Source organism: Micromonospora palythoicola, assembly GCF_036689795.1.
Classification (GTDB): Bacteria; Actinomycetota; Actinomycetes; order Mycobacteriales; family Micromonosporaceae; genus Micromonospora; species Micromonospora palythoicola.
On record NZ_JBAGKI010000006.1, the window covers coordinates 1 to 57,008 of the forward strand.

The following is a 57,008-nucleotide window of genomic DNA, read 5'->3' on the forward strand; positions in this document are numbered from 1 at the left end:
CGGGGCTACCAGGTCGGTGAGCGACTGCTGCGGCCCGCGCTGGTCGCGGTCGCCGACCCGCAATTGTGCGCTAGGGTGACCCGGCCGCCCCGCCCGCCGACACCCGGCGGGCGGGGCGGACCGGGCCCGGCGGTGGGGAGGAGGTGTACGGGTGAGTTCGAAGGACTGGATCGAGAAGGACTACTACGCGGTCCTGGGCGTGGCGAAGGCCGCGCCGGCTGATGAGATCAAGAAGGCGTACCGCAAGCTGGCCCGCGAGTCGCACCCGGACCACAATCCCGGTGACGCCAAGGCCGAGGAGCGTTTCAAGGCGGTGTCCGAGGCGTACGCGGTGCTCGGTGACGACGCCAAGCGCCGTGAGTACGACGAGATGCGCTCGTTGTTCGGCTCGGGTGCGTTCCGGCGTGGTGCCCGGCAGGGCGGCCAGCCGGGCGGTGCCCCGTTCGACGTCTCCGACCTGTTCGGCGGCGCGCAGTCAGGTGGCGGCCGGTTCGCCGGCGGCAACATCTCCGACCTGTTCAGCTCGATCTTCTCCGGCGGCGGGGGTGCGGGCGCGCCCGGTCCGGCCCGGGGCCGGGACATCGAGACCGAGGTGGCGCTCGACTTCGACGACGCGGTACGCGGCGTGACCCTGCCGCTGACGTTGCGGGCACCCGGTGTCTGCGACACCTGCCACGGCAACGGCGCCAAGCCCGGCACCGTGCCACGCACCTGCCCGGTCTGCCACGGCGCCGGGGTCACCAACCGGAACCAGGGCGCGTTCAGCTTCTCCGAGCCCTGCCGCAACTGCCAGGGCGTGGGCACGGTGGTGGACGAGAAGTGCCCGGAGTGCCAGGGCACCGGCGGGGTCACCAAGACCCGTACGCTCAACGTCCGCTTCCCCGCCGGGGTGGCCGACGGCCAGCGGATCAGGCTGGCCGGCCGGGGTGAGCCGGGTGAGCGCGGCGGCCCGGCGGGTGATCTGTTCGTGCACGTGAAGGTCCGGCCGGACGAGGTGTTCGGGCGCACCGGCGACGACCTCACGCTCACCGTGCCGATCACGTTCGCGGAGGCCGTCCTCGGCACCGATCTGCGGGTACCGACGCTCGACGGTCCGGTGACCCTGCGGGTGCCACCGGGTACGCCGAGCGGTCGCATCCTGCGTGCCCGGGGCAAGGGTGTCAGCCGCCGGGACGGTCAGGCCGGCGACCTGCTGGTCACCCTCGACGTGGTGGTGCCAGCGCGGATCTCGGACGAGGCACGGGCCGCTCTGGAGACGTTCGCCGAGCAGACCCCGCCGGCGGCCCGGGAACATCTCGACGCGCGGGTGCGTCGGTTCGGTTGATCGGTGAAGCGGTGCGGAGGTGAGCGGGATGGACGGGTTCGTCGGCTCGGATGACCCGGCATACGAGGCCAAGGTGCTGATGATTTCGGTCGCGGCGCGGATGGCGGGGATGCACCCGCAGACGCTGCGCCAGTACGACCGGCTCGGCCTGGTGCAGGCCGGCCGGGCGGCCGGTGGTGGTCGACGGTACAGCGTCCGGGACGTGGTGCTGCTGCGCGAGGTGCAGCGGCTCAGCCAGGACGACGGCGTCAACCTCGCCGGGATCAAGCGGATCATCGGGCTGGAGCGACTGCTGGAGCAGGCGCAGCAGCGGGTCGCCCAACTGGAGGCGGAACTCGACGCCGCGTACCGCCGGATGGCCGAGCTGGAGTCGCTGGCCCGCTTCCCCGGCCGGGATCTCGTACCCACCAACCAGACCTCGACCGCCCTGGTGGTCTGGCGTCCCCGACGCAGCCCCGGGCGCTGACGCCCGCCATCGCCGAAAGGGTGTGGCTCCGCCAGGCGGAGCCACACCCTTCCGCGTCTCCGCGGCGCTCGTGTTTCCGCAAACCCGAGCGCCGGACGGGTTGTCCCGACTAGCCTTCAGAAATCACGTCTAAACCAACTCAATCCGGACTCCGATCTGGCGGGGGGAGCCATGACGGAAGCGGCGAGAAAGGTGGCCGAGCAGACGGAGCAACGCCTCGACGACCTGGCCGAGAGCGTCCAGCGTCGGTTCGACCGGATCACCAAGGGACGTCTCTCCGGGCAGAGTCAGGACGACAGATCCGTCGACCGGGTCGCGGCGGAACGCGGTCAGGTCGGCCGAGGTGCCGGCCAGGTGCGCAGTGACCAGCACCGTCGTGAGCGGGGCGGGTCGCGCTGACGATCCGCCGACGTGCGGGCCGGGAGCCACGGGGGGTCCCGGCCCGTTCGGCACGTTCAGAGCCGGCGATTTTCCCGGACCAGCCCGCCCTCGCACCACTCCCGGTACACGAACAGCTCCGGCCGGGTCAGCAGTACCCGGCTGTTGTGCGCCCAGGTACGCATCAACTCGTCGCCGTTGCGCTCGGCCTGGTCGACGAGCTTCCGGAAGCGACGCTTCGGGTGCGCCCGGAAGTTCGTCCGGATCCCGTCGGCGGCGTAGATGTAGAGGCAGTGCAGCGCGAACCGACGCGCCGGACAGCGGGTGTCCATGGCGAGTTCGAACAGCGTCATCACCAGCCGGTCACCGGAGACCAGCAGGTCCCAGTCCGGCGGCATCGACGTCAACGGGACCGAGTCGGGTTGGTAGGCCCACGCTCGCAACTCCGCCGGGGTCGGATCGACGGGGTTGGCGAAGCCGTGGAACGCTGACTCCTGCACGCTCACCGGCCAACCTTCCGCTTCCGCCCGCGGGGGCGTGCGCCCACCGGGAACCTGGCTGCTGGGGCGACACGTTAACGCGGTACCGGTGAGTACCGGTAGACCCTGCGGGAAGCAATTCGGCATCTGTTGGTCGACGGGGGCCGTCCGGACGGTCTCACCGGCCGGTGAGCGGTCACGCCCGGTCGGCCACCGGTGCCCGTTGCGCCCGTTGGGCCCGGGCCCGCGACCGCAACCACTGCTTGAACCAACCCAGGTCCGGCAACCGGGCGAGCATCGGCCCGGTCACCACCGTGATCAGTACGTACGCCGTGGCGAGCGCCGCCAGTTGCGGATCGACGCCGCCGGCGGCCACCGCCAGCCCGGCGATGACGATGGAGAACTCGCCCCGGGGTACGAGTGCCAACCCGGCCCGCCAGCGTCCCGGCTCGGCGATTCCGGCCCGCCGGGCCGCCAGGTAACCGGTCAACGTCTTCGTGCCCATCGTCACGAACGCGAGCAGCAGTGCCGGCAGCAGCACCGGCGGGATGCCCCGAGGATCGGTGACCAGGCCGAAGAAGACGAAGAACACGGCGGCGAACAGGTCCCGCAGCGGAGTGAGCAGTTCGGTGGCGTGGTGGGCGACCGGGCCGGACAGCGCGATGCCGACCAGGAACGCGCCGACCGCCGCCGAGACCTGGAGCTTCGCCGCGATCCCGGCCACCAGGAGGGTCAGTCCGAGCACACCGAGCAGCAGCGCCTCGGCGTCGTCGGCCGACATGAATCTGGAGATCTGCTTGCCGTACCGGACGGCGACCACGAGCACCGCGATGACGGTCACCACCGCGATGCCCAGACCGATACCGCCCTTAGCCACGCCCACGCCGGCCAGCAGGGCGGTCACCAGGGGCAGGTAGAACGCCATCGCGAGATCCTCGATCACCAGCACCGAGAGGACCACGGGTGTCTCTCGGTTACCGAGCCGGCCCAGGTCTGCGAGGATCTTGGCGATCACCCCCGAGGACGAGATCCAGGTGATCCCGGCGAGCACCACCGCGGACACCCAGCCCCAACCGAGCAGCAGCGCGAAGGCCGCCCCCGGCAAGGCGTTGAGCAGGGCGTCGATCAGCCCGGCGGGCGCGGATGCCCGCAGGTTGCCGACGAGTTCGGTGGCCGAGTACTCCAGGCCGAGCATCACCAGCAGCAGGATCACGCCGATTTCCGCGCCGACGGCGAAGAATTCCTCGCTGGCGTTGAGTTCCACGATGCCGCCGTGGCCGAAGGCGAGTCCGGCGAGCAGGTACAGCGGGATCGGTGACAGGCCGATCCGGCGGCTGAGCCGCCCGAGCAGACCGAGCAGGAACAGCAGGGCGCCGACTTCGACAAGCAGGGTCGTGGTCTCGTGCATCCGCGCCTCAGCCGTCCGGATCGCCGTCGGCGAGGATGGCCGTCACGGCGTCGAGGCCGTGCCGGGTCCCGACGACGACCACCACGTCGCCCGCGGCGAACCGGAACGATGGAGCCGGCGAGACGTTCACCTCGCCGTTGCGCAGCACGGCCACGATCGAGGCGCCGGTGCGGGTCCGGGCCTTGGTGTCCCCCAACGGCCGGTTGACGTACAGCGAGGAGGCCGGAATGGCGATCTGCTCGGTGAGCAGCCCGGCGGCCTGCTCGCGCAGCCCGGAGAGTTGGCCGAGCATGAGCGACGCGCCGAGGATGTCGGCCAGCGCCTCCGCCTCGTCATCGGTGAGCGGGATGTCCGCCGCGCTGGCGTCCGGGTCGTCCGGGTCGTACAGGACAAGGTCCCGACGGCCGCTGCGATGGGAGACCACGCCCAGGCGACGGCCGGACTCCGTCACCAGTTCGTGGCGGACACCGATCCCCGGTAAGGCAGTCTGTTCGACACGTACTCGCACCCCGGCAACGCTACCGGCACGCCGCCGGACGTACGGAGCCGGCGCAGCGGGTACGACATGCGCGCCGGGCCGCCGGACGGCTCAGGCGAGCCCGGTGAGGCGGCAGGTCAGTGAGGGCCGGCCGACGCGGCTCACGGTCACCGCGACCAGGCAGCCCCGCTCGGGGTCGAGGACGATCCGCAGCGTTCGCCGGTCAGGCAGGGCGAAGCCGTGGTACGGCGACGGTTCGTTACCCAACGGGCCGGCGTCGATGTGGACCAGGCCGCCTACGTCCGGCTCGGTCACCGCCGACACCACGACCCGGGACAGCAGGTCCACCGGGCGGAGCATCTCCACCAACCAGGCGTCCACGACCGCCGGCCACGAGTAGAAGTACCGGGGGTCGTCCCGCGAGTCCTCCGCCGGCACGGGGGAGCTGAGCTGCTCGCCGTCGCCGAGGGTCGATCGATGGAGTGACGTGCGACAAGTGATACAGCTCACACCGCTCAGGTTGAGTGGAATAGACTCAACTCTGGTTCTGTCGGTACCAGTGGACACACCGATCCAGGGGAGCCCATGAACACCGAACGCCTCACCACCAAGAGCCGCGAGACCATCACCGGCGCCGTCGCCCTGGCGAACCAGCGGGGGCACGCCACCGTCGAACCGTGGCACCTGCTGCTGTCGCTGCTGGACACCGAGGGCTCGACCGCTGCCGGCCTGCTGCGCGCCGTCGGGGCCGACCCGGCCGAGCTGCGCCGCGCCACCCAGCGCTCCGTCGACGGGCTGCCCGCCGCACGCGGGTCCAGCATCGCCGAGCCGACGTTGGCCCGTGAGTTCGTCAACGCCATCGGTGCCGCCGAGCAGATTGCCCGCCCCCTGGGCGACGAATACACCTCCACCGAGCACCTGCTCGCCGGGCTGGCCCGGGTCGGCGGTGCCGTGTCCGCCGCGCTCAAGGCCGCCGGTGCCACCGAGGAGAGCCTGGTCGCCGCCTTCCCGACGGTACGCGGCGGCGATCGTCGGGTGACCACCGCCGACCCGGAACAGACCTACCAGGCGCTCACCAAGTACGGCGTGGACCTGACCGCCAGCGCCCGGGACGGCAAGATCGACCCGGTGATCGGGCGGGACTCCGAGATCCGTCGGGTGATCCAGGTGCTGTCCCGGCGTACCAAGAACAACCCGGTGCTGATCGGCGAGCCCGGGGTGGGTAAGACCGCCATCGTGGAGGGCCTGGCCCAGCGGATCGTGGCCGGCGACGTGCCCGAGTCGCTGCGGGACAAGAAGCTGGTCTCGCTCGACCTCGGCGCGATGGTCGCCGGTGCGTCGTACCGGGGCCAGTTCGAGGAGCGGTTGAAGTCCGTCCTGGAGGAGATCAAGAACTCCGACGGGCAGGTCATCACCTTCCTCGACGAGCTGCACACCGTCGTCGGCGCGGGCAAGGGCGAGGGCTCGATGGACGCCGGCAACATGCTCAAGCCGATGCTGGCCCGCGGTGAGCTGCGCATGGTCGGCGCGACCACACTCGACGAGTACCGCGAGCACATCGAGAAGGACCCGGCGCTGGAGCGGCGCTTCCAGCCGGTGCTGGTCGGTGAGCCCACCGTGGAGGACACCATCGGCATCCTGCGCGGGCTCAAGGAGCGCTACGAGGTGCACCACGGCGTACGCATCACCGACGCCGCGCTGGTCGCCGCCGCCGCCCTCTCCGACCGGTACATCACCGACCGGTTCCTGCCGGACAAGGCGATCGACCTGGTCGACGAGTCGGCGTCCCGGCTCCGGATGGAGATCGACTCCCGGCCGGTCGAGGTGGACGAGATCGAGCGCGCGGTGCGCCGGCTGGAGATCGAGGAGATGGCGCTGGCCAAGGAGCCGGACGCCGCCTCCGCCGAGCGACTGGAGCGGCTACGCAAGGAGCTGGCCGACAAGCGTGAGCAGCTCACCGCCCTGTCCGAGCGGTGGCAGTTGGAGAAGAGCCACATCACCAAGCTCTCCACCGCCAAGGAGGAGCTGGAACGGCTCGGCGGCGAGGCGGAACGGGCCGAGCGCGACGGCGAACTGGAACGCGCCGCCGAGCTGCGGTACGGCCGGATCCCGGCGCTCCAGGCCGACCTGGCCACCGCCGAGGAGGAACTGGCCCGGCTGCAGTCCGCCGGCGCGATGCTCAAGGAGGAGGTCGGCGCGGACGACATCGCCGCCGTGGTCGCCTCCTGGACCGGCATCCCCGCCGGCCGGCTGCTGGAGGGTGAGACCGCCAAGCTGCTGCGGATGGAGGAGTCCCTGCGCGGACGCGTGGTCGGCCAGTCCGAGGCGGTCGCCGCGGTCTCGGACGCCGTCCGGCGCGCGCGGGCCGGAGTCGCCGACCCGGACCGCCCGACCGGCAGCTTCCTCTTCCTCGGCCCGACCGGTGTCGGCAAGACCGAGCTGGCCAAGGCGCTGGCCGAGTTCCTCTTCGACGACGAGCGGGCGATGGTCCGCATCGACATGAGCGAGTACGGCGAGAAGCACTCGGTGGCCCGCCTGGTCGGCGCACCGCCCGGCTACATCGGCTACGAGGAGGGCGGCCAGCTCACCGAGGCGGTGCGCCGCCGGCCGTACTCGGTGATCCTGCTCGACGAGGTGGAGAAGGCCCACCCGGACGTGTTCGACATCCTGCTCCAGGTGCTCGACGACGGCCGGCTCACCGACGGCCAGGGGCGTACGGTCGACTTCCGCAACGCCATCCTGATCCTCACCTCGAACCTGGGTTCGGCGGTCATCAGCGATCTGACGCTGGCCGAGGAGCAGCGCCGCGAGGGCGTCCTGGCCACGGTCCGGTCGCACTTCAAGCCGGAGTTCCTCAACCGGCTCGACGACATCGTGGTCTTCGCCGCCCTGCACGGTGACGACCTGCGGGCCATCGTGGACATTCAACTGGCGCGGCTGAGCCGGCGTCTCGCCGACCGCCGGTTGACGTTGGACGTCACCGAGGACGCGCGTGGGTGGCTCGCCGAGCACGGGTACGACCCGATCTACGGTGCCCGCCCGCTTCGCCGGCTGGTCCAGTCGGCGATCGGCGACCAGCTCGCCCGGGCGCTGCTCGCCGGCGAGGTCCGCGACGGCGACACGGTGCGGGTCGACCTGCGGGACAGCAAGGACGCTCTGTCGGTCACGTCCGGCTGAGCCCGTCGCGCCGGGCCCGCCTCCGACGGGCGGAGGCGGGCTCCCGGGGCGAGGATGGAGAGATGTTCGGGATGCGCCGCAAGAAGGAATCGGAGCTGGCGAGAGCCGTCGCGGAGCTCGGTCACGCCAACACGTTGGCGTTCGGTCGGGTCGGGATCGCGGGCACGTTGCTGCCCGAGACCGAGGCGTACCAGCGCGTCGCGGCGGCCGTGACCGACCGACCGGAGGAGGTACGCGACCTGCTCGACCGGCTGCTCACCGGCAGCGCCCCCGCGGGTCGCGTGTACGCCGCCACCCTGCTGGAGCGGCTCGACCCGGCGGCCGGGCGGGCGGCCTGGACGGCGCTGCGCGGCGACGCCGCCGAGCTGAGCACGATGACCGGCTGCGTGATGGGAAGCACCACGGTGGGCGCGTACGCCGTCGAGCGACTCGCCGCCACCTGATCCGACCGCCGTTCGGATCCACCCGAACGGGGCTGCCGGGGCTTGCCGACGGTCCGTACCGTCCGCGACATGACCGCGACCGCCGAACCGTCGGCAGCCGTACCCCCGCCCCGGCCGCCGCGCCCCGGTACCGTCACTGTGGCCTTCTGGCTGCAACTGGCCACCGTGCTGATCCTGCTCGGCCTCGTCACCCTGCTGGTGTTGGCGGCGGTCGACTGGAACGACGCGATCGACAAGGCGCTGCGGCAGGTGCCCGACGCCGACCCGGACGAGGTACGCGCGGAGCGCTGGAACACCGTCATGATGGCGACGGTCTTCGGTGTGCCGGCCCTGCTGCTGGCGCTCTGGTTGGGGCTCACGTCAGGCTGGGTGCTCCGGGGCAGCAACACCGCCCGGGTGATGGTGTTCGTGGCCGGCGGCCTCCAACTGCTGCTCTGCGTCGTCCAGGGCTGTGCCGGCGCGTTCCTGGTCCCGTTCGGTCTGGCGTTCGCACTTGCCGACGGGCCGTACGTCGACGAGACGTACCCGGAGGAGGTTCCGCCGCCGGACGACGAGTTCTGGCCGGAGTCGAACTTCATGGAGGCTCTGTACGACCAGCCGAACGCGTTCGAGGTGTTCCTCCCGTTGACGGGTCTAGGTGTGCTGCTGGTGTTCCTGCTCACGGCGGCGGTGGTGCTGCTGCTGGCGCTGCCGCCGGCGCACCGCTGGTTCGTGCCCCGCACCGACCCCGCGCCGGCCTGGCCGCTGCCCGGGCGCGACATACCGAACGCCTACCTGGTCGGCTACCCGGTGCCCTTGGGCCACCCCGCCTATCCCGCGCCGTCCGGTCACGCACCGCTGCCGGGGTATCCGCCGGGTTATCCGTCACCGCCCTGGTATGGGGCCCCTGATGCGGGGTATGCGATGCCCGGGTACCGCGTGCCCGGTCCGGATCCGGCCGGGCACTTCCCGCACCAGGCGGACCCGCCGGCCGACCCGCAGACTCCGCCTGATCCACCGACGTCGGACGGGCCGGCGGCCCCCGGCGGTGGTGAGCCGGGCGGTGCGGGTTCCGGCGGAGCGGATCAGGCCGACCGGTAGCCGGGTGGCGGCGGGCGGCAGCTGCCCGGATCATGGTCGACGTCTCCGCCGAACTGTCTCGGGAGGTGACCGGTGGACGGGACGACGGTGTACCTGGTGGCCGGCTGCCTGGCCGGGCTGGCCGTCGCCGGGTTCGCGCTGCGTTGGTGGCGTGGCCGGTCGACGGCGGACCGTCGGCCGCAGCAGGGGTACGGCGGCGGGCAGCGACGTGACCCGAGGCGGATCGAGGTCGGGGACATCGTCGAGATCGGTGACGCCACCTATGCCGTGCGGGGGTCGATCCGCCTGGTGGAAGGCGAGTGGAGGTGGGCCGAGCACCTCCTCGACGACCTGGACGAGCACGGTGGTCGGCGTCGGCTCTCGGTCGCCGAGAGCCCCGCGTTCGAACTGGTGCTCTGGGAGTCGGCGCCGCGTGACGCGACCGTCACGCCGGGAGCGCCGGTGGTGAAGTCCGGCGGGCGGAGCTACAGCTGGCACGAGTCGGGCCAGGCCCGGTACACCGCATCCGGATCCATCGGACTGACGCCGAGCGGCACCATGCGCTACCACGACTACCGGGCCCCGGGCGGGGCGCGGCTCACCTTCGAGGCGTACGGCGAGGCGGGCTGGGCGATGGCCCGTGGTGAACGGCTGGACGGCGACGGGGTGACCGTCCACCCGCAGAGCGGCTCCTGAGCGGGGAAACGCCCGTCTGATCGATCCCGACCGACCGGCTGGCCGGTGGCGCGCCCACCGCTCGGCGTCGCGCCGTGCCGGAATGGCCCGTTGCCGATACGGTGAAGCGCGTTCCAGGAAGGGAGAAAGATGGTCGATCCTCAGAACACCCCGGCCCGGTCGCGACCGGGCGTGGTGACGATATCCACCTACCTGCTGTTGCTGTTCGCGATCTGCCAACTGATCAGCGTGATCATCTCGCTGTCCACCATCGGCACCGTCCGCGACGTGATGGACGACGCATACCGCGACTCCACCGTCGAGGGGGCGCAGAACGTCGCCGACGTCGTGGTCCTCGTCAGCGTCGGCACCGCAATCTTCCTGCTGGTGGCGGCGTTCGCGCTGTTCGGCCTGGGTCTGATGAACCTGCGCGGCAAGAACGGCGCCCGGATCGCCACCTGGATCGTCGGCGGCATCCTCTTCTGCTGCACCGGGTTCGGTCAGCTGAGCGGGTTCGCCGGCAACCTGGGCACGCCCGGCGACACCAGCGGTGACATGCCCAGCGGTGAGGAGATCCAGCGTCGGCTGGAAGACGCGTTGCCCAGCTGGACCACCCCGGTCAGCATCCTGCTCGGGGTGATCAGCCTGATCTCGCTGCTGGTGGCGCTGATCCTGCTGGCACTGCCGAAGGCGAACGAGTTCTTCCGCAAGCCGACCCAGCAGTGGGAGCCGCCGACGCCCGGTGGTGCGTACCCGAGCCAGCCCGGCTACCCGCCGGCCCCCGGCTACCCGGGCACCACGCCGGGCGAACCCGGTTACCCGGCCACCCCGCAGCAGCCGGCCGAGCCCGGCTATCCGTCGGCCCCCGGCGGCCAGCCGAGCGGGCAGACCCCGCCGGCCGACGGTCCGGAGCAGCCCGGCACGCAGCCGCCCACCGACCGCCCCGGCTGACCCTCGGTGGCTCGGTGCGGGTGCCGGCTTCCCCCGGCCGGCCGTCGCCTGAAACTCGGCTCGCCCCGGAACGTCGACACCCGCGTACGGCACGACCGCGACGGTCCCTCCGAGTAGGTTGCTTCCGAACGCCTACCGGAGGGACTTGTCGTGTCGTACCCCGAACAGGCACCGGCCCGCCGGCCGGCGGTGGTCGTGCTGGCGGCGGTGACGCTTGTGGTGATGGCGCTCGGCGCGCTCGCGTTCGCGGCAGCCGGGCTGGCGACGGTCAGCGGCACGGTGGACCGGTTCCGCGCGTCGGCCGACGCCGACGCCGACCCCGCTCAGGTCGACGCGGTGGTGGCGCTGGTGCGGGCCTCGGTCGTGGTGTCGGCGGTGCTGAGCATCCTCGCCGGCCTGCTCCTCGTCGGCCTGGCGCTGGGCCTGGCCGCCCGCCTGCCGGCGGCTCGGGTGGCGACCTGGGTGGTCGCCGGGCTGGGCGGGTGCTGTGGGTGTGGTGGGCTGGTCACGCTTGTCGTGCAGCGCGCGACGCCCCTCGATCTCGGTGACGACCGGGCGACCGCCGAGCTGCTCGCTCTGGTGCCGGACGCCCACCCGTCCTGGTGGATTCCGCTCACCGTCACCCTTTCGATCGCCCAGGTGCTCGGTTACCTTGTGGTAGCCGTGCTGCTGGCTCTGCCTGCGGCCAACGCCTGGTTCCGGCGTCGGCCGGCACCCCAGCGGTCCGCGGCTCCGCACCAGCCGCCCACCGCAGCGTTCGGACACCCGCCGGCACCGTCCCCCTACCCGCCGCCGGCACCGCCGTACCAGCCCTACCCGCCGCCCGGGGCGCCGCCGTCGCCCCCGTACCCGCCGAGGTGATGACGCCCGTGACGCCCCAACCGACGACCGGACGATGGGCGTTGATCACCGGGGCGACGGCGGGCATCGGGGCGGCGTTCGCCACCCGCCTAGCCGCCGACGGCTGGCACCTCGTGCTGGTCGCCCGGGACGGCACCCGGCTGGCGGCCCAGGCCGCCGAGTTGACCGGCCGGCACGGCGTGCAGACCGAGACCATCACCGCCGACCTGTCCACCGACGACGGCTGCGCCACGGTCGAACGTCGGCTGGCTGACGGGCCGCCCGTCGAGCTGCTCGTCAACAACGCCGGCATCAGTCTCAACAAGCCGTTCCTCCGGTCGTCCGTCGAGGACGAGACCCGACTGCTGCGGTTGAACGTGCACGCGGTGCTTCGGCTCACCCTCGCCGCGCTGGCCACGATGACCGAACGGCGCAGCGGCGCAGTGATAAATGTCTCTTCCGTCGCGGGTTTCGGCGCGGTGATGCCCGGATCGACGTACTCGGCCAGCAAGGCGTGGGTCACCAACTTCAGCGAGTCGGTCGGGCAGTCCGCCCGCCCCTTCGGCGTACGGGTGATGGCCCTCTGCCCGGGCTACACGCGCACCGAGTTCCACAAGCGAGCCGGCATCGACATGTCGAAAACCCCCGGGTGGATGTGGCTCCAAGCCACCGACGTGGTCGACGAGGCCCTCCGTGACCTGCACAAAGGCAAGTTGGTGAGCGTTCCGTCGTGGAAGTACAAGCTCGCCGTGGCGGGACTGCGGCACGCTCCGCGCCGGCTGCTCGACGTCGTCTCCCGAGACACCCGAGGCCGCATCGGCCGCGACCGCGGCTGACCGGCGGCCCGGTTGGTCGGCCGCCCGGCGGGAGGAAGACATGGCTCGATCCGCCGTCATGATCGACGTAGGGTAACCGGACATCGCCACTCATCGGTCCACCGGAGGGGTTGACCGGCGTGGCCCGCACACCCGGCCCACAGACTTGCGCAGTACCCTCTATCGCCATGGGGGACCACGACGACCTGCGTAAATTCATCTCCGACCTGGCTGTGGTCCATGGCCGGGTGGTGCTCTCCTCCGGGCGGGAGGCCGACTGGTATGTCGATCTGCGTCGCGTCACGCTGCATAACCGGGCGGCACCGTTGGTGGGACGGGTGATGCGAGAGCTGACCGCCGACTGGTCGTACGACGCGGTGGGCGGTCTGACCCTGGGTGCCGACCCGATCGCCTTCGCGATGCTGCACACCGCCGGGCGTCCGTTGGACGCGTTCGTGGTCCGCAAGGCAGGCAAGGCGCACGGGTTGCAACGTCGGATCGAGGGACCCGACGTCGCCGGCCGTCGGGTGCTGGCGGTGGAGGACACCTCCACCACCGGGGGAAGTGTGCTGACCGCCGTCGAGGCCCTTCGCGAGGCCGGGGCCGAGGTCGTGGGGGTGGCGGTTATCGTTGATCGTGGTGCCGGCGACGCGGTGCGAGCCGCCGGATTGCCCTATCGGGCGGCCTATACGTTGGCTGACCTCGGCCTTGTGGCGTAAAAGTCTGCCGATTCGGATCTGCTGATATGCAGGCGGATCGATGCTGCTGGTGGAAGGATGGAATACGTGGGAACTGCGTTGGCCGAAATGACTATGCCTCAGATCTCGCCGCTTGCCGGCGAGCCGATCGAACGCGCCGACGCCGAGCGGCTGGCGGGGGTCCTCAAGGCCCTTGCCGACCCCGCCCGGCTGCGGCTGCTCAGCCTGATCCAGTCGGCGCCCGAGGGCGAAGCGTGCGTGTGTGACCTCACCGCGCCGCTCGGCCTCTCCCAGCCGACGGTCAGCCACCACCTCCGAATCCTCACCGAGGCCGGCTTGCTCGAACGGGAGAAGCGCGGTGTGTGGGCCTACTACCGGTTGGTCCCGACCGCGATCGCCACGATCGCCGACCTGCTGACCCCGCCGCGCAAGCGGGCCACCAAAAAGGCTCGCTGAACCGGAACCGCTTGGTGGCGGCCCCAGCCGGGCAGCCACCAAGCGGTGGTTTCAGCGGACGTGCGGCGTCTCGTACGTCTCCTCGGTGAGATCCCGGGCGGCCCGACGAAGCCGGCGACGCTCGGCGATGATCATTGCCGCGACCACGGCGACGCCGATCAGGAACAGCGCCACAATGGACGGCACATGGTCGCCCGGCGCGTGCAGGGCCCGGTCCTCGGACTGCCACGGCCACAGCGCCCGCAGGCTGCCCAGGATCACGCCGGCCATCACCGCCAGAGTCATCCGGCGGTGCTGCTCGAGCAGCCACTGGAGCAGCTTGACGAAGAGCGCCAGACCGATGACCATCCCGGTGGCGAAGATCGCCAGGTAGCCGAAGTCGCGGTCGTTGACGGCGCTGATCGTCGGCTCGTACAGGCCGATGGTGAGCAGCAGGAACGACCCGGAGACCCCGGGCAGCACCAGGGCACAGACCGCGACCGCCGCCGCGACCAGGACGACCAGCGGGTGCGGTTCGATGGTGGCCTGCGGCAGTCCGGTCAGCACGAACGCCGCGACCCCGGCGACGATCAGCGCGACCACCTCCGACCCCCGCCACGACTTGCCGACCATCGAGATCGGCACCAGCACGGAGGCGAGGACCAGCCCGAGGAAGAGTCCCCGGGTCTGCTCCGGATGGTCGGCCAGCAGCGGTTCGAGCAGCTTCGCCGCGATCAGCAGGCCGGGCAGCATGCCGATCAGCAGCGGGATGACCACCTCCCAGTGCACCTGCCGTAGCTGGTGCCCCGCCCGCGTCCACCCGCGCCCGCGCGGGACGTCGGTCACCGCGTACCGCACCGTGTTCACCAGATGCCCGGCGGATGCGATGACCCGCTCGTAGACGCCGGTCACCAGCGCGATCGTCCCGCCGCTGACGCCTGGCACGGCCTCGGCCACGCCGATGGCCGCGCCGCGCAGGACATGGCCTACCCGTTCGCCCAATGCCATGAAGATTCCGTTCCGTGAATCGCTCGATCACTGGCCCGTGTGGCGTCCGCCACGGTCAATCAGGCTACCGGTGGCTCGGTCGCCCGCCCGGCCAGGTCACAGCCGTGGGTCGACCGGCTCCGACTCGCAGGCCAGGATCGCGAAGACCAACTCGTGGCGGCGCCACAACGGGGCACCGTCGACCAGGGCGTCCAGGGCCGCCAGGCCGAGCGCGTGCTCGCGTAGTGCCAGGCCCCGCTTGCGGCCCAACGACCGACGCCGCAGCACGGCCAGCTGCTCGGGCTCGGTGTACTCGGGACCGTAGATGATCCGGAGATACTCCCGGCCTCGGCACTTGATGCCCGGCTGGAGCAGCGAGCCCCGCTCGCTGCGGGCGGCCGGACCCGCGTACGGCTTGACGACCATGCCCTCGCCGCCGGTCCCGGTCAGCGCCAGCCACCAGTCGGTCGCCTCCCGTACCGAGCCGTCGTCGGACAGGTCGACGATTCGCCGCCGGGTGGGCGTGAAGAACTCCGGGTCGGCCGCGCAGAGCCGGTCGGCCAACGCCAGGTGCCAGCCGTGATCCCGGTCGCCGTAGCTGGCCTTCGCCCCGGCGAGCACCGCGAACGGCGCGAGCCGCACCCCGCGCAGCCCGTCGGTCGGGCCCACGTACGCCCGGTACGCGGCCGTGTAGGCCGACACGTCGTCGCGGCGGCGGGCCATCCGGTCGCGTAGCTCGGCCACGTCGAGTCCGCGCCCGATCGCCGCGTCCAGCGTCGCCACCGCCACCGGCAGGCCGGCCCGGCCAGCCGCGCCGACCCCCGCGTACTGCTCGCGGATCAGGCCGGCGGCCTTGGCCGACCACGGCAGCAGCTCGCAGTCGAGCAGCAGCCAGTCGGTGGCCAGCTCGTCCCAGAGCCCGGCACCGGTCACCGCCGCGCGTACCCGGTCCAGCAGCTCCGTGTCCAGCGGCTCACCGAAGAACGGTCGACCCGTGCGGGTGTGCACGACCCCGCCGCCGGGACCGAACGGACCACCGTCCGGTGCCCGGCAGAGCAGCACCACGGCCCGGGAGCCCATGTGCTTCTCCTCGCAGACGACCCGGTCCACACCGACCGCCCGGTAGTCGGCGAAGGCCTCCGCCGGATGTTCCAGGTAGCCGTCCAACTGCGACGTCGAGCAGGGCGCCATGGTCGGCGGCAGCCACACCAGCCGGCGCGGGTCGACCGCGAAGCGGCTCATCACCTCCAACGCGGCAGCGGCGTTCTCCGCCGGCACGGTCAGCGAGCCGTACGCGTGCTCCACGTGCCGGCGACCGGTCACGTCGGTCAACTCGAGCACTTCGTCGGGTCTGGCCGGCGCGGCGGTCAGCGGCCGGACCGGGGCGTACCACTCGCGCTCCGCCGGCACCGAGACCAGTTCCCGCTCCGGGTAGCGCAGCGCGGTCAGCCGGCCGCCGAAGACGCAGCCGGTGTCGACGCAGATGGTGTTGTTGACCCACTCCGGCTCGGGGGTGGGGGTGTGGCCGTAGACGACGGTCGCCGAACCGCGGTACTCCCGGGCCCACGGGTAGCGCACCGGCAGGCCGTACTCGTCGGTCTCGCCGGTGGTCTCGCCGTACAACGCGAAGGCGCGTACCCGCCCGGACGCCCGGCCCTGGTACTCCTCCTTCAGCCCGGCGTGCGCCACCACCAGTCGGCCGCCGTCGAGCACGTAGTGGCTGACCAGTCCGTCGACGAAGGCGGCCACCTGGGCGGTGAACTCGGCCGGCTCCGCGTCCAGCTGCGCCAGCGTCTCGGCCAGACCGTGCGCCACCTTGACGTTGCGACCGCGCAGCTTGCGCAGCAGCTTCTGCTCGTGGTTGCCGGGCACGCAGAGCGCGTGCCCGGCGGTGACCATGCCCATCACCAGGCGGAGCACCCCGGGCGAGTCCGGGCCGCGGTCCACCAGGTCGCCGACGAACACGGCGGTACGCCCCGACGGATGCGTCGCGTCCACCGCCCGGCCGGCGTCGTCGCGGTGCAGCCGCCAGCCCAACCGGGTCAGCAGCGCCTCCAGCTCGACCCGGCAGCCATGCACGTCACCGACGATGTCGAACGGCCCGGTCAGCTCGCGCCGGTCGTTGAACAGCCGCTCGTAGCGGATCTCGGCGGCCTCGATCTCCTCGGTGCCGCGCAGCACGTGCACCTTGCGGAAGCCCTCCCGCGCCAGCTGGCCGTAGCTGCGCCGCAGGTCCCGGGACATCCGGCCGAGCACCTGCCGGCCGAAGGTGCGGTCGGACCTGGCCTCGGTGCGCTCCCAGGCCAGCGCCTCCGGCACGTCCAGCACGATCGCCACCGGCAGCACGTCGTGTTCCCGGGCCACCCGGACCAGGGCGGCTCGGGCGTGTGGCTGAAGATTCGTCGCGTCGACCACGGTCAGCCGGCCGGCGCGCAGCCGCTTGCCGGCCACGTAGTGCAGCGCGTCGAAGGCCTCCGCCGAGGCGGACTGGTCGTTCTCGTCGTCGGCGACCATCGCCCGGAAGGCATCGGAGGAGAGGACCTGGCTGGACGCGAAATGCCGGCCGGCGAATGTCGACTTGCCGGAGCCGGAGATGCCGACCAGCGCCACCAGGGCCAGCTCGGGAATGTCGAGGACGGTCATCGGGCTGCCTCCGCACGGGTGAACACGGCCAGCTGGGTGGGTGCGCCGGTCTCCGGATCGTCCGGGCCGACGCCGTGCACCACGGCCGAGTAGCCGTACGTGGCACCGACCCGCCGTACCCAGTCGGCGAACTCGGCGCGGGTCCACTCGAACCGGTGGTCGGCATGCCGGAACGCGCCGGCGGGCAACCCCTCGTAGCGCACGTTGTGCTCCACGTTGGGCGTGGTCACCACGACCGTCGTCGGTCGGGCGTAGCCGAAGACGGCATCCTCCAACGCCGGCAGCCGGGGCGGGTCGACGTGCTCGACGACCTCCATCAGCACCGCCGCGTCGTACCCGCACAGCCGCTCGTCGCGGTAGGTCAACGCGGACTGCCGGAGCGTGACCCGGGTGCGCTGGCGTTCCGGCAGCCGGTCCAGTCGCAGCCGCCGCGTGGCCAGGGTGAGGGCCTGGGTGGAGACGTCGGTGCCGACGATCTCGGTGAACCGTCGGTCACCGATCAGCGTCGCCAGCAGCGCACCCCCGCCGCAGCCAAGGTCCAGCACCCGGTGGGCGCCCGCGTCGACAAGGGCGGCGTGCACCGCCTGCCGGCGGAGGGCGGCAAGCGACGCCCGGGGCGCCGGCTCGGCCGGCACCGCGTCCGCCAACTCGTCGTCGGCGGTCGGCTCGTCGGTGGGGCGCTGGGCGTCCAGCCGTTCCAGTGCGGTGCCCGCCAACGCCCGCCGGTGCGCCAGGTAGCGGCGGATGATCAACCCGCGCTCAGGGTGGTCGGCCAGCCAACCCGCGCCGGCCCGCAGCAACTTGTCCACCTCGTCCGGCGCCACCCAGTAGTGCTTCGCGTCGTCCAGCACGGGCAGCAGCACGTACAGGTGGTTGAGCGCGTCGGCGACCCGCAGTGTGCCGGTGAGGGTCAGATCCACGTAACGGCTGTCGCCCCACTGCGGGTGCAGCTCGTCAAGCGGGATGGCGGTGGCGGTGACCTCCCAGCCGAGCGGACCGAACACCCGCTCCGCCACGTCGGCCCCACCACGGCAGCGCAGCACCGGCACCCGCACCTCCAGCGGGATGCCTCGGGCGGCCAGCTCGGGACGTTCCTTGGAAGCGCCGCGCAGCGCCGAGCGGTACACCTTCGACAGTGCCGAGGCGAGCAGGCTGGACGCGGCGTACGGCCGGTCGTTGACGTACCGCCCGAGGGTGAAGCTCTCCGGGGCGGTGGTCGCTTTGCGGCCGCGACCCCGGGCGGCGGCCAGCTTCAACGGATCGACGTCGAGCAGCAGCACGGCCGTGCAGCGCTGCTCGTCGGCCTCCGGGTAGAAGACGTGCGCGGTGCCGACGGGCACGTCGAAGGCGTGCACCCGGTCGGGGTGCTTGATCAGCAGGTGACCGAGGTCCGTCGCCGGCTGGTGCGTCGTGGTGAGGGTGAGCAGCACCCGCCCATGGTGTCAGCTCTCCCGATCTTGCGCCGTCCTGTTTTCGGTGGGGTGCGGTGGTTGCGGTGGGGGTTTGCAGGGCAGCCCCACCCGCTCCGGGCGGTCAGGCTTGATCCCTGCGCGGGTGGGGCTGCCCCGCAAACCCGTCGGGGTCCGGCTTGCGCCGGCGGTGCCAGCTTTCACCGGTGGCGGTCGGGCTGGGCTGCCGGGGTGGAGACGGCGATGAAGGTGAAACGGCTGTGGGCTTGGGTGGTGGTGGGAGCGGAACGGGCGGCGCCCCGCCGAGGGTGTTCGGCGGGGCACCGGTGGTGCTGTTGCTTGGTCAGCGGTAGTCGTCCTCGTCGGCGCCGACCACGCGGGCCTGCTCCATGGCGTCCCAGTCGTCGACCTCCAGGCCACGGTGCGGCTCGACGTCGACCTGGCTCGGGTCGACCACGGCGGCCTGCTCGACGGCGTCGGCCGGCTCGGCCTCCAGGTCGCGTTCCTCCGGGCTCAGGTGGTCGCCGGGGGCGAAGTCCTCGTCGGGCTGGCCCATGCGATGCCTCCGGGATGTCGACGGACGGGTACCCACCCACCGTACGGGTTGTGCCGGCGCGGTGCTGGCAACCGGCCGGCCGCCGAGCCGTCGAGGGTACGCCGCCGTCGCGGTCGAGTCGGCCGAATCGACCCACCGGCGGCAGTCGCCGGTGCCAGGATGGTTGTGTGGGCTTCCTCATCCGACTGGCGGCGACCGCCATCGCACTGTGGATCACCACGCTGATCGTGCCCGGGGTCGAGGTGACCGGGCGCACCGGTTACGACACGGCGTTCACCCTGCTCGTCGTGGCACTGATCTTCGGTCTGGTCAACGCGGTGCTCAAGCCGGTCATCAGGGTCGTGGGTTGCGTCTTCTACCTGCTGACCCTCGGCCTGTTCGCCCTGGTGGTCAACGCCCTGCTGTTCCTGCTGACCGACCGGATCGCCCGGGCGCTCGACCTGCCGTTCCAGGTGGACGGCTTCTGGGCGGCCTTCTGGGGAGCCATCGTGATGGCGGTGGTCACCTGGCTGATCAGCGTCGCGGTGCCGGATCCAGCGGACCGGCGGTGAACCGGCCCGGTTGTGCCGGTCGGGTGCCGCTACGGGATACTGCCCGCGGAGGACAGCGCGGTCCGGCGCAGCACGGTAGGACAGGCGGCCGCACGGCCGGCCCCCAAGGTAGGACAGGCGGCCGCACGGCCGGGCCCCTACGGAGAACAGCGGCCGTACGGCCGACAGCGGCAAGTAAGGAGCGTTCGACATGCCCATCGCTTCCCCCGAGGCTTACGCCGAGATGCTGGACCGCGCCAAGGCCGGCCGGTACGCGTACCCGGCGATCAACGTGACGTCCTCGCAGACGCTGAACGCGGCGCTCAAGGGCTTCGCCGACGCGGAGAGCGACGGCATCATCCAGGTCTCCACCGGTGGCGCGGAGTACCTCTCCGGCCCCTCGGTCAAGGACATGGTCACCGGTGCGGTGGCGTTCGCCGCGTACGCGCACGAGGTGGCCAAGAAGTACCCGGTCAACATCGCCCTGCACACCGACCACTGCCCGAAGGACAAGCTGGACAAGTTCGTCCGGCCGCTGATGGCCATCTCTCAGGAGCGGGTGAAGGCCGGCCAGGAGCCGCTGTACCAGTCGCACATGTGGGACGGCTCGGCCGTGCCGGTGGCGGAGAACCTGGAGATCGCGGCCCAGCTGCTCGACGAGGCGGCCAAGGGCAAGATCGTCCTGGAGATCGAGGTCGGCGTCGTCGGCGGCGAGGAGGACGGCGTCGAGAACGCCATCAACGACAAGCTCTACACCACCGTCGAGGACGGTCTGGCCATGGTCGAGGCGCTCGGCCTGGGTGAGAAGGGCCGCTACATGGCGGCGCTGACCTTCGGCAACGTGCACGGCGTCTACAAGCCGGGCAACGTCAAGCTCCGCCCGGAGATCCTCAACCAGATCCAGGAGGCGGTCGGCGCCAAGTACGGCAAGGAGAAGCCGCTTAGCCTGGTCTTCCACGGCGGTTCCGGTTCGCTGCTCTCGGAGATCCGCGAGGCGCTGGACTACGGCGTGGTGAAGATGAACATCGACACCGACACCCAGTACGCCTTCACCCGTCCGGCGGCGGACCACATGCTCCGCAACTACGACGGCGTGCTCAAGGTCGACGGCGAGGTCGGCAACAAGAAGATGTACGACCCGCGGGTGTGGGGCAAGGCCGCCGAGGCGGGCATGGCCACCCGCGTGGCGGAGGCCTGCGAGCACCTGCGCTCCACCGGCACCACGATGACCAAGTGACGAACTGACGTCGCCCGGACGGCGGCCGGTCCCGACTCGGGGCCGGCCGCCGTGCCGTCGCAGCCGTACTTCCTCACCTGGTCAGCAGGCGGGCCGCCTCGTGGACGTCGTCGGTCAGGTGCACGGTGTCCGACAGATCCCCGAAGGGGGAGGCGGCCAGCAGCGGGCGCAGCAGCGACTCCACCGGCAGCTCCGTCGTCCAGTACGCGCGGTCGAGGAAGACGTACGCGCCGCTGGCGCCGTCGGTGCCGTAGTAGGTCTTGGTGGCCGCCTGGAACACCTCCTGCACGGTGCCCGCCCGGCCGGGGGCGAAGACGATGCCGCCCCGGGCCAGTCGCAGGATGGTGTCCTCCCGGATGGCGTTGGAGAAGTACTTGGCGATCCGGCCCGCGAACAGGTTCGCCGGCTCGTGCCCGTACAGCCAGGTCGGCACGGCGAGTCCACCGCAGCCCGCCCAGTCCAGGTCGCCGGTGGTCAGCGCGGCGGAGTCGGCCCGATAGGCGGTCACCGGCTCGGTGCCGTTCGCCGGCGGCGTGACCGACCGGCCGAAGAGTTCCCGTACCCGCAGCGCCGCCGCCGTGTAGCGGTCGTGGTCCGTGTAGTCCGGCGCGGCCGCGAGCAGGTCGATGGCCGCGGTGAGGTCCTCCGTCGGCCGGGTCGACAGGTACGCACCCAGGTTCGCGGCCTCCATCACCCCCGGCCCGCCACCGGTGACCACCAGCCGGTGCGCCCGCGCGAGCTCCCGGCCGAGCAGCGCGGCCATCCGGTACGACTGACTTCCCCGGCGGACCGCGTGCCCGCCCATCACCCCGACCACCGACTGCGGCCCGTGGGCGGTCAGCCAGGCCCGGGTGGCGTCGGCGAGCGCGTTGTCCACCCCGTGGTCGTGCAGCCGCTGGCCGAGCGCCTCCCGGACGTCGGGTAGCGCGCCACCGTGCGCCCGGAAGTGCGCGTACACCCGGGTGTCGTACATCGCCGCGAACCCGCCCTCGGTGAAGCCGGCGGCAAGTTCCTCCGGGGTGTAGAGGTGGGACGGCTGGGTCGGGTACGGCAGCCCGGAGAACGGCGGAACCACGTTGGCGCCGCGCCGGACCAGGTCGGCGCCGACCTGCCGGGAGGCGAAACGGCAGCCGACGAAGAGCGTTCCGGCCACCTCGACCCCGGTGAGGTCGGGAGGCTCCAGGTCCAGTCGGAGCCCCTGCACGGTGAGCCCGACCAGGCTGCCGGTGGCCAGTCGCCGGTCGAACTCCGCCCGGGTCTGGATCTCGTCGGTCCAGGTGTGCGGCTCGATGACGTCCGCGGGAGGTGGGGTCGGCATCGGGTCATCCTGCCGGGCGGGCGCAACGCCGTGGACGTGACCCCGGGCGACCCGGCGATGAGACGGGAGCCCGGCGGCCTGGCCGGGCTCCCGCGTTCCGGTTCCTGGGGAGGCTCCGGACCCATAGTTGTAGTGGATGCGACCCGGTGACGGCATGGGCCGCAGGCGTGACCGACCTCTCGGCCGTTCAGCCGACCGGCTCGCCGGACCCCCTCGCGGGCCGCCGTGCGAAGCGGGTTGAATGGGGCGATGCAGAACCTCCTACCTGAGCCGCCCGCCACGCTCCTGCCCGCGCACGTCGAGGCCGACTCCGCGCTGGTCGCAGCCGAGCAGAGCGGCAGCGACGAGGCGTTCGCCGAGGTGGCGGCCCGGTACCCGATGCACAGCGCCGCGTGGGCGGCGCTCGCCGCCCGGGCGTTCGCGCAGGGCCAGGTCGTGCCGGCGTACGCGTACGCCCGTACCGGCTACCACCGGGGACTGGACCAGCTGCGACGCAGCGGGTGGAAGGGGCACGGGCCGGTGCCGTGGTCACACGAGCCCAACCGTGGCTTCCTGCGCTGCCTCTACGTGCTGTCCCGGGCCGCGGACGCGATCGGCGAGGCGGACGAGGCGGCCCGCTGCGCCCAGTTCCTCCGCGACTGCGACCCGGCCGCCGCCGACGCGCTGGCCAGCAACTGACGCGTGCCGGGCCGGACCACCCGCACCGGCTCCGACCCGTCGACGTGCCGCCGCCGGCCCCGGGTACGCCCGGGCCGGCGGCGCGCGACGGCGGCCGCTACAGGCCCTCGGCCACCGAAGCGGCGATCTTGAGCCAGGCGTCCCGGGTGGCCGTCGACAGGTGCGCGTAGCGCAGCGGCTCGCCGGTGTCGATGAGCCGCTCGTACGGGGCCAGCAGCACCGCCCGGGTACGCGCGGCGAAGTGTTCCTGGATCGCGGGCAGGTCGATCTCCTTGCGGGACGGTGGCATGGAGACCACCGTGACCGCCTGCCGGACCAGCCGGTGCCGTCCGCTCTGTTCCAGGTGGTCGAGCATCCGGGCGGCGGTCTCCGCCGAGTCGTTCCGGGCGGACATGGTGACCACCAGCTGGTCGGTGGCGTCCATGGCGGCCTGCCAGTTCTGCGCCCGGACGTTGTTCCCCGTGTCCACGAAGATCAACTTGTAGAACCGGCTGACCACCTCGCGGATCTCGCCGAAGGCGGCGGCGGTGAGCATCTCACCGCCGGTGGCCGACTCGTCGGAGGCGAGCACGTCGAACATCCCCTCGCCCTGTGAGCGGACGTACTGGGACAGATCGCCGACCCGCCCCTGCGCGCCGTGGAACTGGCCGAGATCCCGGAGCAGGTCCCGGACCGTACGCGAATGGAAGTCCTGCTGGGCGCGCATGCCGAGGGTGCCCTGGGTCTCGTTGTTGTCCCAGGCCAGCACGTATCCACCGCGATTCTGACCGAAGGTCATCGCGAGCAGCAGGATGGCGACGGTCTTGCCCGCGCCGCCCTTCGGGTTGACCACGGTGACCTGCCGCAGCCCACCGAAGTTGCGGCGCACCATCTCGATGTCCCGTTTGCGTTCCAGCTCGTGCCGGCCCGGCGGGAGCTTCACCAGGCCCGTCTTGTTGACCACTGCGCGGAGCCCGGTCGTCGCGACCGGGTCGGCGGGGCGCACCTGCCGGCGGCGGGCGAAGTCCTCAGCGGTGGGCGCCGCACCGGCCTCCGGATTCCAGGCCGGCTCCGGGTAGGCCGACGGCACCGGTGGCGCGGTGTTGGTCTGCGGGTAGGGCTGCTGGGGTGCCGGCGGCATGGTCGGCGGCGCGCCCTGCTGCCACGGCGCGGGATGCCAGGCCGGCTGTGGGGGGAACGGACCGGGAGGCGCCGGCGCGTACGACGGTGGGGCGGGCGGCTCGGGCTGCGGCGGCCCACCGGGTCCCGCGTCCGCCGGCTGCGGGCCGGCGGGTGGTGACGCGGGCGGCACATCGGCATCCGACGACACGGGCGGCAGCGGAGCACCGGGCTGCGGCACCGGTGCGCTGCCGTGCTGCGGCGCGACGAAGGGGTACGGGCCGGGTTGCTGGGGTGGCAGCGGCTGCGGAATCGGTGGTAGCGGTTGGGCCGGCCCGGCCCAGGTGGGACGGGGCGACCCGGCCGAGGTTTCGGCGGACGCGACCGGGTCGGATCCGGGCCGCTGCGGTGGATGTGCCCACGGCGACTCCGTCTGCGGTCGGCCCACCGGCTCCGGCCGGCCCACCGGCGCGGCATCGTCGTCGGCGCCGGTGTCTGCCACGTTCGCAGGCTCGTCCGCCAGGTCCCGGGGATCCGCGTCGGTCGGCCCGTCGTCGTTGGTCGCGACGGCGGTGGGTGGGTCCAGGGTGAAGGGCAGATCCAGATCGACCTGGCCGGGCCCGGGTCGGGGTGCCGGCTCCCAGCCGGTGGTGGTCGGCGCGCCGTTGGTCAACGACGGATAGTCCGCAGGTGACGGAGGTGCACCGGGCGCGTACGTCGGCCGTCCGGGGACGTGCTGCGGCCCGGTAGTGGCGGGCGGGTGGGCCGGTCCCGCGACCGAGGGCTGGTCGGTCGGCTGCGTGACCGAGGGCTGGTGGGTCGGCTGCGTGACCGGAGGCTGGTGGGTCGGCTGCACGGGCGACGGCGGCGTGGGCGGAGGTGGCACGGTGGGCGGCACCGGCGGGGCAGCCCACGTCGGCGCGCCGAAGCCGTCGATCTGCTCCGGCGGCCAGAGTGGTTCGATGTCCCGTTCCGGCATGCCATGCTGGCCGGGCACGTGCACCCGGTCGGCGTTGTCGTCCACCACGGTGTCCTCCCCATTCCTCCTGACGAGGATAGGCCCAGTGGCCGACCCGGGCCTCCGGTGCGCCGGCCGGCTCGGATCAGGCCGTCCAGACCGCCCAGGCGCCCGGCTCGGTCCACCAGGACCGCTTGCGCGCCAGCTGCCCCGCCACACCGTCGTCCAGATACGGCAGCGCCGCCTCGTCCCGGGGCAGCACCGACGCGGCCCGGCCGCGGGCCCGCCGGACCTCCAGGCGTACCCGACGTCGACCCCACCGGGACCGGGTGACCACCGGTACGGCCACCGCCACCTCGACCAGGCCGTCGGTCGGGTCGGGGCCGGCCAGCAGCGTCACGTCGTCGAGCCGCGCGTAGCCACCCGCGTTGCCGATCGCGCAGGCGAGCAACGGTTCGTCGCCGTTCGACAGCACGGCGTCGTCCACCTCGACCCGGCCGCGCCAGGGCAGCGGGGTGCCGTCCTCACCGGCGGCACCGAGCAGCGCGCCGTCCAGCGTCACCGAACCACCGTCGTGGCGCAGCAGGTCGAGTCGGCGTGGTGCGCCGTCCAGCACCGCGGCGGCCACCGCCGCCGGGTCGCGGGGCAACCCGAGCTGCGCGGCGAGGTCGCGGTGCGTCGTGCCGCGGGCCGGATCGAGCGGCAGTACGCCGACCGGTGGCAGATCCGGCATCGTCCGGTTGCCGGCCAGGTCGGTCGGGCGGCGACTGGGCGGTGGGGCGTACCGGCGCACCATGCGACGGAGCACGGCGCGCAACTGTGCGTCACCGGCCACGGCGACCACGAGCCGGGTCTTGGTATCGGCGTCCGGCCAGGTGAGCCCGTCGGGGCGTGGCGGCCCGTCCAGCCGGGCCAGCACCTGGTCGATCTCCGCGTCCGACCGGGCGGTCACCGTCTCGACCCGGGCACCCCGGGCGGTCAGCGCATCGGAGCAGGCCAGCACCGGTACGCGCGGTGTCTCGCAGCGTTCGTCGCGATCCTTGGTGGTGGCGGTGCCACCACCACAGCAGGCTCCGCCGCTGCCACACCCGGCTCCCGGAGCATCCCGCTCGGAGCCGAGGGTGAGCAGCACCACGTCGTACACGGGTAGCTCCTCCTGCTGTTCCCGACGCGACCCCTGCCGGTCGTGCCGTCACTACTTGTTAACCTGACACCCCGGGCTCGCTGACCGGTCGCCATCTGGCACCCGAGCCTTCTGGAGGCGAGAAGATGCCAGCGATCGTGCTCATCGGCGCTCAGTGGGGCGACGAGGGCAAGGGCAAGGTTACCGACCAGCTGGGTGAGCGGGTCGACTACGTCGTCCGCTACTCGGGCGGCAACAACGCCGGCCACACGGTGATCACCCCGGACGGACAGAAGTACGCCCTGCACCTGATGCCGTCGGGTGCGCTCTCCCCGAACGCCGTGATCGTCATCGGCAACGGTGTGGTGGTCGATCCGAAGGTGCTGCTCACCGAGATCGACGGCCTGGCCGAGCGGGGTGTCGACGTGTCCCGGCTGCGGATCTCCGGCGACGCGCACCTGATCATGCCGCACCACCGCGCGCTGGACCGGGTGGTGGAGCGGTACCTGGGCAGCTCGCGGATCGGCACCACCGGCCGGGGCATCGGTCCGGCGTACGGCGACAAGGTGGCCCGGATGGGCATCCGGGTGCAGGACCTGCTGGACCCGGGCATCCTGCGCAAGAAGCTGGAACTCGCGCTGCGCGAGAAGAACCAGGTGCTGTTCAAGGTCTACAACCGCAAGGCGATCGACGTCGACGCCACCATCGAGGAGTACCTGGAGTACGCGGAGCGGCTGCGGCCGTACATCGCGGAGACCCGGGCGATGCTCTGGGACGCCCTGGACCGGGGCGACACCGTCCTGCTGGAGGGTGCCCAGGCCACCATGCTCGACATGGACCATGGCACCTATCCCTTCGTCACCTCGTCCAACCCGACGGCCGGCGGGGCGTGCGTGGGTGCCGGCATCCCTCCGACCGCGATCACGAAGGTGATCGCGGTGAGCAAGGCGTACACCACCCGGGTCGGTTCCGGACCGTTTCCCACCGAGTTGTTCGACGACAACGGTCAGCACCTGCGCAAGGTCGGCCACGAGTACGGCACCACCACCGGCCGGGAACGCCGCTGCGGCTGGTTCGACGCCGTCGTCGCCCGGTACGCCTGCCGCCTCAACGGTGTCACCGATCTGGTGATCACCAAGCTGGACGTGCTCACCGGCCTGCCCACGGTTCCGATCTGCGTCGGCTACGAGATCAACGGCAAGCGGGTCGACGACATGCCGATGACCCAGACCGACTTCCACCACGCCGCCCCGATCTACGAAGAGCACCCCGGCTGGTGGGAAGACATCACCAAGGCGAGAACCGAGGACGACCTCCCCGAAAACGCCAAACGCTACATCGCCCGCATCGAAGAACTCTGCGGCACCCGCGTAAGCGTCGTAGGCGTGGGCCCCGGCCGCGAAGAAAACGTAACCCGCCACCCCCTCCTCCCCTAACAGCCCACCCCCACCCCCCACCCCCCACCCCCCACCCCCCACCTCCGCGTTGATCAAGAAGTTTTGGTCTGGATTCGGGCACTGACCCGACGCAAACTTCTTGGTCAACGAGGCAAAGGGGTCCGTTGTCCACAGGGTTGTCCACAGGGGCTGCGGGGGTTGGGCCGGGGTGGACAGGGTGGGCGGGTGAAGGCGTTCGAGGTATTGGATCGGGTGGCTGCCGGGCAGGGTGGAGTGGTGACGGCGGCGCAGGCGTTGGCCGCCGGCTACACCCGTGACCAGATCCGACATCTGGTCAGGTCGGGACGCTGGGCGAGGGTGGCGCGCGGACGGTTTCTGCCCGACCCTGCGCTGGACGTGCTGCGCCATCGTCGGGCGCGGATCGGCGCCGCGGTGGACAGCCTGGGGCCCGGGGCGGTGGCAGTCCTCGGCACGGCTGCTGAGCTGCACGGCGTCGCCGGCCTCCGGCCCACCGCAGAGATCCACGTGTCGGTACCGCCGGGCAGCCCTCGACCGCAGCGTCGCAGCGACCCCGGGCTCGTGGTGCACCAGCTCACGCTGGGGTCGGCCGATGTGGACGTGGTTGCCGGCATCCCGGTCACCACCGCCGTGCGTACCGTTGCCGACGTCATCCTCCGGGTGGGTCGCTACCCGGCGGTCTGCGTCCTGGACTCGGCGCTGAACCGGCAGCTTGTCACCGAGGCCGACTTCGCGGCGATCCCAGCGCTGATCGCTGGCCGGCGGGGAGCAGTGGCGGCGCGGAAACGGCTGGCCGAGGCGGACGGCCGCGCGCAGTCCCCGCTGGAGACCCGTACCCGCCTGAGGTGCGTCGACGGCGGCGTCCCGCCGGATGTTCTGCAGGTGGAGGTGCGCGATCACGACGGATACCTGCTCGGTATCGGCGACCTGGGCTGGCGAGAACCGAGGGTCATCGCCGAGGCGGACGGCGCAGCTCCGCACCGCACACCCCAGGCGGTCTACGAGGACCGGCTCCGACAGAACCGCCTCATCAACGCCGGCTGGAAAATCCTCCGTTTCACCTGGTCCGACACCCTCCGCCCCGACTACATACCCGCGACCGTGCGCCGCGCCTTGGGTAGATGACCAAGAGCTTCTGGTCACGTGGACGCCATATCTGAGACGAAAACTTCTTGATCAACGGGATCGGCGGCGGGGTCGGTAGGATGACTCGGCGTGCGGGTTCTTCTTCTTGGTGGTGGTGGGCGGGAGCATGCGCTCGCTCTGGCGTTGGCCGATGATCCGTCTGTCGAGGCGCTGATCGCGGCACCTGGTAATCCGGGGATCGCGGCGGTGGCGCAGTTGCGGGCCGTCGATCCGGTCGATCCGGTGGCGGTGGCGGGGCTCGCCGTCGAGGTGGGCGCGGACCTGGTCGTGATCGGGCCGGAGGCGCCACTTGTCGCGGGCGTTGCCGACGCGGTTCGGGCGAAGGGCATCGCGGTCTTCGGGCCGTCGGCCGAGGCGGCCCGCCTGGAGGGCTCCAAGACCTTCGCCAAGGAGGTGATGACCGCCGCCGGTGTCCCCACCGCACGGGCCTATCCGTGCACCGACGAGGCGAGCACGGCCGCCGCCCTGGACCGGTTCGACCCGCCGTACGTGGTCAAGAACGACGGGCTCGCCGCCGGCAAGGGCGTGGTGGTCACCGACGAGCGCGCCGCAGCCGAGGCGCACGCCCGCGAGTGCGGCCGCGTGGTGATCGAGGAGTACCTCGCCGGCCCCGAGGTGTCGCTGTTCGTGGTCACCGACGGCGAGACCGCGGTGCCACTGCTGCCGGCGCAGGACTTCAAGCGGGTCGGCGACGGCGACAGCGGGCCGAACACCGGCGGCATGGGGGCGTACGCGCCGCTGCCGTGGGCGCCGCCGGATCTGGTGGACGAGGTCATGCGGGACGTGGTGCACCCGACGCTCGCCGAGATGCGCCGCCGGGGCACGCCCTTCTCCGGCCTGCTCTACGTCGGGCTGGCGATCACCGCCGACGGCCCCCGTGTGATCGAGTTCAACGCCCGCTTCGGTGACCCGGAGACCCAGGTGGTGCTCGCGCTGCTGGAGACGCCGCTGGGTGGGCTGCTGCACGCCGCCGCCACCGGCGCCCTTGCCGACCATCCGCCGCTGCGCTGGCGTACCGGCGCCGCGGTGACGGTGGTGGTCGCCGCCGAGGGCTATCCGGCGGGGCCGCGTACCGGCGACGTGATCACCGGCGGCGAACAGCCCGGCGTGATCCACGCGGGCACCGCCCGCCGGGCCGCCGACGGGGCCCTGCTCTCCGCCGGCGGCCGGGTCCTCTGTGGTACGGCCACCGGCCCGGACCTGGCCGCCGCCCGCGACGCTGCCTACCAGGTGGTACGCGGAATCGAGCTGCCCGGATCGCACTATCGCCGGGACATCGCCGCCGCCGCCATCGACGGCCTGATCACCCTGCCCGGCTGATGGACACCCTGCCGGGGCAGGTCGAGACCGCCCGACCGGTGCTGAGGGTGCTCGTCGCACCGTAGCCGTGACGCGTCCCGCCCGTTGGTGAAAGCCAACCGCCGACGCTGCAACTCGACGCACCGGTGGTGGCGTTTCTAACCGGTGAGGGAGGTGGGATGGACGCCGACGAGTTCGAGACGTTCGTACGGGAATCCGCACCGACGCTGCGTCGGTACGCCCGCGCCGTCACCGCCGATCCGGGCCAGGCCGAGGAACTCCTCGAGCAGACCTACGTGCGGGTGGCCACGTCGTGGCAGCGACTCCTGGCCGACGGCAGTCCGCTCGGGTACGCGAAGGTCGCCATGGTCCGGCTGCACGTGGGCCGGCTGCGGACGATCGCCCGTCGGGTCCGGTCGTTGCCGACCGCCCGAAGGTCGGTGGGTGCCGAGGCCGGTGGGCCGGACGACGGTCACCTGCGCCGGCTGCTCGCCGGGCTCGCCCCGTTGCAACGGGTGGTACTGGTCATGACCTATCTGGACGATCTGGACGACGAGTCGATCGCGGCGGCGATCGGGCGCCGCCCGGGGACCGTGCGATCGCTGCGTCATCGCGCCCTCGACACGGTGCGGGACGGGTTGCCGATCGCCCGGGTACGCCCGGAAGTGGAGGCGGCGGGATGACCGACGTCCGGGACGTGCTGCGTCGGGTGTGGACCACCGAGCCCGGGTCGCCCGCGCCGGACCCGCTGCCGGCGGTGCGGGCCAGGCTGCGCCGTCGCCGCCGGGTGCGGGCCACCGCCGCCGCGCTCGTTTCGTGCGCGGTCGTCGGCTTGGCGGTGTTCATGGCCGTGACGGCACGGCACGACGAACCTCCGCCGCCCCCCGCCGGGCCTCCGGCCAGCCCGGTCGCACCCGGGCTGCGGGGCCTGCCGCCCGGTCTGCGGTCGGTCGACGCCACGGACGCGGTGCTCCGGATGGCCCGGCCGGAGGTGGTGCCGGCCGGCACCCGGTCGGCGTACGAGGGAACCGGCCCGGTTTCCCGGGTGGTCGCGGTGACCGACTTCGAGGCTCCACCGGGCCTGCCCGGCACACCGCGCGAGGTGACCGTCCCGACCAGTGCCGAGGTGCTGGCCACGGATGAGCCGGCGACGTCCACGGCGTACCTGTCGGCGTGGACACCGGACGGGCGCTGCTGGTTCCTGGTGGTGACGGCGGCAGACGCGGAGACCCGGTGGTCGACGCTGGACGCCCTGATCGAGGCCAATCTCGGTTGAGCGGCCGTTCAGGCCGGCCGGATCGGCCGATCGGCCACCGTTGGGCGTTGACATCCCGTGTCACGATCATCGTGCCGGTGGCCGGCCAGGGCCATCGGAACGGGGAGGGAGGACGCGGTGACCGGCTTTCTCGGTGCGGCGCTCAGCTTTCCGACCGTGCTGTTCAGCTTCCTGCTGGTGGTGGTCGTCGGCTACTGGCTGCTGGTGTTGACCGGCGTGCTGGATCTCGGCGACGACCTCGACGTCGACGGCGTGCCGGGCACCGTGCTGGCCGGTCTCGGCCTGGGCGGTGTGCCCAGTGCCGTCATCTTCTCCCTGCTCGTGGCGGTGGCCTGGTTCGTAAGTCTCGCCGGCACCGCCCTGCTGGACGGTCTCGGGCTCGGCTCCGGCACCCGGATCGTCGTCTCGGTCGGTGTGCTGCTGGGCGCCGCGGCCTGCGCGTGGCTGGTGACCCGGCTGGTCGCGGTGCCGTTGAGCCGACTCTTCCCCACCGAGACGGACGCCACCCGGCACGCCTTCGTCGGTCGCCTCTGCGTCGTACGCACCGGTACGGTCACCGCCGACTTCGGTCAGGCCGAGGTGACCGCGGCCGACGGTTCGTCGGCAGTGGTGCAGATCCGGCAGCCGGGCGACGAGCGGATGCCGGCCGGCAGCTCCGCGTTGATCTACGACTACGACACCGACGGCGAGTTCTTCTGGGTGATGCCCGCCGGACCCGCCTTCGATCCGCTGAGACACGTACCTGAATAGTTCACCACCAATCCGCCGAGCGCAGCCGGCCCACCCCCTTAGGCCGGCCCGCCCCACGCTGCCCCTGAGCCGCCCCGAAAGGAGGATGCGCGGCGTCCCGTCCGGCCGCCTCGGCCGGTCGCCATCGCACGCGCGCCCAGCCATGGATGTCATCACCACCGGTATAGGCGTACTCCTCGCCGTTGTCCTGCTCGTCGCGCTCGGCGTGGTGTTCATGGTCAGCCGGCTGTTCCGGAAGGTCGAGCAGGGCAAGGCCCTGATCGTGTCCAAGGTGCGGCGGGTCGACGTGACCTTCACCGGCGCGGTCGTGCTGCCCGTCCTGCACAAGGCCGAGACCATGGACATCTCGGTCAAGACCATCGACATCGAACGGACCGGCAACGAGGGTCTGATCTGCCGCGACAACATCCGGGCGGACATCCGGATCACCTTCTTCGTCCGGGTCAACAAGACCGTCGAGGACGTCATCAAGGTGGCGCAGGCGATCGGCACCGCGCGGGCCAGCGACCGGGAGACCCTCCAGGAGCTGTTCAACGCGAAGTTCTCCGAGGCGCTCAAGACGGTCGGCAAGCAGCTCGACTTCGTCGACCTCTACACCAAGCGCGACGAGTTCCGGGACCAGATCATCCGGGTGATCGGCACCGACCTCAACGGCTACAGCCTGGAGGACGCGGCGATCGACTTCCTGGAGCAGACGCCGATGGCGCAGCTCGACCCGAAGAACATCCTCGACGCCCAGGGCATCCGGAAGATCACCGAGCTGACCGCGCTGGAGCACGTGCGGACCAACGAGTTCCGCCGCAGCGAGGAGAAGGAGATCACCCGGCAGAACGTCGACGCCCGGGAGGCGATCCTGGAGCTGGAGCGCCGGCAGGCCGACGCCGAGGCCAAGCAGCGCCGCGAGATCGAGACGGTACGGGCTCGCGAGGACGCCGAGGTCACCCGGGTACGCGCGGAGGAGCGACTGCGGGCGGAGACCGCGAACATCCGTACCGACGAGCAGTTGGGCATCCAGCACGAGAACCGGGCCCGGGAGATCGCGGTCGCCGAGAAGAACCGTGAGCGGGTCATCGCCATCGAGACCGAGCGGATCGAGAAGGACCGCCTGCTGGAGGTGATCGGCCGGGACCGGGAGACCGAGCTGAGCACGATCGCCAAGGACAAGGAGGTCGAGGCCGAGAAGCGGGCCATCGCCGAGGTGATCCGGGAGCGGATCGCGGTGGAGAAGACCGTGGCCGAGCAGGAGGAGAACATCAAGCGGCTGCGGGTGGTCGAGGAGGCCGAGCGGACCCGGCAGGCGATTGTCATCCAGGCGGAGGCCGAGGCGCAGGAGAACCTGGTCAAGGACATCAAGGCGGCGGAGGCCGCCGAGGCGGCGGCGAAGCACAAGGCCCGCGAGGAACTGGTGCTGGCCGAGGCCCGGCAGCAGGCCGCCGAACTGGACACCCGCGCGAAGATCCGGCTGGCCGAAGGCGTCCAGGCCGAGGCGGCGGCGGCCGGCCTGGCCGACGTGCAGGTCCAGGAGCGCAGCGCCGAGGCGATCGAGAAGGTCGGACGCGCCGAGGCCGCCGTCGAGCGGGAGAAGGCCGTGGCCGCCGCCGAGGCGGTACGCGAGAAGCTCAAGGGCGAGGCCGAGGGTCTCACCGAGAAGGCCGCCGCGATGGCCGCGCTCGACGACGCGACCCGGGAGCACGAGGAGTACCGGCTGCGCCTGGAACTGGAGAAGGAGGTCCGGCTGGCCGGGCTGGACACCCAGCGTCAGGTCGCCGAGGCACAGGCCAAGCTGGTCGCCACCGGCCTGGAGAAGGCGAACATCGACATCGTCGGCGGGGACAGCATCTTCTTCGACCGGCTGCTCAGCTCGATCTCGTACGGCAAGAGCGTGGACGGTTTCGTGGCGCACTCGGACGTGGCGAAGAATCTCGCCCAGCCGTGGCTGGACGGCACCGCCAGCTTCACCGACGACCTGGCCCGGATGGTCGGCTCGATCGACAGCGCCGACGTGCAGAACCTCACCCTCTCGGCGTTCCTCATGCAGCAGATGCGCTCCGGCGGCGGGGACAAGGGCAAGCTCCAGGAGTTGCTGAAGGCGGCACAACGTCTCGGCGTGGCGGAGACCCCGGTCGCCGCCCTGACCGGCCCACGGCAGCGCGCCGGTGAGTGAGCCGACCGCCGGTCCGGCCGCCGTCGGGCGTACGCCCGGCGACGCCGGACCGGCTCCGGCCGCCCCGGATCCGACCGGGCCGGACGCCGGTACCCGGCCGGGACTGGACGACGGCAGCTACGAGGTGCTGCGGCGGCGGCTCGCCACGCAGGCCGGCGAGCTGGCCCGGCGGGCGGAGGCGCTCAACGCCCGCCGACTGGAGGTCTTCGGCAGCACCGAGCTGCGACTGCTGAGCACCGAGCGGATCCGTACGGAGCACAACTGCGTACCCCGGGACATCGTCTCGGTGGGCGGGCTGATGCTGTTCGGCTACAACGTCTTCATCGGGTTGAAGCCGGAGACCACCGTCGACGACGTCTTCTCGCTGCACCGGTTCGGTCGCGAACCCGGAAAGCCCGGCGACGGCGGTGACGACGGGTCGGCGGTGGCCGGGTTCCGGTTCGACGAGGCCGGCCACGACGAGCTGCCCGGCCTGCTTCGCGACCCGCAGTTCGTTCGCGACTTCGGTGAGCTGTACCGCTACTACCGGCAGGCCCGCCTGCTGCAACTGCGTCGGGTCGACGGTCGGCTGCTGGCGGTGTTCCAGACCGGGCCGCGCACCGAGGACATCCGGGTGCTGCGGTGGCGGGTCGGCGTCGACGGGGTGCCCGAGTACCTGGACAGCCGGGGCGAGCGCGACCACGTCTTCCCGCCGTCGCACGACTTCGAGTGGACCGAGACGACCCGCGAGGACCACGTCCTCGGCCGGCACCCGCACATCTCGATCGACGGTCAGGTCTTCGTGGAGACGGTCGGCGGCACGCTGACCGTGAAGGTGGAGAACAACACCGAGGTCGGCGAGGGCGTCTACAGCGAGCCGGTGGACGAGCCGTTGCAGAGCCTCGCCGACGCCGACGTGCACTGGGCCCGGGTGGGGCCGCTGATCCTGTTGCGGCTGCGGCCGTACAAGGAGACGCAGTGGCGGCACCTGGTGTTCAACACGCTCACCCGGGAGGTGGTCCGGCTCGACGGCATCGGCGTCGCCTGCCAGCGGCTCCCGGAGGACCACGGCATCATCTTCCCGGGCGGGTACCACCTGGTCACCGGCGTCACCAGGACCTTCGACACCGACGTGTCGGAGCTGGAGTTCGAGCGGGTGGTGCGCTCGCCCAACGGTGAGGACGTGCTCTACGTCTTCCACGCCCGCGCCGACGGCCGGAGCCTGCTGCTGCCGTACAACGCGATCCGCAAGGAGGTGGCCGCGCCGATCCCGTGCCACGGTTTCTCGCTGTTCGATGACGGCACCCTGGTGGTGTTCCGGGCCGTGTCCGAGGAACCGACAAGGGTCCACCCGATGCAGGTCTGGCAGACGCCGTACGTGTCGGACGCGTACGCGGCGGCGCAGCCGGCCGGCACCGGGCCGCTGGAGCGGGTCGGCAACGCGGACCTGGTACGCGGCATCTCGGACTGCCTCTCGGCGGCCCGGATGGTCGACGGCACCGCCACCGCCGAGGTCTACGACGCGTTGCTCGCCGCCTGTGCCCGGATCACCGACCACTACCACTGGCTCGGCGAGGACGACCTCGGCGACCTGGCCACCCCGCTGGCCGGGCTGCGTCGCACCGCCGCGGCCGTGCTGGAGGAGCACGAGAAGGTCCGGACCCTCACCGAGCGGGCCCGGGCCGACCTGGACGACAGCGCCGAGCAGATCGCCTCGCTGTCCCGCCGGGCGCGCGGCGAGGCGCCGCTGACCGCTGACGACTGGGTCACCCAGTTGGGCGGCCTGCGCCGCGCCCGGGGGCACCTGGAGACGCTGCGGGAGCTGCGCTACGTCGATCACGCCCGGATCGACGAGCTGGCCGGTCGACTCGACGAGGAACTGGGGGTGGCCGGTCGCCGGGCGGTGGAGTTCCTGCGCCGGGACGAGGCGTTCACCGGTTACCAGCAGGAGGTGGCGCGGCTCGCCACGAAGGCCGCCGAGATCGGCACGGTGGCCGAGGCGGGCACCGTCCACGACGAACTGGCCGCGCGTACCGACGGACTGCAGACCATCACCGACGTGGTCGGCGGGTTGGACATCGCCGACGCGACGGTCCGCACCGGCATCCTGGGCCGCGTCGGCGAGGTGCTGGGCGCGGTCAACCGGGCCCGCGCGGTGCTGGACAAGCGCCGCCGGGAGCTGGCCGCCGCGGAGGGCCGGGCCGGCTTCGCCGCCGAGTTCGCCCTGCTCGGGCAGGCGGTCACCGGCGCGCTGGCGGCGGCGGACACCGCCGAGCGCTGCGACGAGCAACTGGGTCGACTGCTGCTGCGGGTGGAGGAGCTGGAGTCCCGGTTCGGCGAGTTCGACGACTTCCTCGCCGAACTGGCCACCCGGCGCACCGACATCTACGAGGCGTTCTCCTCCCGCAAGCAGGCGCTGCTGGACGAGCGGGCCCGCCGCGCCGACCGGCTCGTCGCCTCCGCCGAACGGATCCTGGTGAGCGTGCACCGGCGCGCCGGCACCCTCGACTCGCTCGACGACATCAACACCTACTTCGCGGCCGATCCGATGGTGGACAAGCTGCGCGCGGTGGTCGAGGAGCTGCGTACCCTCGGCGACGCGGTGCGGGCCGAGGAGCTGGACGGCCGGGTCCGGGCCGCCCGCCAGGAGGCCGGGCGTGGCCTGCGCGACCGGCTCGACCTGTACGCCGACGGCGGCGAGACGATCCGGCTGGGCCGGCACCGCTTCGCGGTGAACACCCAACCGATCGACGTGGCGGTGGTGCCGGCCGAGGGTCGGATGGTGGTGGCGGTGACCGGCACCGACTACCGCGCTCCGGTACGCGACGAGGAGTTCCAGCAGACCCGCCGGTTCTGGGACCAGTTGCTCGTCTCCGAGTCGGCGCAGGTGTACCGGGCCGAATACCTGGCCACCGCGATCCTGGCCGCCGCCGAGGCCGGTCGTGACGGCCCCGACCTGGACGAGTTGCACACGGCGGCGGTGGACGCCGACGGGCTGCGGGAACTGGTCCGGCGGGTCGCCGAGACCCGCTACGACGAGGGATACGAGCGTGGCGTGCACGACCACGACGCGGCCGAGATCCTGCGGGTGCTGCTGCGCCTGCACGCCGGTGCGGGACTGTTGCGCTACCCGCCGGCCGACCGCGCCGCCGCCCAACTCTTCTGGCGGTACGCCACCGACGAGTCGGCCCGGTCGACCTGGACGGCACGCGCCGCCTCGCTGGCCCGGGCCCGGGCGCGGTTCGGTCGACCGGACGGCGCGGACGCCGCCGACCTGCTCTGCGGCCAGCTGGCCGAGGCGATCGAGGTGTTCCTGCGCGAGGCCGGACTGCCGGTGCCGCCCGGCGGCACCGCGCTCGCCGGCGAGTACCTGTTCGCCGAACTCGCCGCTCCGCCGGTGCGGTTCGTCACCGGCGGCGGGGCGCGTGCCCTGCTGGACCGGTTCCGCCGGGCGCTCGGTGGCCCGCAGTCCCGTTCCTCCCGCGAGTTCGACGACGACCTGCGGGCGCTCGGTGACGACCTGGCCGGCCGCCACCAGCTCGTCGAGGCGTGGCTGACCGCCTTCCTGGCCACCGACGACGGCGGCCTGTCCGGTTACGACCTGCCGGAGGCGGTCGCCGTCGAGCTGTGCGGCCCCGACCTGGCCCGGGAGGACAGCGCGGCGACGATGACGGAGACGGTCGGCGGCCTGCTCGGCGCGCATCCGCGCATCGACGGCTCCACTCTCGACGTGCGGCTGGACGAGACGCTGGCCCGGACCCGCGCGTTCCGCACCGACCTGGTCCCGGCGTACCGGGACTACCAGCGGCGACGCAACGCGCTGGTGGAGGTCGAACGGGAGCGGTTGCGGCTGGAGGAGTACCGGCCGAAGGTGATGAACGCCTTCGTCCGCAACCGGCTGCTCGACGAGGTGTATCTGCCGCTGATCGGCGACAACCTGGCCCGGCAGCTCGGCGCGACCGGCGACGGCAAGCGGGTCGACCAGTCCGGCCTGCTGTTGCTGATCTCGCCGCCCGGCTACGGCAAGACCACCCTGATGGAGTACGTGGCCAGCCGGCTCGGCCTGGTCTTCGTCAAGGTCAACGGGCCGGCGCTGGGCTCGAAGGTCACCTCGCTGGACCCGGCGGAGGCACCCGACGCCACCGCCCGGCAGGAGGTCGAGAAGATCTCCTTCGCTCTGGAGCTGGGCAACAACGTGCTGCTCTACCTCGACGACATCCAGCACACCAACCCGGAGCTGTTGCAGAAGTTCATCTCGCTCTGCGACGGGCAACGCCGGATGGAGGGTGTCTGGGCGGGCCGGACCCGCACCTACGACCTGCGCGGCAAGCGGTTCGCGGTGTGCATGGCGGGCAACCCGTACACCGAGTCGGGGCGACGCTTCCGGGTGCCGGACATGCTCGCCAACCGGGCCGACGTGTGGAACCTCGGCGACGTGCTCTCCGGCCGGGAGGAGGTTTTCGCGCTCAGCTACGTCGAGAACGCGCTCACCGCGAACCCGGTGCTGGCACCGCTGTCCGGGCGGGACCGCGCCGACCTGGAACTGCTGGTGCGGATGGCCCGGGGTGACGACACGGTCCGCGCCGACCAGTTGTCCCACCCGTACCAGCCGGTGGAGTTGGAGCAGGTCGTCTCGGTGCTGCGCAAGCTGCTGCGGGTGCAGCAGGTGGTGCTGGCCAACAACCAGGCGTACATCGCCTCGGCGGCGCAGTCCGACGACGCCCGCACCGAACCGCCGTTCCAGCTCCAGGGGTCGTACCGGAACATGAACAAGCTGGCCGAACGGATCGTCCCGGTGCTCACCGACGAGGAACTGGAGGCGGTGATCGACGACCACTACCTGGGTGAGGCGCAGACCCTGGCAGCCGGCGCGGAAGCGAACCTGCTCAAGCTCGCCGAGCTACGCGGTCGGCTCACCCCGGAGCAGGCCGCCCGCTGGGCCGAGGTGAAGGACGCCTTCCAGCGCTCGCGGGCGCTCGGCGGGGCCGGCGACGACCCGGTCGACCGGGCGGTCGGCGCGCTCGGCCTGCTCGCCGACCGGGTCGGCGGCGTCGCCGCCGCCATCGGCCGCGCCACCGACCGCTGATCCCCGATGTCAGGCAGGGCCCCTTGCCGAGGCCTCAGCAAGGGGCCCTGCCTGACCCGGCGATGTCGCGGCTGGCCTCAGGTGAGCGCCAGGGCAGCTCCCAGTACCCGCGGAACCAGCGCGGACTGCCCCTCGGCCTTGGCATCGGTCGGGCTGGCGGCGATAACGAACCGCAGGCCGCCGTCGTCGAGGGCACCGATGGCCGCCTGATAGCCGTAACGGGCACCGGACTTGCCCCAGAACACCCGGCCGTCGGGCAGTCGGATCGAGGAGAGGCCGCCGTTGCTGTGCTCCGCGCCCGCCCACGGAAGGGTGAACAGTTCACGTTGCTGCGCGGGGGCGAGCAGCCGGCCGTCGAACAGGGCCGCGGAGAACCGGTCCAGGTCGGCGACGGTCGAGATCAGGTCACCCGAGGCGGGGGTGAAGGTCTGACTCCAGCGCGTCGCGTCCACCAGCTCGGTCCGCCCGTCGCGTTCCACCTGCTGGTAGCCCCGTACGTGCGGGCCACGGATCCCGGTGGCGTCGCCCGGGGCGTACGTGTCGCGTAGGCCGAGCGGCCGGAAGATCCGGTGCCGCATCTGCTCGGCGTACGACCGGCCGGTCACCCGCTCGATCAGGATGCCGGCGACGATGTAGCTCATGTTGGTGTAGCGCTGGGCGGTGCCCGGGACGTACTCCGGTGGGTTCGTCAGCGCCGTCCGGACGATCTGCTCGGGGGTCCAGCGGTCGAAGCGGTGCTGGAGTTGCCACGCCAACCCGTCGGGCAGGACCGGGCTGGGCAGACCACTGGTGTGGGCGAGCAACTGCCGTACGGTCATCGTCGGCCAGTCGGCCGGGATCAGGTCCGGCAGGTGCGGGCGTACCGGCTCGTCGAGATCCAACTGGCCCTCCGCCACCAGTTGGTAGACCACGACGGCGGTGAAGACCTTGGTCACGCTGCCGATCCGGATCCGCGCGTCACGCGGTACCGGTGCCGAGGAGCGCAGGTCGCGTACGCCGAAGGTGTCTTCGAAACAGCCGGTCGGGGTGGTGACCCGCAGTTGGACGCTGGTGGTGGTGAGTTCGGGGTCGGGGATCTCGCCGACCGCCGTGATCAGGCTAGTGGGGTCGAGGGTGCCGGCCGGGCAGTCGCGTCGGGCAGCTCCGGCGGGTGCCACAAGGGTGCCGGCAAGCAATACGCCGACGGCGACCCCGGCGACGAGATTGCGTCTGGTGGGTTTCATGGGGGCGAGCCTGCCGGGTAACGGGGGCGGAGAGATATCCGGCATCCACCCCACCGTCCCCTGAGGACGCATCCGTAGGGGCAGGTCTCGGAGCGTCACCGGTGACCGGTCGGTTCGGTCGGCGGGCAACCCCACACCTGACGCCCTCCGTTCGAGTGGTGAGGCGAGGAGGTGGCCGGGTTGCCGGTGGACTACGAGGGTTACCGCGAGTACGTCGCGGCGCGGCTGGATCCGCTGCGGCGCACCGCGTACCTGCTGTGCGGTGACTGGCACACCGCCGACGACCTGGTGTCGACGGCGCTGGTCAAGCTGCTGCGGCACTGGCGACGGGTGTCCGCGATGGACAATCCCGACGCGTACGTGCGGCGTACCCTGCTGCGGGTCTGGCTGGACGAACGCCGCCGGCCGTGGCGTCGGGAATCCTCCTGGTCCGAGGTACCCGACCGGGCGGTCGACCCGGCCGTCGAGGGTACGGCGGACCGGCTGGCCATCCTCGCCCTGCTCGCCGAGTTGCCGCCGCGTCGCCGGGCGGTCCTGGTGCTCCGCTACTTCTGTGACCTGTCGGTGGAGGAGACCGCCCGGGAACTCGGATGTACCCCCGGAACAGTGAAGAGCCAGGCCGCCCGGGCCATCGAGACGCTGCGGGAGCGGCTCGTCGGCACCGCGGTCGGCGACGAGGAGGTGCCTGTTCATGGATGAGCTGTCCCGAAAACTGCACGCAGCAGCCGGTGCGCCGGCGCCGAGCCGGATCGACGTGGAGGCGCTCATCGCCGGTGAGCGGCTGCGTCGCCGTCGCGTCCGGCTGATGGCCGGCAGTGCGGTGCTGGTCGCAGCGGTGGCGCTCGCTCCGACGTTGCTTGCTGGTCCTGGCCCCGGAGCGAGTCGTCCGCAGCCCGCGATGCCAGCCGCTGCTCTGCCTCCGGCGCTCTGTCCCGTGCCGGAGGATCCGGGCCGCCCAGGCCCGGAGTCGTACGACACGGTACGCCCACGTCCCACCGAACCGCCGGAGGTTGCCGTGGCGAGGCTGACCGGGGTCCTGCGCCCGATGCTGGAGACTCGGCTGCCGGGGGACGTGACGGCGCAGGGGGGCTGGGTGCCCCGCGACTGCGACCTCATCCAGTTCACCTACGACCCGACGTATCAGGATTACCGGGCACACGCGGTGCTGAGCGGCGGCGGGCGGACGAACTACCTCGTGGTGACCATCCAGCCGACCGGAACCGATCTACCGGTCCCGTGCGCGGACCGCTCCGTCCACGTGGACTGCACCAGCACCCGGCTGGCCGACGGCAGCGTCCTCGTCTCCAGACTCAGTCGCGTTGGCGAGTTCGGTCACGAGCAGCGATCGGCGCAGCTACGGCGGGCGGACGGTACGACTGTCACAGTGCTCGGCACCAACCTGGAACTGCAGGAGCGGCCGGTCGGCCGGCCGACGACGCGGGTGGATCCGCCGCTGCTCAGCCTGGAACAGTTGGCTGCGCTCGCCCAGGAACCCGGTCTGACCCTCCACCCCTGAGCCGGCCGGACGTCAGCCGTAGTAGCGGCGCAGTTCGCGGGTGAGCACCTTGCCGGTGGCGTTGCGGGGCAGGTACCTGACGAAGACGACGTCGCGGGGCACCGAGAAACGGGCCAGGTAGTGCCGGACGTACTCGCGGACCGCCTCGGCGTCGAGGGTCTCGCCGGGGTACAGGGCGAGAAAGGCGGCGAGCCGCTGGCCGTAGTCGGGGTCGGGTACGCCGATGACGGCGGCCTCGCGTACCTGGGGGAGTTGGGTGAGCAGCTGTTCCACCTCGGCGGGAAAGACGTTCTCCCCGCCGGAGACGATCATGTCGTCGGCGCGGCCGTCCACGAAGAGCAGTCCGTCGGTGTTGACCCGGCCCAGATCGCCGGTGTCCAGCAGGCCGTCCTGCCGGGTCCGGTCAGCGCCCGAGGTGTAGCCCTCGAAGAGCATCTCGTTGCCGACCAGGATCCGCCCGACCCGGCCAGCGGCCACCGGGCGACCATCGTCGTCGACGATCTCCAGCCGGGTCCCGTGTGGCGGTCTGCCCGCGGTGGTGGGTGCCCGGCGCAGGTCGGCGGGGGTGGCAATGGAGGCCCAGGAAGCCTCGGTCGATCCGTAGAGGTTGTAGAGCACCTCGCCGTAGGTGTCCATGAACGCCGACGGCAGCCCGCCGGGCAGCGCCGAGCCGCTCACCGCGACCACCTTCAGCGGTGGCCGACGCTCCGGCGGCGGCAGCTCCATCAGTCGTTGCAGCATCACCGGCACCGCGAACAGCGCCTGACAGCGGTGCCGCACCAGGGCGTCGAGGGTGGCGGCCGGGTCGAAGCGTCGGTGCAGCACGATCGTGGCCCGCAGGGCGAAGCAGACCTGTAGGGCCGCGTACCCCCAGGTGTGGAAGATCGGGGCGGCGATCAGCACCCGGTCGCGGACGTGCAGCGGGATCCGGTCGATGATGGAGACCAGCGGGCCGAAGCCGTTCGGGGTGGGCCGGCGGGCGCCCCGGGGTGCACCGGTGGTGCCGGAGGTGAGCACGATGATCCGGCCGTCCCGCTCGGGTGGGCGCAGTTCGCCGGGGAGCGCGGTGTCGATCAGTTCGTCGCGGGCCTGTTCGTCGAGACGGTGCAGGTCCGCCGGCAACCCGAGGGTCCGTTCGGTGAACTCGTCGTCGTGCACCAGGATCCGCAGTCGCTGCTCCTGCGCCACGGTGGCCAGTTGCGCCGCTGAGAGACCGGTGTTGACCAGCACCGCGTCGGCGCCCAGCAGCGTGGCGGCGACGATGGTCTCGATCAGCCCCGGGTGGTTGCGACCGAGCACGGCGATCCGGTCGCCGGCCTGGACGCCGAGTGCGGCGCGCAGCGCCCGGGCGAGCCGCGTGGACCGGTCGAGCAGTTCGGCGTACGTCAGCCCGGTGCCCTGCTCGTCGATGACGGCGACCCGGCCCGGGTCCCGGGCCGCCGCCTGGCGCAGTTCGCCGGCGAGGCTCCAACCCCACTTGCGTAGCGCGCTGAGCTGCGATGCGACGCGGATCGGACGACCCGGGGCGAGCAGTCCCCGCCGGGTCAGCGTGGTGACGATGAACGGCAGATCCATGTCAGCGGATCGGCATCCCGGAGATCGCCCGGGAGATGACCAGCCGCTGGATCTCCGAGGTGCCCTCGAAGATGGTGTAGATCTTGGCGTCCCGGTACCAGCGCTCGACCGGGTGGTCCCGTAGGAAGCCGGCACCACCGAGCAGTTGGACCGCCTTCTCGGTCACCGAGACGGCCACCTCGCCGGCCTTGAGCTTGGACATCGAGCCCTCACCGGCGGTGAACGGCCGGTTGTTCCGGCCCATCCAGGAGGCCCGCCAGACCAGCAGCCGGGCGGCGTCGATCTCCATCCGCATGTCGGCCAGCGTGAACGCGACCGCCTGGTTGGTGATGATCGGGCGACCGAACTGCACCCGTTCCTTGGCGTACGCCAGGGCGTACTCGTAGGCGGCCCGGGCCACGCCGAGCGCCTGCGCGCCGACGGTGGGCCGGGACAGCTCGAACGTACGCATCGCGGCCTGGCCGGAGGCGCGTTGCCCGGAGCGGGCGCGGGCCAGGCGTTCGGCCAACGCCTCCCTGCCGCCGAGCAGGCACCGGCCCGGTACCCGGACGTCGTCGAGGAAGACGTCGGCCGTGTGCGAGGCGCGCAGGCCGAGCTTGCGCAGCTTGCGGGTGGCCGTGAGGCCGGCGGTGCCCGGTGGTACGACGAAGGCGGCCTGTCCCCGCGAGCCCAGCTCCGGCTCGACCGAGGCGGTCACCACGTGCACCCCGGCGATCCCGCCGTTGGTGGCGTACGCCTTCTGCCCGCGCAGCACCCACTCGTCGGTGGCCTCGTCGTAGGTCGCCCGGGTACGCATGGCGGCGACGTCCGAACCGGCCTCCGGCTCCGAGCTGCAGAAGGCGGCGACGGCCGGGGAGTCGACGTCACCGAAGCACTGCGGCACCCATTCGACGAGCTGGTCGGGGGTGCCGGCGCCGTAGATGGCGGCGACCGCGAGCGAGGTGCCGAAGATGCTCAGCCCGATGCCGGCGTCGCCCCAGAACAGTTCCTCGCTGGCGATCGGCAGCGACAGCCCGGTGGGATCGGCCCAGCAGGTGGCGAGGAACTCGAAGCCGTAGAGCCCGACCTTCGCCGCCTCCTGGATGATCGGCCAGGGGGTTTCCTCGCGGGTGTCCCACTCGGCCGCGGCTGGGCGCACGACCTCGCTGGCGAAGCCGTGCACCCAGTCCCGTAGATCCCGCTGTTCCTCGTTCAGGTCGAGCGAGAACTCGGCCATGTCAGGCCTTGGGGATGTCGAAGAGGTTCGCGATGTTGGCGGCCAGGCCCAGGTCACCCTTTGCCTTGAGCTTGCCGGTCATGAACATCATGACCGGGTTGGCGCCGCCGGAGACGATCTTCAGGAATTCGACCGGGCCCATGGTCAGGCTGAGCCGGGGGTCGTGCTGCGGGGTCTCGTTGACCGTGCAGGTGCCGTCGGCGATGACCACCTCGTAGGTGTCGGTGCCGCCGTCCGGGGCGCCGGTGATGTTCCAGTGGATGACCGCGTTGGTGGAGCCGGCCCGGTCGGCGCGGAACAGCTGCGGCATCCGCCCGAATACCTCACCGAGGATCTTGCCGCGCAGGTCGCCGGACATCACCTCGGCCAGCTTGCTCTCCGGGGTGTTCTTGACGAGCTGGGCGAACTCCTTCGGGCCGACGTTCGCGAAGTTGGCCGGGTCGAAGTCAGTCATGGAAAGGCACCTCTCGGACAGTGGCTACTCGTGCGTAACCTTACGCACGAGTAGGTATGCTCGCAAGGTGTCCACCGGTCCCGCCTTCAAGCGCCTCCCGCGCGCCGTACGGCAGCAGCAGATGCTCGACTCCGCGGTACGGATCTTCTCCCGGCGCGGGTACCACGGCGCCAGCATGGACGAGATCGCCGAGGTGGCGGGCATCTCCAAGCCGATGGTGTACGCGTACCTGGGCACCAAGGAGGAACTCTTCGTCGCCTGCCTGCACCGCGAGGGCACCCGGATGGTGCAGGCCATCGCCGGTGCCGCCGCCCCCGACCTGCCCGCCGACGAGCGACTGTGGCGCGGGTTACGCGCGTTCCTCGGCTTCGTCGGCGCGCACCGGGACGGCTGGGCGGTGCTCTACCGGCAGGCCCGCGCCGAGCAGCCCTTCGCGCGTGAGCTGACCGTCATGCGGGCCCGGCTGGTGGAGGTGGTCGCCGGGATGCTCGACCACGCGCTGCGCGCCGAGGGGCGCGAGGTGGCCGACACCGAGCTGGAGGTGGTCGCGTACGCGCTGGTCGGTGCGAGCGAGTCACTTGCCGACTGGCTGGCCGACCATCCGGAGGCCGACCCGGAGAAGACCGCCACCCAGATGATGAACGTCGCCTGGCTCGGCGCCGGGCAACTGCTGCACGGCCTGAGCTGGCGTCCGCCCGTGGCCTGACCGGCCGGGCCTCAGCGCCCGGCGGCACGGTGGTGGGCGCGGCGGCGCAGCCCGCGTGCCAGCTGCACCAGCAACGTGACCGCGATCGACAGTCCGATGCCGGCCAGGATCCCGTAGATCGGCTCGCGCTCGAAGGCCAGCCCGCCGACGAGGCCGAGCAGCACGCAGTAGAGCGCCCACGTGCCGCCGCCGATCAGGTCGTAGAGCAGAAACGGGCGCAGTGGGTAGCGCACCGCTCCCATGGTCAGGGTGACCGCCGTCCGCCCGCCGGGCAGGTACCGGGCGGAGGTCAGGATGACGCCGCCGTGCCGGCACACCGCCCGCCGGGCCCACTGCGATCCGGCCCGGCGTCGGCTGTTCTCGGGGGAGCGATCCAGCCGACGCGAGCCGCCGCCGCGCCCGACGGCGTAGGAGACGTGGTCGCCGAGCACGGCACCGAGCATGGTCACCACGAACACCACCACCAGGTTCGGCTCGCCGCCGGTGGCGAGGACGGTGACGGTGATGACCGCCGCCTCGGCCGGCACCAGCGGGAGGACCGCGTCGACAGCGGTGAGCCCGAACAGCAGCAGATACACCCACGGCGAGGTGAGCGTGTGCCGGATCAGGTCGAGCGCGGCCTCCATGGCTACATGCTCGCTGCCGGGCGGAGGCACCGGGCCGGGACGGACGGATCACCGCTAATGGGGCCTTCCACCCGTTGCCACCGTCGACCGGACGACCGTGCCGCGTCCCGCATGGCGGGCGTCGAGCCGAACCGCCTTGTCCTCGGCGGTCGGCCCGTGGGAGGTGAGCACCACGGGTACGCCCAGCGCCTGCTCGACCGCCGTGGGCCAGTCGACCGGCGCACGGTCGTCGTACACCGGTCGGGTCCGCAGCAGGCGGGTGGTGAGCGCCGCCTGCCGGTCGAGGTCTCCGGGTGGGCCGGGGGCCAGCCCGTCCGAGTCGGTGTAGCGGCGGCAGATCCGCAGGTCGAGGCCCTGACCGGCGAGATCCAGGTGGGTCAGCGCCAGGCCGTCGACCCCACCGGCGACCGCCAGGGCGTACGCGTGGGCGACGGCGTCGAAGTGACCGAACCGGAAACGGCCCTGCCACGGGTTCGTCGGATTGTGCGGATCGTTCAACCCGAGCGCCGGATCCTCGGTCACCAGCGGGCCCGGCCCGTGCCGGGTGGTGACCGTGCGCAGCACGCCCAGCCGGGTCGCCGATCCGGCCAGCCCCGCCTCGGCCAGCAGCGCCTCCGCGTTGGCGGCGGTGGTGGTGCTCCACGTGGTGTACGGGTGGAAGCCGTGCCACTCGTCCAGCAGCACCCCTTGCGCGCCCTCGAACACGCAGGTGCCGGCGCGCAGCTCCGCGACGAGCCAACTCCGGTCGACGATCGCCACCCGGTCGGCGAAGGCCCGGTACGCGGGCAGGCAGTCGGCGACCGGCGGGGCGTCCAGCGGGCCGAGTTCGGCGCTCAGCCGGTCCCGCAGCATGGTCAGCCGGCGGCGCAGCAACTCGGGGTTGCGGCAGTCCGCCACCCGGGGCGCCTGGTCGGGGTGGGCGAGACCGTACGCGACGGCCTCGCCCACCCCCAGCCCGCAGGAACCGTGCCGGTCGGCTCCACGGGCCAGCTCCCGGGCCCGGTTGGCGGCCCGGTGGTACGGGGTGGCCAACAGCGCCGCACCGTCCACGGTCAGTCGGTCGAGCGCGTCGGGCACCCCGACGGCGGCGAGGTGGTCCGCCTCGGCGGCCAGGGCCAGCGGGTCCACCACCACGTGCCGGGACAGGTGGGTGCGTACCCCGGGCCGGAAGGTGCCCGCGCCGAACTGCGCGAACGTGTGGTGCCGGCCGTCGCGCAGCACGACGTTGTGTGCCGCCTGCGCACCCCCGTTGAACCGCACCACCGTCCGTACCGGCCGGGTCGCGCAGAGCCAGTCGACGACGGTGCCCTTCCCCGCGTCGCCGTACCCGAGGTCGACCACGATCACGTGCTGGTCGTGCGGCCCCCTCGCCGCCGACCCGCCCGTCGACCACCGACCCGCCACGGCGTCCGCCGGCTCGCCGGTCACCGTGCCGCCCGGGACCACACCCGCCGCCGTCCGGGTCACAGCCGGACCACTCCGCGACCGGTGGTCCGGCCGGTCGGCAGCTCCGACACCTCGGCCCGCGATCTTCCGCCCAACCGGGCGAGCGCCTTCGACACCGTGCCGGTGGCGGACGAGCCGGCCCGGTCCAGGTCCCGCAGACCCTGGTCGAGGTCGATCGCCTGCTCGCCGAGACCGACGGTGAGCGCGATGGTCTCGCAGACCGCGGCCAGGTCGTCCAGCTCCAGGGCCTGCTGGCCGAGCAGGTCGCGCCAGAAGTCGAGCACCCGGCGGTTGCCGGAGTAGTGGCTGCCGGCGGGCAGCAGGTAGTAGGTGTCCCAGCGGCGGGTGACCTCGTCGACGATCTGCCGCATCGGTACGTCCTCGCGCAGGTCGTCGCCGATGAGTCGGGCCACCTCGCCCGACTTCACCCGCGGGTACGCCAGTTCGTCGCCGATGACGAACAGGTAGCCGCGCCGGCCCCGCTTCTCCCAGCTGTCGGTGACCGTGTGCCGGGCCATGAAGTACAGCGCCAGCTCGTACGACTCCCGCATCTGGCCGCCACCGCCACCCTCCAGCACGATCCGGCCGAGGTCGTCGTCCATCCGGTTGTCGGACTCGAACTGCCCCACCTGCAACGGCACCCGGTCACAGGTGGCGTCGCCGATCGCGCCGAACATGATCTGTGGGTCACGGGCGTAGCCCTGGCGCAGCAGCAGCCCGAGCAACTGCGGCAGCTTGGCCTGGAGAACGCGGGGCACGTGCCCCATCGAGCCGGTCACGTCGAACAGGACCGCGACGGGGGTCGACCGCGGGTGTTCCGCGCTGTCCCGGCTCTCCCGGACCGCGCCGCGCGGGTCCAGCGCGGGGTGCACCACCCGGGCGCCGCTGTCGCTGTAGGAGAAGGCGCTGGTGCCGGTGGCCCGGCGGTAGCGGTCGGCGGCGTCGTACACATCGGTGGACCATGCTCCGCTGCCCATGGCAGCCTCCTTAGGGGTTGAGGGTGAAGGGACGGAAGGTGCGCGGCCCGTAGAGGCGGTGCAGCACCTCGTCGAGTTCGCCCAGCAGCAGCCAGGCGTCGTCGGGGCGGGCCCGCAGGAACCGTTGCCGGCAGCCCCGGGCGAAGTCGAGCAGCCGGCGTGGGGCGTCGCGGTTCAGCAGCCAGGTCATGCAGCGGGTGGCCATGAAGATGTCGGTGCCGGGCCCGCACGGGCCACGGTCGGGCACCTCGGGCGGGTACCAGGTGTCGTGGTCGGGCACCATCGCCGGCACCCGGCCGCCCGGCACGGTGGAGAAGCACCAGTCGACCAGCACCAGGCCGTGGGCGGCGGGGTCGATCAGCACGTGTGACGGCAGCACCGCACCGTGCACCAGACCCGCGCGGTGGGCCAGGCCGAGGGCGACCAGGAGCCGCCGCCACATCCACGCCACGTCCCGGCCGTCCAGCCCGTCCGGATAGGCACGCCGCACCTCGACCAGGCTGTGCAGCCCGGGCGCGGTGCCGAGCACGGTGATCCGGCGTTCCGCACCGGTGTCGGCGTCGCGGTGGGTGAAGCTGTCGACCAGCCGGGGGACGTACGGCAGCCAGCGCGGGTCACCCCGTTCGGCGAGCGTGCGCAGGGCGCGTTGCTCGCGCACCATCAGGTCGTTGTCGGCCGCGTCGCGCGGCAACTTGAGCAGCCGGTCCGCACCGACGTCGTACAGGTCGGCCAGGTCGCCGGAGTACGCCGGCCGCCCGCACCGGTAACCGTGCAACACGGTGGCCCGCCGGGCCCGCCAGCGGCTGGTGACCCGGAGAAAGGCGGCGGTGGCAGCGGCCCGGATCCCCGGTCCGGCCCAGCCGAGCCGGTCCGGGTGCAGGGCACCCACGAGTTCCCGGTAGCGCCGCTCCGGCGCGTCGCCACCGAACAGTTCGTCGTCGTCACGGGCGGTGGTCACCAGGCGGATCGCCTCGTCGGTGGTCACCGCACCGTCTCCTCGCGCGCCGGGCGCAGCAGCGCCGGGTGCAGCAGCCGGGCGTCGCCGGCCCGGTAGAGCCGGGCCCGCGGGCCGCCCCGGGTGCCGCCGCGTTCGGTGCTGGCGCCGGTGCTCTCCACGAAGCCCGGCACCGACAGCACCTTGCGGTGGAAGTTGCCGGCGTGCAGCTGGTGCCCCCAGACCGTCTCGTAGACGGCCCGCAGCTCCCCGATGGTGAACTCGGGTGCGAGGAAGCGGGTGGCCAGCGGCGTGTATTCCAGTTTGGCGCGCGCCCGCTCCAGCCCGTCGGCGACGATCTGGCCGTGGTCGAAGGCGAGCTGCCGGTTGGTCAGCTCGGCGACCGGCACCCAGACCGCCTCGTCGGCGTCGGTGCCGGCCGTCGCGTCCGGCAGGTCGGGCGCGAAGGCGAGATGGGCGATCGAGACGATCCGCATCCGGGGGTCGCGGTCGGGCGCGCCGTAGGAGGCCAACTGCTCGACGTGGACGCGGCGGAGGGGTTCCCCGTCGAGACCGGTCTCCTCGGCCAGCTCCCGCCGGGCGGCGGCCACCAGGTCCTCGTCCGGCCGGACGAAACCGCCGGGAAGGGCCCAGAGGCCGGCGTGCGGCTGCTCGCCCCGGCGAATCAGCAGCAGGTGCAGAGCGCCGTCGCGGATGGTCAGGGCGACGATGTCGACGGTGACCGCGACCGCCGGGTAGGCGTGCGGGTCGTAGGCGGCGAGGAAATCCTGCTCGTTCACGCTCAGTCACTCTCAATCAGAGAACATCTCGACTTGAGAAGAACCTAGCGGAAAAAGCGGGGCCGGGCAAGTGCCCGGCCCCGCTCAGCGGATGGTGCCCACCAGGTGTGGGCGACCCCGTCGGTCGTGCAGGCTGAAATCCCAGCCCGAATCGAGCGGGGTGGCGCTGAAGGCCACCGCGCCGGGCAGCGGCACCGGCAGCTTGAACGCCACATCCACCGTGTACGCGTCGGGCAGCCGGCTCTCCAGTGCCGCGAGACACCGGGCCTTGCTCCACATGCCGTGCGCGATCGGCCGGGGGAAGCCGAGCAGTCGCGCGCCAAGCCGCGAGGTGTGGATCGGGTTGTGGTCGCCGGAGACCCGCGCGTAGTCCGTACCCACCCGGAGCGTGACAGGCCAGCGGGCGGTGACGGCCGGCGGTGGGGGCCGCTCACCGTGGTCGCGCCGCTCACCGCCGTCCGGGGTGCGCTGCCGGCCGAGGTACGTCGAGACGCCGCGCCACACCTCCTCGCCACCGACCGACCCGACGAGTACGACGTCCACCTGCCGCCCCCGGTCGTGCGGACGCAGATTCTCCGCCCAGGTGGTGAAGTCCAGTCGGTCGGTGACGGTGACCGGTCGGCGCACCGTGATCCGGTTACCGACGTGCACCACTGCGGTCAGCGGGATCGGGAACTCCGGCGCGGTGATCAGACGCAGCGCCAGCGGAAAGCCCATGACGTGCGGAAAGGTCGCGGGCAGCCGGTCGGCGAGGCGGAACCCGCAGACCCGGTCGTAGTCGGCCAGCCGCTCCGGATCCACCGGCACGCCACTCACCGCCAGTTCCACCGCCGGCACCGTCTCACCGCGCCGCCCACCCAGCCCTGGCACCGCGTTCAGCAACGCCCGCCGGTACAACGGCCCGGCCGCCGGCAACCGGGGCAACTCCACCCGGGCCCGCGCCGCCGGATCCCCGCTCGCCGGCAGGCCGGTCGGCACGCCGCCGCTGGTACCGGTCCGGCGCGCGCCGGCGGACGTCGACGCCGCCGGATCCGCCGTAGGTGAGACGGTCGGTGCGTCGCCACCGCCGGCCGGAGCGTGCCCGGACAGGTCGCGGGTCTTCTCCAGGTCCGCGTCGCCGGCCGGTGCGGCGAGGGCGGCGGCCCGGATCTGCGGGGTCAGGATCTCGGTCGGCCCGTCGATCAGTTCGCCGACCGACAGGTCGTCGGCCGGCTCGTCGCCGCGTCTACGCCTGGCCATCACGCCCCCAGCAGGCTCTGGCCGCAGACCCGGACCACGTTGCCGCTGACCGCGCCGGAGGCCGGCCAGGCGAGCCAGCCGATGGTCTCGGCGACGTCCACCGGCAACCCGCCCTGCGAGAGGCTGTTCATCCGGCGGCCGGCCTCCCGCAGCACCAGCGGGATCCGGGCGGTCAGCCGGGTCTCGATGAATCCGGGGGCGACCGCGTTGACGCTGATCTGCCGCTCGCGCAACGCCGGGGCGAGCGAGTCGACCAGCCCGACGACCCCGGCCTTGCTGGTGGCGTAGTTGGTCTGGCCCCGGTTGCCGGCGATCCCGGCGATCGAGGAGACACCGATGATCCGCCCGCCGGCCGGGATCAACCCGCGCTCCAGCAGCAGGTCGTTGATCCGCTCCTGGCTGGACAGGTTGACGTCGATGACCTGGTCCCACCGGTCGGCGTCCATCCGGCCGAGGGTCTTGTCCCGGGTGATGCCGGCGTTGTGCACCACCACGTCCACCCGGCCGTGCCGGTTGGCCAGGTGCTCGGCGAGCCGAACCGGTGCGTCGGCGGCGGTCAGGTCGAGCTGCACCGCACTGCCGCCGATCTCGTTGGCCACCGCGGCCAACTCGTCCCCGGCGGCCGGGATGTCCAGTGCCACCACGGTCGCCCCGTCGCGGGCCAGCACCCGGGCCAGCGCCGCACCGATGCCTCGGGCCGCACCGGTGACCAGCACCACCTGCCCGTCGAGTGGGCGGTCCCAGTCGGCCGGAGCGGTTGCCTGGCCCGCGCCGACCCGGATCACCTGTCCCGACACGTACGCGGAACGGCCCGACAGCAGGAACCGCAGGGTTCCCTCCAGGCTGGTCCAGGTCCCCTCGTCGGCGTTCCGCGTGACGTACACCAGCTGTGCGGTGATGCCCCGGCCGAACTCCTTGCCGATGCTGCGGGTCAACCCCTCCAGTGCCCGTTGGGCGGTCGCCTCGCGGGGCGTGCCGCACTCGGCCGGCGGGGTGCCCAGCACGATCACCCGCCCGCTGGGCTGCACCGCCCGGGCCTGCGGGTGGAAGAAGTCGTAGAGCTGGCGCAGCTGGGACGAGTCGGTGATGCCGGTAGCGTCGAAGACGAGAGCGGCACTTTCCGGCGTACGACCGGTTGCCGGATCGGGCACGGCGGTGGCCGGGTCACGCAGCGCGAGCCCGGCGGCGGCCAGGGCCTTGCCGACCGGTTCGGCGAGCCGCCCGCCGGTGGCCGCACCGAGCAGGACCAGCCCGGGCAGAATCGGCTCGCCGGGTGCGTGCCGGCGCAGTCGCGGCGGATCGGGCAGCCCGAGGCGCTTGACCAGCGCCCGCCCGGCCCCCGACTGGACGAAGCTCGCATACCTGTCGGTCATAGGCGTAGCCTACTGGTGAGTAGGGTGTGGGCAACACTTTCGAGGAGGCGGATCGTGCAGAACGTTCGACGGGTCGCGGTCATCGGCGGCAACCGGATCCCCTTCGCCCGCTCCAACTCGCGCTACGCCAGCGCCTCCAACGCGGACATGCTCGGCGCCGCGCTGGACGGGCTGATCGCCCGGTTCGGTCTCGCCGGGCAGCGGGTCGGAGAGGTCGTCGCCGGTGCGGTGCTCAAGCACTCGAAGGACTTCAACCTCACCCGCGAGGTGGTGCTCGGCTCGAAGCTCGACCCGCGCACCCCGGCGTACGACATCCAGCAGGCCTGCGGCACCGGCCTGGAGGCCGTCATCCTGGTCGCCAACAAGATCGCCCTCGGTCAGCTCGACGTCGGCATCGCCGGTGGCGTCGACACCACCTCCGACGCTCCGCTCGCCGTCAACGAGGACATGCGTCGCACCCTGCTCAAGCTCAACTCCGCCCGCACCCTCGGCGAGCGGCTGCGGATCGCCGCGAAGCTGCGCCCGGCCCAGCCGTTCAAGCCGGAGATCCCCCGCAACGCCGAGCCGCGTACCGGCCTGTCCATGGGCGAGCACGCCGCGCAGACCGCGCTGCGCTGGAACGTCGACCGGCAGGCGCAGGACGAGTTGGCGCTGCGGTCGCACCAGCGGCTGGCCGCCGCGTACGACAGGGGCTTCTTCGACGACCTGATGACCCCCTACCTGGGGCTGACCCGCGATGCGAACCTGCGCCCGGACACCACCCTGGAGAAGCTGGGCACGTTGCGGCCGGTCTTCGGCGCCAAGGGGCCGGACGCCGAACGGGCCACCATGACCGCCGGCAACTCGTCGCCGCTGACCGACGGCGCCTCCACCGTGCTGCTTGCCAGTGAGGACTGGGCGCGCGAGCACAACCTGCCGGTGCTGGCCTGGTTCTCCTGGTCCGAGACGGGTGCGGTGGACTTCGTGCACGGCAAGGAGGGACTGCTGATGGCGCCCGCGTACGCGGTGCCCCGGCTGCTCGACCGGGCCGGGCTCACCCTCCAGGACTTCGACTACTACGAGATCCACGAGGCGTTCGCCTCGCAGGTGCTGGCGACCCTGGCGGCCTGGGAGTCGCCGGAGTTCTGCAAGGACCGGCTCGGCCTGGACGCCCCGCTCGGTGCCATCGACACCGACAAGCTCAACGTCAACGGCTCGTCGCTGGCGGCCGGTCACCCGTTCGCCGCCACCGGCGGCCGGATCGTGGCCACCCTGGCCAAACTGCTCGCCGAGAAGGGCACCGGACGCGGCCTGATCTCCATCTGCGCCGCCGGCGGTCAGGGCGTCACCGCCATCCTGGAACGCTGACTCACCGGACGCCGGTCCGTCTGCTCCGGATCGGCCGTCCCGCCGCTGGGTGGTGGGACGGGCGTCGGTGCTCGCCCGCCCATGGACCCTGCGGACCGCGAGTACTTTCACCTGTTCTTCTCGGTGGCCCGCTGGCGCGGTGAGCCGTTCATCGCAGAGCCCGACAAGTGCAGCGAACTCTGTTGGGTGCAGGCTTCGGCGCTGCCGCCCGACCTGGTCGACTACGTCGGCGATGCCTTGGCGGCCATCACGCGCGAGGAGCCGTTGGCTCTCCGCGGATGGTGACCTGAACAAAGATCGGCGGACTACTTGATGCTGCCGGCGGGGGCCAACCATCGCATCGGCTGGCCGGTCACGTTCGCGATCTGGTCGAAGTCGCGGTCGTAGTGCAGCAGGGACAGCCCATGATATTCGGCGGTCGCGGCGATCAGCAGGTCGACTGCTCCGGCTGAGCGGTGGGTGCCCCGGTCGGTCAACTCGCTCTGGATCTCGGCCGCCCGTTCGTAGCCCCGTTCCGACACCGGCACCCAACCGAACACGGTACGGAGCAGCTCCGTCAGTCGGGCGCGGTCGCTGGCCGAGCGGGCGGAGTAGAGGAATTCCAACTCGACCAGCGGGCAGACGGCGAGCAGGCCGGCGACGAGTGGCTGCTCCCAGCGATCCCGTACGGCCGGATCCCGCAGCAGCCGGACGAGCGCGCTGGTGTCGACGAGATATTCGGCGTAGCTCATGGCCGGTAGGTCGTCTTCTCCAACAGCTCGTCGAAATCGCCCGCCTCGGCCCGGTCGCTCAGCTCGGCGAGCGCCCGGGCGCGGCGCAACCGCGCGGCCGCTTCCCGAAGGGCGACGTTGACGGTGTCCTTCTTGGTCTTGGTGCCGAACGCGGCGGCGGCGTCGGCCAGCGCCTCGTCGTCGACGTCCACCAGGATCTTGGTCATCGAGCGCCCCCCTATATACGACTTGCGGAGCAAGTATATCCGGCTGGACCCGCTCGGGTAGCTGAGCCGCGATGACGCGAGAATGGCGGGGTGACGACGATCCCTAACGTGCTTGCCAACCGGTACGCCTCGCCCGAGCTGGTCACCCTCTGGTCGCCGGAGGAGAAGATCCGGCTGGAACGACGGCTCTGGCTCGCCGTGCTCCGGGCGCAGCGGGAGCTGGGCGTGCCGGTGCCGGACGGGGTGGTCGAGGCGTACGAGCGGGTGCTCGACGACGTCGACCTGGCCTCGATCGCGGCACGGGAGCGGGTCACCCGGCACGACGTGAAGGCCCGGATCGAGGAGTTCAGCGCGCTCGCCGGGCACGAGCACGTGCACAAGGGGATGACCTCCCGGGACCTCACCGAGAACGTCGAGCAGCTCCAGGTGCGCCGCTCGCTGGAGCTGATCCGGGATCGGGTGGTGGCGACGCTGGCCCGGTTGGCCTGGCACGCCCACGAGTACGCCGACGTGGTGATGGCGGGGCGCTCGCACAACGTGGCGGCGCAGGCCACCACGCTGGGCAAGCGCTTCGCGTCGGCCGCCGAGGAGCTGATCATCGCGTACGAGCGGCTGGAGGACCTGATCGTCCGGTACCCGTTGCGGGGAATCAAGGGGCCGGTGGGCACCGCCGCCGACCAGCTCGATCTCTTCGACGGCGACGCGGCGAAGGTGGCCGAGCTGGAGCACCGGGTCGCCGAGCACCTCGGCTTCAGTCGGGTGCTGGGCAGCGTCGGGCAGGTCTACCCGCGTTCGCTCGACTTCGACGTGCTCTCCGCGCTGGCTCAGGTGGCGGCGGCACCGTCGTCGCTGGCCACCACGATCCGGTTGATGGTCGGTCAGGAGCTGGCCACCGAGGGCTTCAAGCCCGGCCAGGTCGGTTCCAGCGCGATGCCGCACAAGATGAACACCCGCTCGTCGGAGCGGGTCAACGGCTTCGCGGTGATCATCCGGGGCTACCTGTCGATGGTCGGCGAGCTGGCCGGTGACCAGTGGAACGAGGGTGACGTCTCCTGCTCGGTGGTGCGCCGGGTGGCCCTGCCGGACGCCTTCTTCGCCGCCGACGGGCTGTTCCAGACGTTCCTGACCGTGCTCGACGAGTTCGGCGCGTACCCGGCGGTGATCAACCGGGAGCTGGAGCGGTTCCTGCCGTTCCTGGCCACCACGAAGATCCTGGTGGCCGCGGTGCGCCGGGGCGTCGGCCGGGAGACCGCCCACGAGGCGATCAAGGAGCATGCCGTCGCGGTCGCCCTGGCCATGCGCGAGCAGGGCACCCCCGACAACGACCTCTTCGACCGCCTGGCCGCCGACCCTCGCCTGGG

General features: G+C 72.1%; 53 protein-coding genes (1 of these 53 running past the window's edge). 29 read left to right on the forward strand and 24 right to left on the reverse strand.

Annotated features, from left to right (window positions below):
• The first annotated feature begins 151 nt into the window (after positions 1-151).
• The 3 genes from dnaJ to V5O40_RS04100 all read left to right on the forward strand — a co-directional run bounded on the left by dnaJ (position 152) and on the right by V5O40_RS04100 (position 2,189).
• Positions 152-1,324, forward strand: coding sequence for a molecular chaperone DnaJ (dnaJ, locus tag V5O40_RS04090; RefSeq protein ID WP_332904211.1), 1,173 nt, complete (start codon positions 152-154; stop codon positions 1,322-1,324).
• 28 nt (positions 1,325-1,352) lie between these two features.
• A complete protein-coding gene (locus tag V5O40_RS04095; protein ID WP_164446726.1) occupies positions 1,353-1,790 on the forward strand; it encodes a heat shock protein transcriptional repressor HspR in 438 nt (145 codons plus the stop codon).
• Positions 1,791-1,982: 192 nt separating this feature from the next.
• Entirely contained in the window at positions 1,983-2,189 is a 207-nt protein-coding gene (locus V5O40_RS04100) for a hypothetical protein (RefSeq protein ID WP_332904212.1), read from the forward strand.
• 56 nt (positions 2,190-2,245) lie between these two features.
• Here the strand turns inward: V5O40_RS04100 and V5O40_RS04105 are convergent, their stop codons facing one another.
• The 4 genes from V5O40_RS04105 to V5O40_RS04120 form a co-directional block, all read right to left on the reverse strand.
• Positions 2,246-2,674, reverse strand: coding sequence for a hypothetical protein (locus V5O40_RS04105; protein ID WP_332904213.1), 429 nt, complete (start codon positions 2,672-2,674; stop codon positions 2,246-2,248).
• A gap of 169 nt (positions 2,675-2,843) precedes the next feature.
• Positions 2,844-4,055: a cation:proton antiporter gene (locus V5O40_RS04110; protein WP_332904214.1), complete on the reverse strand. Its 1,212-nt coding sequence runs from the start codon at positions 4,053-4,055 to the stop codon at positions 2,844-2,846.
• Between the two features lie 7 nt (positions 4,056-4,062).
• Positions 4,063-4,563: a cation:proton antiporter regulatory subunit gene (locus tag V5O40_RS04115; protein ID WP_164446722.1), complete on the reverse strand. Its 501-nt coding sequence runs from the start codon at positions 4,561-4,563 to the stop codon at positions 4,063-4,065.
• 81 nt (positions 4,564-4,644) lie between these two features.
• On the reverse strand, positions 4,645-5,043 hold the full coding sequence (locus V5O40_RS04120) for a hypothetical protein (RefSeq protein ID WP_332904215.1): 399 nt from the start codon (positions 5,041-5,043) through the stop codon (positions 4,645-4,647).
• Between the two features lie 75 nt (positions 5,044-5,118).
• Between V5O40_RS04120 and clpB the strand changes: the two genes are divergently transcribed.
• From clpB to V5O40_RS04165, 9 genes are all read left to right on the forward strand, one after another.
• Positions 5,119-7,710 (forward strand): ATP-dependent chaperone ClpB, encoded by a 2,592-nt coding sequence (gene clpB, locus V5O40_RS04125; protein WP_332904216.1) that lies wholly within the window; start codon positions 5,119-5,121, stop codon positions 7,708-7,710.
• A 62-nt stretch (positions 7,711-7,772) separates the two neighbouring features.
• A complete protein-coding gene (locus V5O40_RS04130; RefSeq protein WP_332904217.1) occupies positions 7,773-8,153 on the forward strand; it encodes a hypothetical protein in 381 nt (126 codons plus the stop codon).
• A 69-nt stretch (positions 8,154-8,222) separates the two neighbouring features.
• On the forward strand, positions 8,223-9,233 hold the full coding sequence (locus V5O40_RS04135) for a hypothetical protein (protein ID WP_332904218.1): 1,011 nt from the start codon (positions 8,223-8,225) through the stop codon (positions 9,231-9,233).
• Positions 9,234-9,305: 72 nt separating this feature from the next.
• Entirely contained in the window at positions 9,306-9,908 is a 603-nt protein-coding gene (locus tag V5O40_RS04140) for a DUF4178 domain-containing protein (RefSeq protein WP_332904219.1), read from the forward strand.
• A 129-nt stretch (positions 9,909-10,037) separates the two neighbouring features.
• Positions 10,038-10,838 (forward strand): hypothetical protein, encoded by an 801-nt coding sequence (locus V5O40_RS04145; RefSeq protein WP_332904220.1) that lies wholly within the window; start codon positions 10,038-10,040, stop codon positions 10,836-10,838.
• A gap of 150 nt (positions 10,839-10,988) precedes the next feature.
• Positions 10,989-11,699, forward strand: coding sequence for a hypothetical protein (locus tag V5O40_RS04150; protein WP_332904221.1), 711 nt, complete (start codon positions 10,989-10,991; stop codon positions 11,697-11,699).
• Positions 11,699-12,514 carry an SDR family NAD(P)-dependent oxidoreductase gene (locus tag V5O40_RS04155; protein WP_332904222.1) on the forward strand — a complete coding sequence of 272 codons (816 nt, stop codon included), beginning with the start codon at positions 11,699-11,701 and terminating at the stop codon, positions 12,512-12,514. The genes V5O40_RS04150 and V5O40_RS04155 overlap by 1 nt, the downstream gene beginning before the upstream one ends.
• A 167-nt stretch (positions 12,515-12,681) precedes the next feature.
• Complete coding sequence (gene pyrE, locus V5O40_RS04160; RefSeq protein ID WP_269740435.1) at positions 12,682-13,212, forward strand: orotate phosphoribosyltransferase; 531 nt, start codon at positions 12,682-12,684, stop codon at positions 13,210-13,212.
• Positions 13,213-13,269: 57 nt separating this feature from the next.
• Positions 13,270-13,647, forward strand: a complete 378-nt coding sequence (locus V5O40_RS04165) for an ArsR/SmtB family transcription factor (RefSeq protein ID WP_007073957.1) — start codon at positions 13,270-13,272, stop codon at positions 13,645-13,647.
• Between the two features lie 51 nt (positions 13,648-13,698).
• Here the strand turns inward: V5O40_RS04165 and V5O40_RS04170 are convergent, their stop codons facing one another.
• The 4 genes from V5O40_RS04170 to V5O40_RS04185 form a co-directional block, all read right to left on the reverse strand.
• Positions 13,699-14,634, reverse strand: a complete 936-nt coding sequence (locus V5O40_RS04170; RefSeq protein ID WP_332904223.1) for a DUF368 domain-containing protein — start codon at positions 14,632-14,634, stop codon at positions 13,699-13,701.
• A gap of 96 nt (positions 14,635-14,730) precedes the next feature.
• Complete coding sequence (locus V5O40_RS04175; protein ID WP_332904224.1) at positions 14,731-17,256, reverse strand: polynucleotide kinase-phosphatase; 2,526 nt, start codon at positions 17,254-17,256, stop codon at positions 14,731-14,733.
• Complete coding sequence (locus V5O40_RS04180) at positions 17,253-18,686, reverse strand: 3' terminal RNA ribose 2'-O-methyltransferase Hen1 (RefSeq protein ID WP_332904225.1); 1,434 nt, start codon at positions 18,684-18,686, stop codon at positions 17,253-17,255. The genes V5O40_RS04175 and V5O40_RS04180 overlap by 4 nt, the downstream gene beginning before the upstream one ends.
• Positions 18,687-19,008: 322 nt before the next feature.
• Positions 19,009-19,221: a hypothetical protein gene (locus tag V5O40_RS04185; RefSeq protein ID WP_093403775.1), complete on the reverse strand. Its 213-nt coding sequence runs from the start codon at positions 19,219-19,221 to the stop codon at positions 19,009-19,011.
• 167 nt (positions 19,222-19,388) lie between these two features.
• Here V5O40_RS04185 and V5O40_RS04190 point away from each other — a divergent pair, with 167 nt between their 5' ends.
• On the forward strand, positions 19,389-19,772 hold the full coding sequence (locus V5O40_RS04190) for a phage holin family protein (protein WP_332904226.1): 384 nt from the start codon (positions 19,389-19,391) through the stop codon (positions 19,770-19,772).
• 190 nt (positions 19,773-19,962) lie between these two features.
• Positions 19,963-20,988: a class II fructose-bisphosphate aldolase gene (gene fbaA / locus V5O40_RS04195; RefSeq protein ID WP_269740430.1), complete on the forward strand. Its 1,026-nt coding sequence runs from the start codon at positions 19,963-19,965 to the stop codon at positions 20,986-20,988.
• 73 nt (positions 20,989-21,061) lie between these two features.
• Here fbaA and V5O40_RS04200 read toward each other — a convergent pair whose 3' ends face one another.
• Positions 21,062-22,306 carry an LOG family protein gene (locus tag V5O40_RS04200; protein WP_332904227.1) on the reverse strand — a complete coding sequence of 415 codons (1,245 nt, stop codon included), beginning with the start codon at positions 22,304-22,306 and terminating at the stop codon, positions 21,062-21,064.
• 249 nt (positions 22,307-22,555) lie between these two features.
• On the opposite strand from V5O40_RS04200, the gene V5O40_RS04205 reads away from it, so the two are divergent.
• Positions 22,556-22,984: a DUF3151 domain-containing protein gene (locus V5O40_RS04205; RefSeq protein WP_332904228.1), complete on the forward strand. Its 429-nt coding sequence runs from the start codon at positions 22,556-22,558 to the stop codon at positions 22,982-22,984.
• A gap of 97 nt (positions 22,985-23,081) precedes the next feature.
• Here V5O40_RS04205 and V5O40_RS04210 read toward each other — a convergent pair whose 3' ends face one another.
• Complete coding sequence (locus V5O40_RS04210; protein WP_332904229.1) at positions 23,082-25,109, reverse strand: MinD/ParA family ATP-binding protein; 2,028 nt, start codon at positions 25,107-25,109, stop codon at positions 23,082-23,084.
• A gap of 76 nt (positions 25,110-25,185) precedes the next feature.
• Positions 25,186-26,184, reverse strand: a complete 999-nt coding sequence (locus V5O40_RS04215; protein ID WP_332904230.1) for a diacylglycerol kinase family protein — start codon at positions 26,182-26,184, stop codon at positions 25,186-25,188.
• Positions 26,185-26,309: 125 nt separating this feature from the next.
• Here V5O40_RS04215 and V5O40_RS04220 point away from each other — a divergent pair, with 125 nt between their 5' ends.
• The 8 genes from V5O40_RS04220 to V5O40_RS04255 all read left to right on the forward strand — a co-directional run bounded on the left by V5O40_RS04220 (position 26,310) and on the right by V5O40_RS04255 (position 39,278).
• Positions 26,310-27,599, forward strand: a complete 1,290-nt coding sequence (locus V5O40_RS04220; protein WP_332904231.1) for an adenylosuccinate synthase — start codon at positions 26,310-26,312, stop codon at positions 27,597-27,599.
• Between the two features lie 186 nt (positions 27,600-27,785).
• The gene (locus V5O40_RS04225; protein ID WP_332904232.1) at positions 27,786-28,703 is read left to right on the forward strand and encodes a type IV toxin-antitoxin system AbiEi family antitoxin domain-containing protein; all 918 of its coding nucleotides are present in this window, start codon (positions 27,786-27,788) and stop codon (positions 28,701-28,703) included.
• Between the two features lie 90 nt (positions 28,704-28,793).
• The gene (gene purD, locus V5O40_RS04230) at positions 28,794-30,044 is read left to right on the forward strand and encodes a phosphoribosylamine--glycine ligase (RefSeq protein WP_332904233.1); all 1,251 of its coding nucleotides are present in this window, start codon (positions 28,794-28,796) and stop codon (positions 30,042-30,044) included.
• A 158-nt stretch (positions 30,045-30,202) separates the two neighbouring features.
• A complete protein-coding gene (locus V5O40_RS04235; protein WP_332904234.1) occupies positions 30,203-30,706 on the forward strand; it encodes an RNA polymerase sigma factor in 504 nt (167 codons plus the stop codon).
• Positions 30,703-31,299, forward strand: a complete 597-nt coding sequence (locus V5O40_RS04240; RefSeq protein ID WP_332904235.1) for a hypothetical protein — start codon at positions 30,703-30,705, stop codon at positions 31,297-31,299. Before V5O40_RS04235 ends, V5O40_RS04240 begins: the two co-directional genes overlap by 4 nt.
• Before the next feature lie 117 nt (positions 31,300-31,416).
• The gene (locus V5O40_RS04245; RefSeq protein WP_332904236.1) at positions 31,417-32,049 is read left to right on the forward strand and encodes a hypothetical protein; all 633 of its coding nucleotides are present in this window, start codon (positions 31,417-31,419) and stop codon (positions 32,047-32,049) included.
• 142 nt (positions 32,050-32,191) lie between these two features.
• The gene (locus V5O40_RS04250; RefSeq protein WP_332904237.1) at positions 32,192-34,213 is read left to right on the forward strand and encodes an SPFH domain-containing protein; all 2,022 of its coding nucleotides are present in this window, start codon (positions 32,192-32,194) and stop codon (positions 34,211-34,213) included.
• Positions 34,206-39,278, forward strand: coding sequence for a DNA repair ATPase (locus V5O40_RS04255; protein ID WP_332904238.1), 5,073 nt, complete (start codon positions 34,206-34,208; stop codon positions 39,276-39,278). Before V5O40_RS04250 ends, V5O40_RS04255 begins: the two co-directional genes overlap by 8 nt.
• A gap of 77 nt (positions 39,279-39,355) precedes the next feature.
• Here V5O40_RS04255 and V5O40_RS04260 read toward each other — a convergent pair whose 3' ends face one another.
• Positions 39,356-40,501 (reverse strand): serine hydrolase domain-containing protein, encoded by a 1,146-nt coding sequence (locus tag V5O40_RS04260; RefSeq protein WP_332904239.1) that lies wholly within the window; start codon positions 40,499-40,501, stop codon positions 39,356-39,358.
• 171 nt (positions 40,502-40,672) lie between these two features.
• Between V5O40_RS04260 and V5O40_RS04265 the strand changes: the two genes are divergently transcribed.
• On the forward strand, positions 40,673-41,200 hold the full coding sequence (locus tag V5O40_RS04265; RefSeq protein WP_456299385.1) for a SigE family RNA polymerase sigma factor: 528 nt from the start codon (positions 40,673-40,675) through the stop codon (positions 41,198-41,200).
• Positions 41,193-42,017 carry a hypothetical protein gene (locus tag V5O40_RS04270; protein WP_332904240.1) on the forward strand — a complete coding sequence of 275 codons (825 nt, stop codon included), beginning with the start codon at positions 41,193-41,195 and terminating at the stop codon, positions 42,015-42,017. The genes V5O40_RS04265 and V5O40_RS04270 overlap by 8 nt, the downstream gene beginning before the upstream one ends.
• A 12-nt stretch (positions 42,018-42,029) precedes the next feature.
• Here V5O40_RS04270 and V5O40_RS04275 read toward each other — a convergent pair whose 3' ends face one another.
• The 3 genes from V5O40_RS04275 to V5O40_RS04285 are packed head-to-tail and all read right to left on the reverse strand — an operon-like array spanning position 42,030 to position 45,262.
• Positions 42,030-43,592 (reverse strand): AMP-binding protein, encoded by a 1,563-nt coding sequence (locus V5O40_RS04275; RefSeq protein ID WP_332904241.1) that lies wholly within the window; start codon positions 43,590-43,592, stop codon positions 42,030-42,032.
• A 1-nt stretch (position 43,593) separates the two neighbouring features.
• Positions 43,594-44,808, reverse strand: coding sequence for an acyl-CoA dehydrogenase family protein (locus V5O40_RS04280; protein ID WP_332904242.1), 1,215 nt, complete (start codon positions 44,806-44,808; stop codon positions 43,594-43,596).
• Position 44,809: 1 nt separating this feature from the next.
• A complete protein-coding gene (locus V5O40_RS04285) occupies positions 44,810-45,262 on the reverse strand; it encodes an SCP2 sterol-binding domain-containing protein (protein WP_093403799.1) in 453 nt (150 codons plus the stop codon).
• 67 nt (positions 45,263-45,329) lie between these two features.
• On the opposite strand from V5O40_RS04285, the gene V5O40_RS04290 reads away from it, so the two are divergent.
• The gene (locus tag V5O40_RS04290) at positions 45,330-45,968 is read left to right on the forward strand and encodes a TetR/AcrR family transcriptional regulator (RefSeq protein WP_332904243.1); all 639 of its coding nucleotides are present in this window, start codon (positions 45,330-45,332) and stop codon (positions 45,966-45,968) included.
• Positions 45,969-45,979: 11 nt separating this feature from the next.
• Here V5O40_RS04290 and V5O40_RS04295 read toward each other — a convergent pair whose 3' ends face one another.
• The 7 genes from V5O40_RS04295 to V5O40_RS04325 form a co-directional block, all read right to left on the reverse strand.
• Complete coding sequence (locus tag V5O40_RS04295) at positions 45,980-46,594, reverse strand: DedA family protein (protein ID WP_332904244.1); 615 nt, start codon at positions 46,592-46,594, stop codon at positions 45,980-45,982.
• Between the two features lie 54 nt (positions 46,595-46,648).
• Positions 46,649-47,938: an adenylosuccinate synthetase gene (locus V5O40_RS04300; protein ID WP_332904328.1), complete on the reverse strand. Its 1,290-nt coding sequence runs from the start codon at positions 47,936-47,938 to the stop codon at positions 46,649-46,651.
• Between the two features lie 119 nt (positions 47,939-48,057).
• Positions 48,058-49,017 carry a hypothetical protein gene (locus tag V5O40_RS04305; RefSeq protein ID WP_269740412.1) on the reverse strand — a complete coding sequence of 320 codons (960 nt, stop codon included), beginning with the start codon at positions 49,015-49,017 and terminating at the stop codon, positions 48,058-48,060.
• A 10-nt stretch (positions 49,018-49,027) separates the two neighbouring features.
• Positions 49,028-50,002, reverse strand: a complete 975-nt coding sequence (locus tag V5O40_RS04310) for a BUD32 family EKC/KEOPS complex subunit (RefSeq protein WP_332904245.1) — start codon at positions 50,000-50,002, stop codon at positions 49,028-49,030.
• A complete protein-coding gene (locus V5O40_RS04315; protein WP_332904329.1) occupies positions 49,999-50,757 on the reverse strand; it encodes an NUDIX hydrolase in 759 nt (252 codons plus the stop codon). Before V5O40_RS04315 ends, V5O40_RS04310 begins: the two co-directional genes overlap by 4 nt.
• A gap of 78 nt (positions 50,758-50,835) precedes the next feature.
• The gene (locus V5O40_RS04320) at positions 50,836-51,729 is read right to left on the reverse strand and encodes a MaoC/PaaZ C-terminal domain-containing protein (protein WP_332904330.1); all 894 of its coding nucleotides are present in this window, start codon (positions 51,727-51,729) and stop codon (positions 50,836-50,838) included.
• 260 nt (positions 51,730-51,989) lie between these two features.
• The gene (locus V5O40_RS04325; RefSeq protein WP_332904246.1) at positions 51,990-53,363 is read right to left on the reverse strand and encodes a 3-oxoacyl-ACP reductase; all 1,374 of its coding nucleotides are present in this window, start codon (positions 53,361-53,363) and stop codon (positions 51,990-51,992) included.
• A 54-nt stretch (positions 53,364-53,417) separates the two neighbouring features.
• Here V5O40_RS04325 and V5O40_RS04330 point away from each other — a divergent pair, with 54 nt between their 5' ends.
• Positions 53,418-54,710 (forward strand): acetyl-CoA C-acetyltransferase, encoded by a 1,293-nt coding sequence (locus V5O40_RS04330; protein WP_332904247.1) that lies wholly within the window; start codon positions 53,418-53,420, stop codon positions 54,708-54,710.
• Between the two features lie 81 nt (positions 54,711-54,791).
• Positions 54,792-54,995 carry an NUDIX hydrolase gene (locus tag V5O40_RS04335; RefSeq protein WP_332904248.1) on the forward strand — a complete coding sequence of 68 codons (204 nt, stop codon included), beginning with the start codon at positions 54,792-54,794 and terminating at the stop codon, positions 54,993-54,995.
• A gap of 20 nt (positions 54,996-55,015) precedes the next feature.
• Here V5O40_RS04335 and V5O40_RS04340 read toward each other — a convergent pair whose 3' ends face one another.
• Together V5O40_RS04340 and V5O40_RS04345 are read right to left on the reverse strand one after the other, a co-directional pair.
• Complete coding sequence (locus V5O40_RS04340; protein WP_332904249.1) at positions 55,016-55,441, reverse strand: PIN domain nuclease; 426 nt, start codon at positions 55,439-55,441, stop codon at positions 55,016-55,018.
• Complete coding sequence (locus V5O40_RS04345; RefSeq protein WP_332904250.1) at positions 55,438-55,647, reverse strand: type II toxin-antitoxin system VapB family antitoxin; 210 nt, start codon at positions 55,645-55,647, stop codon at positions 55,438-55,440. The genes V5O40_RS04340 and V5O40_RS04345 overlap by 4 nt, the downstream gene beginning before the upstream one ends.
• Positions 55,648-55,737: 90 nt before the next feature.
• Here V5O40_RS04345 and purB point away from each other — a divergent pair, with 90 nt between their 5' ends.
• Positions 55,738-57,008, forward strand: partial view of an adenylosuccinate lyase gene (gene purB / locus V5O40_RS04350; RefSeq protein ID WP_332904251.1) — the 5' portion only. The gene runs 154 nt beyond the window's last position; 1,271 of the gene's 1,425 nt are visible here — the first part of the coding sequence; its start codon is at positions 55,738-55,740; its stop codon lies off the right edge, out of view.

What these genes read in the sequence shown, in the direction of transcription:
- V5O40_RS04325 (WP_332904246.1), bottom strand. Translation starts at nt 53,363, where the DNA reads ATGACCGACAGGTATGCGAGCTTCGTCCAGTCGGGGGCCGGGCGGGCG.
- V5O40_RS04260 (WP_332904239.1), bottom strand. Translation starts at nt 40,501, where the DNA reads ATGAAACCCACCAGACGCAATCTCGTCGCCGGGGTCGCCGTCGGCGTA.
- V5O40_RS04165 (WP_007073957.1), top strand. Translation starts at nt 13,270, where the DNA reads ATGGAATACGTGGGAACTGCGTTGGCCGAAATGACTATGCCTCAGATC.
- V5O40_RS04335 (WP_332904248.1), top strand. Translation starts at nt 54,792, where the DNA reads ATGGACCCTGCGGACCGCGAGTACTTTCACCTGTTCTTCTCGGTGGCC.
- V5O40_RS04345 (WP_332904250.1), bottom strand. Translation starts at nt 55,647, where the DNA reads ATGACCAAGATCCTGGTGGACGTCGACGACGAGGCGCTGGCCGACGCC.
- fbaA (WP_269740430.1), top strand. Translation starts at nt 19,963, where the DNA reads ATGCCCATCGCTTCCCCCGAGGCTTACGCCGAGATGCTGGACCGCGCC.
- clpB (WP_332904216.1), top strand. Translation starts at nt 5,119, where the DNA reads ATGAACACCGAACGCCTCACCACCAAGAGCCGCGAGACCATCACCGGC.
- V5O40_RS04170 (WP_332904223.1), bottom strand. Translation starts at nt 14,634, where the DNA reads ATGGCATTGGGCGAACGGGTAGGCCATGTCCTGCGCGGCGCGGCCATC.
- V5O40_RS04205 (WP_332904228.1), top strand. Translation starts at nt 22,556, where the DNA reads ATGCAGAACCTCCTACCTGAGCCGCCCGCCACGCTCCTGCCCGCGCAC.
- V5O40_RS04145 (WP_332904220.1), top strand. Translation starts at nt 10,038, where the DNA reads ATGGTCGATCCTCAGAACACCCCGGCCCGGTCGCGACCGGGCGTGGTG.
- V5O40_RS04185 (WP_093403775.1), bottom strand. Translation starts at nt 19,221, where the DNA reads ATGGGCCAGCCCGACGAGGACTTCGCCCCCGGCGACCACCTGAGCCCG.
- pyrE (WP_269740435.1), top strand. Translation starts at nt 12,682, where the DNA reads ATGGGGGACCACGACGACCTGCGTAAATTCATCTCCGACCTGGCTGTG.
- V5O40_RS04095 (WP_164446726.1), top strand. Translation starts at nt 1,353, where the DNA reads ATGGACGGGTTCGTCGGCTCGGATGACCCGGCATACGAGGCCAAGGTG.
- V5O40_RS04135 (WP_332904218.1), top strand. Translation starts at nt 8,223, where the DNA reads ATGACCGCGACCGCCGAACCGTCGGCAGCCGTACCCCCGCCCCGGCCG.
- V5O40_RS04275 (WP_332904241.1), bottom strand. Translation starts at nt 43,592, where the DNA reads ATGGATCTGCCGTTCATCGTCACCACGCTGACCCGGCGGGGACTGCTC.
- V5O40_RS04250 (WP_332904237.1), top strand. Translation starts at nt 32,192, where the DNA reads ATGGATGTCATCACCACCGGTATAGGCGTACTCCTCGCCGTTGTCCTG.
- V5O40_RS04305 (WP_269740412.1), bottom strand. Translation starts at nt 49,017, where the DNA reads ATGGGCAGCGGAGCATGGTCCACCGATGTGTACGACGCCGCCGACCGC.
- V5O40_RS04235 (WP_332904234.1), top strand. Translation starts at nt 30,203, where the DNA reads ATGGACGCCGACGAGTTCGAGACGTTCGTACGGGAATCCGCACCGACG.
- V5O40_RS04130 (WP_332904217.1), top strand. Translation starts at nt 7,773, where the DNA reads ATGTTCGGGATGCGCCGCAAGAAGGAATCGGAGCTGGCGAGAGCCGTC.
- V5O40_RS04285 (WP_093403799.1), bottom strand. Translation starts at nt 45,262, where the DNA reads ATGACTGACTTCGACCCGGCCAACTTCGCGAACGTCGGCCCGAAGGAG.
- V5O40_RS04340 (WP_332904249.1), bottom strand. Translation starts at nt 55,441, where the DNA reads ATGAGCTACGCCGAATATCTCGTCGACACCAGCGCGCTCGTCCGGCTG.
- V5O40_RS04110 (WP_332904214.1), bottom strand. Translation starts at nt 4,055, where the DNA reads ATGCACGAGACCACGACCCTGCTTGTCGAAGTCGGCGCCCTGCTGTTC.
- V5O40_RS04155 (WP_332904222.1), top strand. Translation starts at nt 11,699, where the DNA reads ATGACGCCCGTGACGCCCCAACCGACGACCGGACGATGGGCGTTGATC.
- V5O40_RS04280 (WP_332904242.1), bottom strand. Translation starts at nt 44,808, where the DNA reads ATGGCCGAGTTCTCGCTCGACCTGAACGAGGAACAGCGGGATCTACGG.
- V5O40_RS04295 (WP_332904244.1), bottom strand. Translation starts at nt 46,594, where the DNA reads ATGGAGGCCGCGCTCGACCTGATCCGGCACACGCTCACCTCGCCGTGG.
- V5O40_RS04220 (WP_332904231.1), top strand. Translation starts at nt 26,310, where the DNA reads ATGCCAGCGATCGTGCTCATCGGCGCTCAGTGGGGCGACGAGGGCAAG.
- V5O40_RS04200 (WP_332904227.1), bottom strand. Translation starts at nt 22,306, where the DNA reads ATGCCGACCCCACCTCCCGCGGACGTCATCGAGCCGCACACCTGGACC.
- V5O40_RS04175 (WP_332904224.1), bottom strand. Translation starts at nt 17,256, where the DNA reads ATGACCGTCCTCGACATTCCCGAGCTGGCCCTGGTGGCGCTGGTCGGC.
- V5O40_RS04240 (WP_332904235.1), top strand. Translation starts at nt 30,703, where the DNA reads ATGACCGACGTCCGGGACGTGCTGCGTCGGGTGTGGACCACCGAGCCC.
- V5O40_RS04270 (WP_332904240.1), top strand. Translation starts at nt 41,193, where the DNA reads ATGGATGAGCTGTCCCGAAAACTGCACGCAGCAGCCGGTGCGCCGGCG.